The sequence below is a fragment of the Bradyrhizobium sp. 2TAF24 genome (assembly GCF_052115025.1).
Taxonomy (GTDB): Bacteria; Pseudomonadota; Alphaproteobacteria; order Rhizobiales; family Xanthobacteraceae; genus Bradyrhizobium_A.
Window position 1 is genome coordinate 225,170 of record NZ_JBFRFW010000009.1, and the last position, 43,400, is coordinate 268,569.

Annotated in this window: 37 protein-coding genes and 1 pseudogene (1 of these 38 cut by a window edge); 16 read left to right on the plus strand and 22 right to left on the minus strand. The window is 65.2% G+C overall.

Features of this window, described 5'->3' with window-relative positions:
* On the plus strand, nt 1–12 hold the end of the coding sequence (locus AB4Z37_RS16270) for a carboxymuconolactone decarboxylase family protein (RefSeq protein WP_441517774.1). The gene continues 435 nt to the left of window position 1, outside the view; only the last 12 of its 447 coding nucleotides appear in the window; the start codon falls outside the window, past its left edge; its stop codon occupies nt 10–12.
* Nucleotides 13–190: 178 nt separating this feature from the next.
* Nucleotides 191–1,066, plus strand: coding sequence for a dienelactone hydrolase family protein (locus AB4Z37_RS16275; protein WP_441517775.1), 876 nt, complete (start codon nt 191–193; stop codon nt 1,064–1,066).
* On the opposite strand, the gene AB4Z37_RS16280 is transcribed toward AB4Z37_RS16275, so the two are convergent.
* On the minus strand, nt 1,063–2,016 hold the full coding sequence (locus tag AB4Z37_RS16280; RefSeq protein WP_441517776.1) for a ribokinase: 954 nt from the start codon (nt 2,014–2,016) through the stop codon (nt 1,063–1,065). The genes AB4Z37_RS16275 and AB4Z37_RS16280 overlap by 4 nt on opposite strands.
* A 374-nt stretch (nt 2,017–2,390) precedes the next feature.
* Nucleotides 2,391–3,305, minus strand: coding sequence for a LysR family transcriptional regulator (locus tag AB4Z37_RS16285; protein WP_441517777.1), 915 nt, complete (start codon nt 3,303–3,305; stop codon nt 2,391–2,393).
* A gap of 165 nt (nt 3,306–3,470) precedes the next feature.
* On the opposite strand from AB4Z37_RS16285, the gene AB4Z37_RS16290 reads away from it, so the two are divergent.
* The 4 genes from AB4Z37_RS16290 to AB4Z37_RS16305 all read left to right on the plus strand — a co-directional run bounded on the left by AB4Z37_RS16290 (nt 3,471) and on the right by AB4Z37_RS16305 (nt 8,104).
* The gene (locus AB4Z37_RS16290; protein WP_441517778.1) at nt 3,471–4,784 is read left to right on the plus strand and encodes an MFS transporter; all 1,314 of its coding nucleotides are present in this window, start codon (nt 3,471–3,473) and stop codon (nt 4,782–4,784) included.
* Nucleotides 4,785–4,812: 28 nt separating this feature from the next.
* Nucleotides 4,813–5,889, plus strand: a complete 1,077-nt coding sequence (locus tag AB4Z37_RS16295; protein WP_441517779.1) for a tartrate dehydrogenase — start codon at nt 4,813–4,815, stop codon at nt 5,887–5,889.
* A 674-nt stretch (nt 5,890–6,563) separates the two neighbouring features.
* On the plus strand, nt 6,564–7,001 hold the full coding sequence (locus AB4Z37_RS16300; protein ID WP_441517780.1) for an HIT family protein: 438 nt from the start codon (nt 6,564–6,566) through the stop codon (nt 6,999–7,001).
* A gap of 77 nt (nt 7,002–7,078) precedes the next feature.
* The gene (locus AB4Z37_RS16305; protein WP_441517781.1) at nt 7,079–8,104 is read left to right on the plus strand and encodes a histone deacetylase family protein; all 1,026 of its coding nucleotides are present in this window, start codon (nt 7,079–7,081) and stop codon (nt 8,102–8,104) included.
* Nucleotides 8,105–8,900: 796 nt separating this feature from the next.
* Here the strand turns inward: AB4Z37_RS16305 and AB4Z37_RS16310 are convergent.
* Nucleotides 8,901–10,685: a trypsin-like serine protease gene (locus AB4Z37_RS16310; protein ID WP_441517782.1), complete on the minus strand. Its 1,785-nt coding sequence runs from the start codon at nt 10,683–10,685 to the stop codon at nt 8,901–8,903.
* Between the two features lie 1,078 nt (nt 10,686–11,763).
* On the opposite strand from AB4Z37_RS16310, the gene AB4Z37_RS16315 reads away from it, so the two are divergent.
* Nucleotides 11,764–12,309, plus strand: coding sequence for an SDR family oxidoreductase (locus AB4Z37_RS16315; RefSeq protein ID WP_441517783.1), 546 nt, complete (start codon nt 11,764–11,766; stop codon nt 12,307–12,309).
* A 521-nt stretch (nt 12,310–12,830) separates the two neighbouring features.
* Here AB4Z37_RS16315 and AB4Z37_RS16320 read toward each other — a convergent pair.
* The 8 genes from AB4Z37_RS16320 to AB4Z37_RS16355 all read right to left on the minus strand — a co-directional run bounded on the left by AB4Z37_RS16320 (nt 12,831) and on the right by AB4Z37_RS16355 (nt 20,230).
* Nucleotides 12,831–13,583 (minus strand): anti-sigma factor family protein, encoded by a 753-nt coding sequence (locus AB4Z37_RS16320; protein ID WP_441517784.1) that lies wholly within the window; start codon nt 13,581–13,583, stop codon nt 12,831–12,833.
* Nucleotides 13,580–14,125, minus strand: coding sequence for a sigma-70 family RNA polymerase sigma factor (locus tag AB4Z37_RS16325; protein WP_441517785.1), 546 nt, complete (start codon nt 14,123–14,125; stop codon nt 13,580–13,582). Before AB4Z37_RS16325 ends, AB4Z37_RS16320 begins: the two co-directional genes overlap by 4 nt.
* A gap of 140 nt (nt 14,126–14,265) precedes the next feature.
* Nucleotides 14,266–14,640: a cupredoxin domain-containing protein gene (locus AB4Z37_RS16330; RefSeq protein ID WP_441517786.1), complete on the minus strand. Its 375-nt coding sequence runs from the start codon at nt 14,638–14,640 to the stop codon at nt 14,266–14,268.
* A gap of 15 nt (nt 14,641–14,655) precedes the next feature.
* Nucleotides 14,656–15,606, minus strand: coding sequence for a metallophosphoesterase family protein (locus tag AB4Z37_RS16335; protein WP_441517787.1), 951 nt, complete (start codon nt 15,604–15,606; stop codon nt 14,656–14,658).
* 498 nt (nt 15,607–16,104) lie between these two features.
* Nucleotides 16,105–17,334, minus strand: a complete 1,230-nt coding sequence (locus AB4Z37_RS16340) for an MFS transporter (protein ID WP_441517819.1) — start codon at nt 17,332–17,334, stop codon at nt 16,105–16,107.
* A 311-nt stretch (nt 17,335–17,645) separates the two neighbouring features.
* Nucleotides 17,646–18,443, minus strand: coding sequence for an IclR family transcriptional regulator domain-containing protein (locus AB4Z37_RS16345; protein ID WP_441517788.1), 798 nt, complete (start codon nt 18,441–18,443; stop codon nt 17,646–17,648).
* Between the two features lie 222 nt (nt 18,444–18,665).
* Nucleotides 18,666–19,910: an NAD(P)/FAD-dependent oxidoreductase gene (locus AB4Z37_RS16350; protein ID WP_441517789.1), complete on the minus strand. Its 1,245-nt coding sequence runs from the start codon at nt 19,908–19,910 to the stop codon at nt 18,666–18,668.
* On the minus strand, nt 19,907–20,230 hold the full coding sequence (locus tag AB4Z37_RS16355) for a 2Fe-2S iron-sulfur cluster-binding protein (protein WP_441517790.1): 324 nt from the start codon (nt 20,228–20,230) through the stop codon (nt 19,907–19,909). Before AB4Z37_RS16355 ends, AB4Z37_RS16350 begins: the two co-directional genes overlap by 4 nt.
* 253 nt (nt 20,231–20,483) lie before the next feature.
* On the opposite strand from AB4Z37_RS16355, the gene AB4Z37_RS16360 reads away from it, so the two are divergent.
* The 7 genes from AB4Z37_RS16360 to AB4Z37_RS16390 all read left to right on the plus strand — a co-directional run bounded on the left by AB4Z37_RS16360 (nt 20,484) and on the right by AB4Z37_RS16390 (nt 28,097).
* Entirely contained in the window at nt 20,484–21,845 is a 1,362-nt protein-coding gene (locus tag AB4Z37_RS16360; RefSeq protein ID WP_441517791.1) for an aromatic ring-hydroxylating dioxygenase subunit alpha, read from the plus strand.
* Between the two features lie 34 nt (nt 21,846–21,879).
* Nucleotides 21,880–23,322 (plus strand): glutamine synthetase family protein, encoded by a 1,443-nt coding sequence (locus AB4Z37_RS16365; protein WP_441517792.1) that lies wholly within the window; start codon nt 21,880–21,882, stop codon nt 23,320–23,322.
* Nucleotides 23,323–23,353: 31 nt separating this feature from the next.
* A complete protein-coding gene (locus tag AB4Z37_RS16370) occupies nt 23,354–24,529 on the plus strand; it encodes an ABC transporter substrate-binding protein (RefSeq protein WP_441517793.1) in 1,176 nt (391 codons plus the stop codon).
* A gap of 246 nt (nt 24,530–24,775) precedes the next feature.
* The gene (locus tag AB4Z37_RS16375) at nt 24,776–25,642 is read left to right on the plus strand and encodes a branched-chain amino acid ABC transporter permease (RefSeq protein WP_441517794.1); all 867 of its coding nucleotides are present in this window, start codon (nt 24,776–24,778) and stop codon (nt 25,640–25,642) included.
* 22 nt (nt 25,643–25,664) lie between these two features.
* A complete protein-coding gene (locus tag AB4Z37_RS16380) occupies nt 25,665–26,642 on the plus strand; it encodes a branched-chain amino acid ABC transporter permease (RefSeq protein WP_441517795.1) in 978 nt (325 codons plus the stop codon).
* A complete protein-coding gene (locus AB4Z37_RS16385; protein WP_441517796.1) occupies nt 26,639–27,403 on the plus strand; it encodes an ABC transporter ATP-binding protein in 765 nt (254 codons plus the stop codon). Before AB4Z37_RS16380 ends, AB4Z37_RS16385 begins: the two co-directional genes overlap by 4 nt.
* Nucleotides 27,384–28,097, plus strand: coding sequence for an ABC transporter ATP-binding protein (locus tag AB4Z37_RS16390; protein WP_441517797.1), 714 nt, complete (start codon nt 27,384–27,386; stop codon nt 28,095–28,097). The genes AB4Z37_RS16385 and AB4Z37_RS16390 overlap by 20 nt, the downstream gene beginning before the upstream one ends.
* A 30-nt stretch (nt 28,098–28,127) precedes the next feature.
* Here AB4Z37_RS16390 and AB4Z37_RS16395 read toward each other — a convergent pair whose 3' ends face one another.
* The 7 genes from AB4Z37_RS16395 to AB4Z37_RS16425 all read right to left on the minus strand — a co-directional run bounded on the left by AB4Z37_RS16395 (nt 28,128) and on the right by AB4Z37_RS16425 (nt 36,728).
* Complete coding sequence (locus AB4Z37_RS16395) at nt 28,128–28,571, minus strand: PTS sugar transporter subunit IIA (protein ID WP_441517798.1); 444 nt, start codon at nt 28,569–28,571, stop codon at nt 28,128–28,130.
* 109 nt (nt 28,572–28,680) lie between these two features.
* The gene (locus tag AB4Z37_RS16400) at nt 28,681–29,370 is read right to left on the minus strand and encodes a response regulator transcription factor (RefSeq protein WP_441517799.1); all 690 of its coding nucleotides are present in this window, start codon (nt 29,368–29,370) and stop codon (nt 28,681–28,683) included.
* Nucleotides 29,367–32,093, minus strand: coding sequence for a DUF4118 domain-containing protein (locus tag AB4Z37_RS16405; RefSeq protein WP_441517800.1), 2,727 nt, complete (start codon nt 32,091–32,093; stop codon nt 29,367–29,369). The genes AB4Z37_RS16400 and AB4Z37_RS16405 overlap by 4 nt, the downstream gene beginning before the upstream one ends.
* Before the next feature lie 54 nt (nt 32,094–32,147).
* Entirely contained in the window at nt 32,148–32,759 is a 612-nt protein-coding gene (locus AB4Z37_RS16410; protein ID WP_441517801.1) for a K(+)-transporting ATPase subunit C, read from the minus strand.
* A gap of 11 nt (nt 32,760–32,770) precedes the next feature.
* A complete protein-coding gene (kdpB, locus tag AB4Z37_RS16415; protein ID WP_441517802.1) occupies nt 32,771–34,897 on the minus strand; it encodes a potassium-transporting ATPase subunit KdpB in 2,127 nt (708 codons plus the stop codon).
* Between the two features lie 24 nt (nt 34,898–34,921).
* Entirely contained in the window at nt 34,922–36,625 is a 1,704-nt protein-coding gene (kdpA, locus tag AB4Z37_RS16420) for a potassium-transporting ATPase subunit KdpA (protein ID WP_441517803.1), read from the minus strand.
* Nucleotides 36,626–36,638: 13 nt separating this feature from the next.
* Nucleotides 36,639–36,728: a K(+)-transporting ATPase subunit F gene (locus AB4Z37_RS16425; protein WP_211965149.1), complete on the minus strand. Its 90-nt coding sequence runs from the start codon at nt 36,726–36,728 to the stop codon at nt 36,639–36,641.
* Between the two features lie 555 nt (nt 36,729–37,283).
* Here AB4Z37_RS16425 and AB4Z37_RS16430 point away from each other — a divergent pair.
* On the plus strand, nt 37,284–37,757 hold the full coding sequence (locus AB4Z37_RS16430) for a hypothetical protein (RefSeq protein WP_441517804.1): 474 nt from the start codon (nt 37,284–37,286) through the stop codon (nt 37,755–37,757).
* Nucleotides 37,758–37,821: 64 nt separating this feature from the next.
* Here the strand turns inward: AB4Z37_RS16430 and AB4Z37_RS16435 are convergent, their stop codons facing one another.
* The 4 genes from AB4Z37_RS16435 to AB4Z37_RS16450 all read right to left on the minus strand — a co-directional run bounded on the left by AB4Z37_RS16435 (nt 37,822) and on the right by AB4Z37_RS16450 (nt 42,538).
* The gene (locus AB4Z37_RS16435; protein WP_441517805.1) at nt 37,822–38,898 is read right to left on the minus strand and encodes a BMP family ABC transporter substrate-binding protein; all 1,077 of its coding nucleotides are present in this window, start codon (nt 38,896–38,898) and stop codon (nt 37,822–37,824) included.
* 77 nt (nt 38,899–38,975) lie between these two features.
* The gene (locus AB4Z37_RS16440; RefSeq protein ID WP_441517806.1) at nt 38,976–39,893 is read right to left on the minus strand and encodes an ABC transporter permease; all 918 of its coding nucleotides are present in this window, start codon (nt 39,891–39,893) and stop codon (nt 38,976–38,978) included.
* Nucleotides 39,880–40,971: an ABC transporter permease gene (locus AB4Z37_RS16445; RefSeq protein WP_441517807.1), complete on the minus strand. Its 1,092-nt coding sequence runs from the start codon at nt 40,969–40,971 to the stop codon at nt 39,880–39,882. Before AB4Z37_RS16445 ends, AB4Z37_RS16440 begins: the two co-directional genes overlap by 14 nt.
* Nucleotides 40,955–42,538, minus strand: coding sequence for an ABC transporter ATP-binding protein (locus AB4Z37_RS16450; protein WP_441517808.1), 1,584 nt, complete (start codon nt 42,536–42,538; stop codon nt 40,955–40,957). The genes AB4Z37_RS16445 and AB4Z37_RS16450 overlap by 17 nt, the downstream gene beginning before the upstream one ends.
* 539 nt (nt 42,539–43,077) lie before the next feature.
* On the opposite strand from AB4Z37_RS16450, the pseudogene AB4Z37_RS16455 reads away from it, so the two are divergent.
* Nucleotides 43,078–43,400, plus strand: a pseudogene (locus tag AB4Z37_RS16455) (hypothetical protein); the annotation flags it as partial.

Genomic DNA, 43,400 nt, shown 5'->3' on the forward strand with positions numbered 1-43,400 from the left:
GTAAATGGCTGAGACGTACGGCGGCGCGTGCCGCCGCCACCTACGGACCGTCCTGGCCGGGCTCGCCCCGGCCATCCGGCTTTGGTCCGTGTCCGTAACGCGTATCCGGTCTTGAACCCGGCGGCCGCCTGCATTGACTGATCGGCAGGCGATGGTGTCGGATCGTCGCCCGTCGGTTGGGGAGGCGGACATGCTCGGGCGTAGCGCAATACGGGCGGCGATGCTGGCCATGATGCTGTGGGGCGCGGCTGGTTCGGCTGCCCGTGCCGAGGATGGGCCGGAAACGGTGCATTTCGCCGGCCCTGGCGGCGTGCAGCTCACGGGGTATCTGTTTCATCCGCGCGGCGCGCCGCGGCGTACACCGGCGATCGTGATGATGCATGGCCGCGCCGGACCATATTCCAGTCTCGCCGAAGGCCGCTATGACGCCAGCACGCTGTCGCAGCGGCATCAGGCGTGGGGCTGGCACTGGGCCGATCTCGGCATGGCGGCGCTGCTCGTCGACAGTTTCGGCCCGCGCGGCTTTCCCTCCGGCTTTCCGGTCCATTCTTACGACGAGCGCCCCGACGCGGTGAACGAGGTGACGGTGCGGCCGCTCGATGCTTATGCCGCGCTCGCCTGGCTGCGTGGCCGCGCCGATATCGATGGCGGCCGTGTTGCGCTGCAGGGCTGGTCGAACGGCGGCAGCGCGACGCTCGCCACCATGGCCGACGTCACGCTGCGCCAGCAAGGGCGCGCGCCGAAGGATGGCTTTGCCGGGGCGGTCGCGTTCTATCCGGCGTGCGGGCTGCACGGTGCGTTCGAGGCCGGTTACAAGCCCTACGCGCCGGTGCGCGTGTTCAGCGGCGACGCCGACGAGGAGGTGTCCACGAAACGCTGCGCTGCGCTGGTGCAGGACAGTCGCGCCGGCGGCGGTGACATTGCGATCACGATCTATCCCGAAGCCACCCACGATTTCGATGATCCCGGCCGCAAGCGCCAGGGCGTTGCGGCCAACGTCGCTGCCCGCACCGATGCCGTGCCGCGCGCCACCGATTTCATGATGAAGCTGTTGGTGGCGCGCTAGCCGCCGCGGCTGCGGGGCGCTGACGTCCCCGCCGATCGCAGCAGCGCCTCGGTCTCGTCGCGCCGCGGCATCGCGGTGGCGGCTCCGGGGCGGGTGACGGAGATGCCGGCGGCGGCGGAGCCGAAGCGGGCGGCGTCGAGCGGATCAGTGCCGCGCGCCAGCGCCGCGGCGAAGCTGCCGACAAAGGCGTCGCCGGCGCCGACGGTCGCCACCACCGCGCCGGCGCTGAATGGCGGGATATGCACCGAGCGGTCGCGGCTGTGGAACAGCGCGCCGCGTTCGCCGAGCGTGATCAGCGCGGTGCCGGCGCCCTTGTCGAGCAGCGCATCGCCGGCGCGGCGGGCGCCGTCGAGGTCGGTCACCGCGATGCCGGTCAGCGCCTGCGCCTCGCTCTCGTTCGGCACCACATAGTCGCTGAGCGCATAGAGCGCGTCGTCGAACGCGCCTGCCGGCGCCGGGTTGAACACGGTAATCGTGCCGGCCTGCCGTGCGATCGCAAGGCCGCGGTGCGCCGCCTCGACGGGCTGCTCGAGCTGGGTCACGAACACGCGGGCGCCGCGGATCACGTCCGCTGCGGCATCGACGTCGGCGGCGCTGAGCTCGCCGGCGGCGCCGGGCACCACCAGCACGGCGTTGTCGCCGCGGCTCTCATGGATGTAGATGAACGCGGCTCCGGTCGGCGTGGTTGTTTCGATCAGGCGCGGCACGACGCCTTCGGTGCGCCACATCGTCAGCGCCAGCTCGCCGAACGGATCGCGCGCCAGGCGCGAGATGAAGCTGACCTCGGCGCCGGCGCGTGCCGCGGCCACCGCCTGGTTCGAGCCCTTGCCGCCGGGGCCGATGGCGAAGCCGGAGCCGATCAGGGTTTCCCCGACCGCCGGCATCCGGCTGGCGAGGAAATTGAGGTCGGCGACAAAGATGCCGAGAACAGCGACACGGCCTTCGCTCATGGGCGGACTTTCGACGTGGGCATGGGGATCTGGCTGCTGCTGGATGTGAACGTGGATCGCGTCATGATGGGTCTCGGAGTAAAGCGAGCGTGGCGCGTTTGCGTCAAGTCTTCGTGCCTGGCCTTGTGCCGCAACACGCGTGTCCGGCTAACTTTGGGCACTGGCCACACCCACCGCGTCATTGCCGGGCTTGACCCGGCAATCCAGCTTGTTCGCGGCGTGACGTGAATCTTTTTAAGCTGGATCACCGGGTCTCGACGCTTCGCGTCGGCCCGGTGAGGACGCTGAAAAACACGGAAGCGCAGTGTGTCCCAGACAGGAGCGATAACCATCAAACTCTCAGGATGACGGATCACATATTGAGCCACCATCCTCTACGCCTCCCTGGCATATCGGCTGAGCCGCGCGGTCAGGATCGACAGCATGGCGTCGCGGGTGTCGTCGCGGGTGCCGCGCACCCAGGCGGCGGCGAGGGGCAGGATGTCGATCTCGTCGGCGTTGCGTGCGCGCAGCGGAATATAGCGCACGCCCGGCACCGCCATGCGCGCGGTCCAGCGCGGGACCAGTGCGATGCCGAGGCCTGCCGCGACCAGGCTGACAATGGTCTGCTTTTCCGCGGCGATCTGCGCGATCTGCGGTGGCAGCCCGGCGCGGGCGAACAGCTTGATGGTGAGGTCGTGGCTGTGCGGGCGCGAGCGGCGGTCGGGCACGATCAGCGGCTGGTCCGCCAGCGCGCTGACACTGAGAAACTTGCGACGGGCGAGCGCATGGCGCGCCGGCACCGCCACCACCACGCTCTCATGAAACAGCGGCAACATCTGCAGCTCGCGGGCGGGATGCTCCGGCGGGCGCACCAGGGCGAGGTCGAGGCGGCCGGAGACGAGGCGCGGCAGCAGGCGGATGGTCTTGTCCTCGACCAGCTCGACCGTCACCTCTGGATGATGGCTGCGGAAGTCGTGCAGCAGCATCGGTACGAGGCCGGCCGCCGCCGTATCGATGGCGCCGAGCCGCAACTTGCGCGCCTTGTGGCGGCCGCGCTGACGAAACCGCGTCGCGATGGCGTCGGCCTTGGCGATCAGGCTGCGCGCTTCATTGAGCAGCGCGGCGCCGTCCTCGGTCAGCGCCACATTGCGCGTGGTTCGCGTCAGCAGCTGAACGCCGAGATCCTCCTCGAGCTGGCGCACATGGCGCCCGAGCGCCGCCGGCAGCATCTCGAGGGCGCGCGCAGCGCGGCCGAAATGCAGGTCGTCGGCGACGGCGATGAAGCAGCGAAGCTGGGTGAGGTCCATCGGGGCGGAATGCGGCATCGTTCAAGGGGCGATGGCGGTAGATTATATCATTATTTTATATAATCCAGCGCTGATTGAGCTTGGCCGGGGCAAGCCCTTAGCTTGGCGCGTCATTGCGCCGGAATAAGCGCAAGCCAAATGTGACGGGCCGGAGACGTCTTTAAAATGGACAACGAGCTGGAGCGCCGCGTGATGCGGAAGGTGTCGTGGCGCATCGTTCCCTTTGTCATGCTGCTCTACTTCATCGCCTATATCGACCGCGTCAACATCGGCTTCGCGGCGCTGACCATGAACAAGGACCTCGGCTTCACGCCGGCGGTGTTCGGCTTCGGCGCCGGCATCTTCTTCTGGGGCTATTTCCTGTTCGAAGTGCCGTCCAACATCGTGCTCGACAAGGTCGGCGCGCGGATCTGGATCGCGCGCGTCATGATCACCTGGGGCCTCGTGTCCGGCGCCATGGCATTCGTCTGGAGCCCGACCAGCTTCTATGTGCTGCGCTTCCTGCTCGGCGCCGCGGAGGCCGGCTTCTTTCCCGGCATCATTCTGTACCTGAGCTACTGGTTCCCGGCGCACCGCCGCGCCGCCGTCACCTCGCTGTTCATGGCGGCGGCGCCGATCTCGGTGGTGCTGGGATCGCCGGTGTCGAGCATGCTGCTGGAGATGCACGGCATCAGTGGCCTCAAGGGCTGGCAGTGGCTGTTCCTCATCGAGGCCTTGCCGGCTGTGCTGCTCGGCTTTGTCGTGCTCGGCTATATGACCGACAAGCCGGAGAAGGCGCGCTGGCTCGCCGCCGACGAGCGAGCGTGGCTGGTTGATACCATGAATGCGGAACGTGCGCGCAAGGCCGGCATCTCTCACGGCAGCATCTGGCGCGGGCTCGCCGACATCCGCGTGCTGGCATTGGCGCTGGTCTATTTCGGCACCTCGGCCGGCCTCTACACGCTCGGCATCTGGGCGCCGCAGATCATCAAGAGCTTTGGCCTCTCCAACCTCGAGGTCGGCGTCATGAACGCGGTGCCGCCGACGGTCGCCGTCGTCGCCATGTACCTGTGGTCGTGGCACTCCGACCGCAGCGGCGAGCGCACCTGGCATGTGGTGTTGCCCTGCCTTGTCGCCGCGTTCGGGCTGATGCTCGCCGGGCTCTCCGGCACGGTGCTTGCCGTGGTCGCGGCGCTGACGCTGGTCAACGTCGGCATCAGCGCCGCCAAGCCGCCGCTGTGGAGCATGCCGACACTGTTCCTGGCCGGCCCCGCGGCCGCCACCGGGATCGCGACCATCAACTCGATCGGCAATCTCGGCGGCTTCGTTGGCCCGGCGATGATCGGCTGGATCAAGGACCAGTCCGGCAGCTATGCCGGCGGGCTCTATTTCGTCGGCGGCCTGCTGGTGCTGTCCGCGGTGCTGACCCTCATTCTGTCGCGGTCGCTGGTGCGATCGCTTGCTGCCGGTGAGGCCAAGGCCTGGGTTCAAAAGGCCTGAATTCAACCGTTGTTCGGAGACTTAACCCATGAAGACCTACAAGATCGCGGCCATTCCCGGTGACGGCATCGGCGGCGAGGTGATTTCCGCCGGCGTCGAGGTGCTGCAGGCGCTGGCGAAACGCGAAGGCCATTTCGCTGTGGCCGTCGACACCTTCGACTGGGGCGGCGAGTACTACAAGACGCACGGCCGCATGATGCCGGCGAACGGGCGCGACCTCATCCGCCACCACGACGCCATCCTGTTCGGCTCGGCGGGGCATCCGGATATTCCCGATCATGTCACGCTGTGGGGCCTGCGGCTCGCCATCTGTCAGCCGTTCGACCAGTACGCCAATGTGCGGCCGACCCGCATCCTGCCCGGTATCACGTCGCCGCTCCGTGGCGTCGAAGGCAATGAGCTCGACTGGGTCATCGTCCGCGAAAATTCGGAAGGCGAGTATGCCGGCGTCGGCGGCCGCGTCCACCAGGGCCTGCCGATCGAGGCGGCGACCGACGTCTCGATGTTCACCCGCGCCGGCGTCGAGCGCATCATGCGCTTCGCCTTCCGCCTCGCGCAGTCGCGGCCGCGCAAGCTGCTCACCGTCGTCACCAAGTCGAATGCCCAGCGCCATGCCATGGTGATGTGGGACGAGATCGCGACCACGGTCGCCGCCGAATTCCCCGACGTGACCTGGGACAAGATGCTGGTCGACGCCATGACCGTGCGCATGGTGATGAAGCCGCAGACGCTCGACACCATCGTTGCCACCAACCTGCATGCCGATATCCTGTCGGATCTCGCGGCGGCGCTTGCCGGCTCGCTCGGCATCGCGCCGACCGCCAACCTCAACCCCGAGCGCACCTTCCCGTCGATGTTCGAGCCGATCCACGGCTCGGCGTTCGACATCACCGGCAAGGGCATCGCCAACCCGATCGGCACGTTCTGGTCGTCCGTGATGCTGCTCGACCACCTCGGCGAAGCGGCCGCCGCCCGCCGCCTGATGGCCGCGATCGAACGGGTCACCGGCGACGCGCGCTTCCACACCCCCGACCTCGGCGGCCACGCCCGCACCACCGACGTCACCGCCGCCGTGATCGACGCGATCAATGGCGCGAACAGCTGAGGATGGGCACGGCGCTTCCAGGGCTCTTCCCCTCATCCAGAGGAGCAGGCGCAGCCTGCGTCTCGAAGGATGAGGCCCGGAACGGTCTTGCGAGGGAGCGCGTGCCTCGGCCTCATGGTTCGAGACGCGGCCCGCTGGGCCGCTCCTCACCATGAGGAGTGGAGGCGGGCGTTGCCGCATGGTTTGGTGATCTCCGCGTCACCACGGCCCATACCCTCATCCTGAGGAGCCCGCGTGGCGGGCGTCTCGAAGGATGAGGCCCGGAACGGTCTTGCGAGGGAGTGCGTACCTCGGCCTCATGGTTCGAGACGCGGCCCGCTGGGCCGCTCCTCACCATGAGGAGTGGAGGCGGGCGTTGCCGCATGGTTTGGTAATCTCCGCGTCACCACGGCCCATACCCTCATCCTGAGGAGCCCGCGTAGCGGGCGTCTCGAAGGACGAGGCCCGGAACGGTCTTGCAAGGGAGCGCGTGCCTCGGCCTCATGGTTCGAGACGCGGCCCGCTGGGCCGCTGCTCACCATGAGGGAAGGCCGCAAGGAACAGGCCACCGCCGGTCTGCATGGCCGTCGGGCCGCTCCGCCGCGTTTGTCATCGCTCCGCCGTGTTCGCTGTGGCAAAGTCGGCGCGGTGACGGCCGCCGTCCGGTGAGCGGCCCTGCAGGTCGGGGTGGAACGATGAGTGGCGAAAATTGTCTGTTTTGTCGGATCGCGCGCGGTGAGCTGGCCTGCCATGCGGTGCACGAGGACGACGACATCCTCGCCTTCCTCGATATCCATCCCGTCAGGCCCGGCCACACCCTGATCATCCCGCGGGCGCATCATGTCTGGTTCGAGGACCTGCCCGTCGACCTCGCGACGCGGATCACCACGGTGGCGCAGCGCCTCGCCCGCGAGATGAAGGCGCTCTACCAGGTCGAGCGTGTTGCGATGGCCTATACCGGCATCCATGTCGCGCATGTTCACGCCCATGTCATTCCGGTGCATCAGCCCCACGATGTGACGTCGGCGGCCTATCTTCGCAATGGCCTGGACAGCTTTGCCATGCCGCCGCAGGCAACCGCGCAGGAGCTCGGCGAGACCGCCAGCGCCCTGCGGCAGCGGCTGGCGCAATAGGCGCGTGGGGCGAGCCGGCTGACGCCGAGCCGCACGTTAGGCTATAGAGTTCCCCTCAGCCGAGGGAGACCATCCGCGTGAAGGCCGTCTATTCCGAGCAGCATCGCAGCCACGACCCGCAATTCTTCCTGGTGCGCGGCGTCGTCACCCGCACCACCGAGCAGCCGGAGCGCGCCGATCGCCTGCTCGCCGGGCTGAAGGCCGGCGGGCACGCCCTGGTGGTGCCGACCGCGTTCGGCGGGGGGCCGCGGGCGCAGGTGCACAGCCCGGACTATCTGCGCTTCCTGGCGGAAGCCTGGGACGCCTGGGTGGCGCTCGGCGACGCCGGCCCGGAGATGATCGCCAATATCCATCCGGTGCGTCATGGCGCGACCTATCCGACGCACATTGTCGGCCGGCTCGGCTGGCACACGGCTGATACCGCGTGCCCGATCGGACCGGGCACCTGGGCCGGCGCCTGCGCCGCCGGCGATGTCGCGGCCACCGCGGCGCAGCTGGTGCTGGACGGCGAGGATGCGGCTTACGCGCTGTGCCGTCCCCCGGGCCATCATGCCTTCCGCGACATGGCCGGCGGGTTCTGCTTTCTCAACAACAGCGCCATCGCCGCCATGCATCTGCGGCAGCGCCATGCGCGGGTCGCGATCCTCGATGTCGACGTGCACCATGGCAACGGCACCCAGGGCATCTTCTATGAACGTGCCGATGTGCTCACCGTGTCGATCCACGCCGACCCGACGTTCTTCTATCCGTTCGTGTGGGGGCATGCCCATGAGCGCGGCGCCGGCGCCGGGCTCGGCGCCAACCACAACATCCCGCTGCCGCGCGGCACCGGCGACGACGACTATCTCGTGGCGTTGGCGGAAGCTGTGAAGACCATTCGCGCATTCGCGCCCGGTGCGCTGGTGGTCGCGCTCGGCCTCGACGCCTCGGTGCACGATCCGCTCGCGGGCCTTGCCGTCACCACCGACGGCTTCCGCCGCATCGGCGCCGCCCTCGCTCGCCTCGGCCTGCCGACCGTGCTGGTGCAGGAGGGCGGCTATCTCTCGGACGTGCTGGGGGCCAACCTCGCTGCGACGCTGGCGGGGTTTGAAGAGGTGCGGTGAGCGATAAAGCGCGTCCTAGGAATGAGCAGGTTAGAAAAAAATACTTCGTTGATTTGAGAGCCCAGCTAGAAAAAACATGAGCCAACAGGCATTCGGGCTAAATGCGTGGCTGATCGATCATCCCTTGGTTGCAGCAGATAGTCCGATATCCTGACCGTGAGTTCAGTCCTGTTGCACCCGAGAATGACCTCAACTGAATACCGCTGTCGAAAGACGGTCCGCGCGATCATGACTTCCGGTGTTTCGCGATCGCTTATCACTGTCGCGCCGTACAACGACGCAGTCTTTGCAAATAACCGCTCCAGCGATCGTCGCTCGCTCGGATTTCGGGTCCATTTGTAAAAAAGGACTGAGTAGACGGTGCCTCTTGTCGTCAAAAACGCGAAATAGGTCTCATTCTTGAAATTGCGATCGATTCGGCGGCTATAGATCGTGCCAGAGTTATCTCTTAATTCTTCGACCGGTCGTTGAAGCAAACGTGTTGCTTCGCGTTTGGTCATGCCGGGGCGCAAGCTTCCTCGAGGCGAAGAAATTGCAGGGATCGAGGAACGTTCGAGGGAGAGTGAGTGTGCCCACGAAATCGTTGATCCGCACGTCAGCAACGATCCGGCGATCAAGAAGGTGCGTTCAATTTGCGACAGCCATCGGAGGAACGACATTTGCTTTGATCGTTGTTTACTTTCGGCCAAGCCGGTTGGAAGAGGTGTTGGTCGGTCGACCTGGATAAACTGAGGCTCCGCATGCGGAGCCTCATGATCATAGCGTATCAAATACGGCGGAGACCCGCTCTAGTTCTCTACGCCATATGGCCTATGCCGAAGTGAGATACGGCGTTGGCCGCCAGATGACTGGCGAAATCACCTGCTGCTGGCCAGCTTGATGTCGCTAGGGAAGCGCTAGGGCTAGCGTCGAAGGTCGACATCGCTTGAACCAATTTTACGAGAGCTGCCGCAGTACCTGTTTGAGCATGTGTTGTTGTGAGCAGCGTCGCTAGGTCCGACTTTATCGTTGCATCCGAAACATCTTCAGGGGCCCAGAACGCATTTCTGCCGTTCCAGTCGAAGGCGGTGTCGTCGACTGCGTACTGCGAATGAGTGGCTGATGGCAGAAATGCTGAATTGGCTGCGGAATGTGTCGCGTAGTATTGTGCGTCGGTAATCAGGCCTTTCTGATATTCGGCGTAACTCGTATCCACTGTAAACGTTAGGCCAAAATCGCCTGTATGATAGTTCTTGATCACCGTCGACCCGCGCCAAAGTATGGATCCTCCGGCTGTTGGATCGTCGGCATGGACCTCCACTGTCAGGTCTACGGTCCCATCGGAGTTGCGTTGCGGATCGTAACTGACATAATAATCAAAATCACCCTTTAGCCAATCCAGAGGGTTCGCGCTGCGCGCTTCTGCCACCGTTGCCGGACTCGATGCGTCGAAATACCAGTAGCCGAGCTCCGGGACGACATAGCTCCCGATCTTGTCACCCGGTCGGTTACCGATGCCGCCAGTGAGTAGGATGATATCTGAGTTCGCCTGCAGAGAGGCCTGCGAGGGCTTGCCGGATCCTCGGCTCCAAATTCGATCAGCCAAAAGAGCGACGCGATCATTGGGGCCTCCACCAACGATTGTGCTGTTTCCAGTTCCAATAATGAATGTGGTGCCCTGATCCTTTTGTCCAACCGCACTTGCGGCAAAGATGACGTCGTGATTGCCTATTCCGCTGTTGACGATGTCGCCCGTGCCGCCCGCGAGAATGACATCGTTGCTACCATTCAGGATGATATTCGATCTGCGTACTGTGCCTCGAATATACTCCTTGTCGCTTCCGCCATATATAAGGTCTGGTGGGACCTTCGAGAAATCTTGGCTGCCGCCATTAGCGACATCATTCATCACTGTGTAGAAGGAAGTCGGATTCAGATAGCTATAGACACTGGGAGGCACATTCGCGCCGGTCGCGTCAACAGCTCCTGTTGACAGAATACCCGCAACATACTGGGTCCCGGCAATGTTAATAGTTGCCGGACCGCCGCTGTCGTGGTCCGCTGTGGCCAGGTTGACGGAGAATTGGCCGGAGACTGGAGCGCCAATAAAGGTGCCGCTGTTTTGCGTTATCAGTCCGCCGTTGTTGATGGTCTTGCCGGAAAGAACTCGTGTCACGCTGCTTTGATCGGCGAACATTATCACAGGACTCACGTCGCTATTTGCGACGGGAGCTGATGACTTAAGTTCCGCAAGATCGTTGAGCGGCTTGTTTGTCCCTACGTTGTTGAACGCGGCTATCGGGTCCCAGCCTTCGAGGTTTTTCACTTGCCCATCTGCGGTACCAGCGACGGTCATTCCGTAGCCTATAAATCGGACTTTCTGGCCGGAGTCGCCTTGCCGAACTGAATCAAACAGATGTGAGGCTGTCAGGAAAATCCCGTTTCCGAGCGCAATGGAGCCGCCATATGCGCCACCGCTGCCGGCGTCGAAATCGATGATGTACTGTCCGGTCTTTGGACCCGACATGTATTTCGCTCGTGTCTTTCCGTCGAGTTGATAACCGTCACGATGATAGTCAATCCGAAATGTCTTGATGGTCACAGTAGAACTCCTGTGGCAGCGAGATTGCAGTATCGTGGAAACAGAATTGGCGGGCTTTCGTCTGTGCGGTTATCTGGTTGTGTTGGCCGTTATGCCTCCGTCTCGTCGTTGCTTGGGGACGCTCACATTGTGGGGGAAAAAACATTCGGGCACGTGACGCGGTTCGGGAGTTGAAACGCCAAGCGCCATTAGCGAAGTACGCGAGGTGATTTCTCGGGAGAGGTTTGCGAGGCGAGGTGGTATCGCTCGCCTCAAGAATTTAAAGGACGGGCGTAGTTCGGCATTCCCGATAGTTCTGGCTCGCTCGCTGAGATGCCTCGCTACGGGGCGAACAATTGAGCACCATGATGCAATCACCATTGCGGCGTCTCATTTGATGTGCACTGAAACAGCGAAGGTTGCCGAGCCTGTAATCTAGAGAGCGATACAACCTGAGATTGAATGTTGCAAACTATTTCTGCGAGCGCATGACAGCTGCGCGTGAACTTTGCGTACTTTCGGATTCGTGGGTGCGGCTGCGGCACGTTCGCTCTGCACCGCTACAGCGCGCTCATCGCCCCGGAGATGCGGAAGCGCCGGATCGACTGACAGGGAGGCGACACTGCTACCTCAGTTCTGAGTCTGGCGGGGCTCTAGACTTGTGGGTCTAGGGCGCAGGGTCCGCGATCTTGCTTGATATCTTGCGGAAGGAAGAGGGGTCGTCGAGAGCTTCTTGCGACGGCCGACTGGCATCCATCTGAGCTCACGTCAGTCTATAGATCTCGCGGACGTGTTTGTTCCCCCGCATAACGATACACTGTTCTTGTTCGAATGTACGCCTCATTCCTGGCACAGTTTCCGCACGACGTCAGTTCAGCGCAATTCGATCACGCTTTGGTTGCATCGTTCGCTTGATCAAGCAAAACAGCAATGGCCTCACTATGAACCAGTCTACTGGTCGTAAAACCTTGCTGCTTACTGGTGCGGCAGGACAACTGGGAACGGCAGATCATCGATCTGCTTGGTGCGGAGCGGGGCGGTTGGATCTCTGTCTTTTGATTCTGCGAGTGGGAAATTTCGACCCTCTCTCGTTAGTGCCGTGCACTGTGATCTTACCAATCAGGAGCAAATCGTTCGTACGATTAGGGCGATTTCAGGCCTCGGTGCCAAGATTCATTATGTCATCAATGGTGCGGGGGATAGTCGCTTTCTTGGGACAACGACCGACGCGACGATAATCGCTGAGGATGCGCGCCGGCAGTTCGAGCTGCATGTCTTTGCACCTGCAGTCATTTGTTCAGCGTTATTCCAATTTCAGTGGAAGAATATACCTGTTCGAGAGCAGCTCGCGTCGGTACTGAATATAACTAGTCTCTCAGGTGTTCAGGTGTTTAAGGGCACGGGGCAAGGTTTCTATGCTGCGAGCAAGGCTGCTGCACACATGCTGACCATGCATATGGCTGCTGAGTATGGACGTTATGGAGTTCGCGTGAATGCGTTGGCGCCTAATAGCTTTCCTCGCATCGTGGGCACTGAAGTTGTTGCCTCAAACGCGCTGCGAATCTCGAATGCCGATGTGACGGGCCGGATTTTTAAGATTGACGGCGCGCCAATGGCAGCGTGCGATGGTCTCTCTTCAGTATGAGTGTCCCGTGTCAGCAACAGGGAGGCAAGAATGTTGTTGGTCCGTCAATTATTCCAGTGAATGAGTTCAAGTGTGACAGCGCTAACGCGGAGGTCCGTTCTATGGGGGAGGGCTATGGGCGATTTTTTTCTCGCTGCTGTTTTGATTGGCGCAAGGTATTTATGCGCGTGCTGATTGTTTTAATTTCTCTGTTGCTGCCCGTGGCGCCTGCTGCGTCGGCCGAGGTCGAATGGAAAAAGGCCGACTGGCGATGTGCAAGGGGTGGAGAGATAAACTATGTCAGATCTTAAATTCGTCATCAGTGGCGAGTGCTGGAAGGAACGAAAGTCGTCGGTGCGACGCTTGCGAAGGCCGCCGATTGGGAAGACTAGGCTGGCCGCACAGTCGGACGGCGAGCCCGGGGGCGGCATCCCGTCTGCGGGACGCGGTGACGGCCGGTGCAATCGGCACGGTCGCGATGTCCGTGGTGCGACCGCCCTGGGGCGCCGCTGCGCAGGCGTCGTGACGGCGCGTCTCAGTGCTCAGCGCAGCGCCGCAGCTCCCGCAACGAACGCCTGTTTGAACGCCATCAGATCCTCGTGCGGCAGGTCCGATACCGCGACATAGGTGAACGACGGATCGCTCCAGCTCAGCACGTTGTAGCCGCCGAAGGCATCGCCGGGCACGCTGCGCCCGGCCGGCAGCGTGGTCAGGCTGACGACATGGGCGGCATGGCGGTAGACGATGGTGGCGACGGGCGTGCGGCCGAGCACGTCGACCCGGCCTCCGGCGAGCGTAAAGCCTTGCGTGCTCAGGTCCACCACCAGCGGCGATTCCGGGATGCGGGTGGTGAACCAGGGTTTCACCGTGTGGCGGTCCGAGGAGGCGACATCGAATGGCTGCGGCGCCAGCAGGGCGCGGATATGGCCGGCGACGATCTGCTGGGCGACGTCCTCGCGCGCGGCATAGCGCTCGAGCGACGAGGTGATGGAGCCCGCGAGCACCGCGCCGACCACGGCGGAGGCGGCGAGCGCGCGCCACGACCAGGTGCGCATGGGCGGCTTCTGCGTGCCCGCGAGCTTGGCCTCGATACCGGCGCGCAGGCGCGGCGGGAGGTCGTCCTGCGGCAAGGCGCGCAAGGCCTTGCGCAGCGTCATGATGGTGTCGTGTCGCGCGCGCAAGCTGGCGTCGGCAGCGAGGCGGCGCTCGAGGTCGGCGGCCGACGCCGGATCGAGCTCGCCGTCGCAGTAGGCCTGCAACAGCAGCTCCTCGTGATCGCGGTCGTCGTTGGTCATGGTGCGGTGTCTCTCAATTCGTCCATCAGCAGTTTGCGGGCGCGGGACAGGCGCGACATCACCGTGCCGATCGGGATGCTGGCGATCTCGGCGATGTCGCGATAGTTGAGCTGGTGCAGCTCGCGCAGCACGATGATCTCGCGATAGGGCGCCGGCAGCCGGTCCAGCGCCTGCTGCACCTCAGCGGCTTCGGCCTTGTGCAGCACGATCGCTTCCGGGGTGTCATTCCCAGCCGTGTAGATCCCTTCCTGTTCGAGCTGCTGCCGTTCCGGCATGCTCAGGTCCTCGGTGAACACCACGTTGCGTGACCTGTTCTTCAACAGCCAGCTGTAGGCGGCGTTGCGCACGATGGTCAGCGACCACGCCCGCGCATTGACGGCGCCGAAGCCGCGAATGCCGCGAAAGGCGCGCAAGGCGGCGTCCTGCACCACGTCCTCGGCATCGGCGGCGCTGCCGGTCAGCCATTTCGCCAGCCGATAGGCTTCCGCCAGGTTGGGCAGAAACACCTCGTCGAACAGATCGCGGTCACTCTTGTCCGTCAAACCGGCATCCGCAGGCGTTGGCAGGGAACGATACGAGGCGCGTGCGGATGCTTCTACCATGCTTTGTGGCCATCGGCACGGCGGCTGGAGGTCCGCCGTGCCGACGGCTCCGGGACGGAGCCGGGGGGCCGTCCCGGCGTTCACGGCTTGACCACGACCTTTCCGACCATGTGCGGATGCAGTCCGCAGAAATAATCGAAAGTGCCTGGCGTCGTGAACGTGAACGAATAGGACTCGTCGGTGTCGAGCGCCTTGGAGCGGAACGCCTTGCCGCCGTTGACCACCGAGTGCGGGATGTCGTCGTGGTTGACCCAGGTCACGGTGGTGCCGACGCCGATGTCGAGCTGCTGCGGCCCGAAGGTGAAGTTGTCGATGGTGATGGTGGCCGGCGCCGCGCTGTGAGCGTTCTGCGCCGACGCCAGGGTAAGCGCCAGCGCCACGCCCACGAGCGGGCCCGACAGGGTGGCGAGGATGAGAGCGCGGCGCCCAGCGAGGCGGCCGAACAAGGCACGCATGGTGTGGTCTCCTGATCAGCCGGCCAGCGTCGTATCGATGAAGGCCAGCGGTTTGTCGCCCTGTGTCACGGTCACGCTCGACAGCCCGAGCATCGCGCGCAGCCGCTCGGCCGGCACCACCATCGGGCCGGGTGACGGCGCCGCCCCCGGCGCCGGCTGCGGAAACGCGGTCGACATCGCGGTGTGGAACGTGATGTTGCCTTCCACCTTCTGGGCGAGCTGGTGGATATGGCCATTGAGGATGGTGACCGAGCCGAAGCGCTTGAGCATCATCAGCACGCGCGTGCCGTCCTGGGTGCCCCAGCCCCACTGCTCGTAGATCACCTGCAGCGGGATGTGCGCGAACACCACGATCGGGGTGCTGTTGGAGCGGTCTTTCAGATCGGCTTCGAGCCAGGCAAGCTGCTCCTCGCCGAGATTGCCGAGGCCGCCGCCCTTGAGATCGACGACATTGACAAGGCCGATGAAGTGCACGCCGTGGTCGTCGAAGGAATACCAGCCGGCACCCTTGCTGCCCTTGCCATAGCGCTCGAGATAGGCCTTGCCGCGATCCTCGTCGATGATGTCATGCTCGCCGGGAACGTAGTGGATCTGAACGCCCGTCTCGCTGAACACCTTGTCGGCGTTGTCGAATTCGCCCGGCTTGGAGAGATGGGTGATGTCGCCGGTGTGGATGATGAAGGACGGCTTGGCCTGCATCGCCTTGACCTTGGCCACCGCCTCGCGCAGCGTTCCCAGCGCATCGGGATTGGCGGCCTTGTCGAAGCCGATATGACTGTCGCTCATCTGCAGGAAAGTGAAGCCCTTGACCGGCTCCGCCGCGCGGGCCTCGCCGATCAGGCCGACCGAGCGCGGAATCCCGCCGCTGAGGGTCCACAGCACGCCAGTACCGGCCCAGACCATGCATTCCAGGGCATGGCGGCGGTCGATGGGATGTTCGGGGTCGAGAAGGGGGGTCTTGGCCATGGCAGTCTCCTTGAGGGCAGGCATTTGCGTGCTGCTCGGAAGGGGAGACTCGGAGATAGCGGGGTTTATTCCCGGTTTTTTCGGACATGAGCGAAAGGCGCCGGACGGTGCGGGGCGGACCTTCACGTCTCCGTGTGCTGGGGCATTCCATGTGCTGAGGCACCCGGATGTCGTTTTCGCTCATCCGGCCACAGTTCTCCCCCCCTGGTGAGGAGCGGCCCATCGGGCCGCGTCTCGAACCACGAGGCCGGGGCGTTTGCCGCAGGGCTGCACCGGGGAGCGGCGCCGTGGCCTCATCCTTCGAGACGTCCGCTACGCGGGCTCCTCTGGATGAGGAGAGGGTGTGGGCGCGTGCCTCCTCTCCGCGTCATCACCGGGCCGGCGCGCAGCGTCGAGACCCGGTGATCCAGCTTCGACTGACGTGCGTCATGTGGTGGACAAGCTGGCTGGCCGGATCAGGTCCGGCCATGACGCAGTGGTGGAACGTACGCCGCTCACTCACCGCAACGCCGGCACCACCAGGAACGGCAGCATGCCGAGCACGACGGCGACGAGGGCGAACGCCAGCAGCGCGTCGTAGCTGCCGGTGAAGTCGTGGATCAGGCCGCCGCACCATGAGCCCATGGCCGCGCCGAGGCCGCTGCCGATCGAGATGGTGCCGTAGATGGTGCCGACGCGGCGGCCGCGGAAGATCTTCATGGCGGTCGCGGTGATCAGCGGGCCGCGCGAGCCGATCATGCTGCCGAAGCAGACGACGAAACCCGTGAGCAGCCAGACGTTGGGATAGCTCTTCAACAGCCACAGCATGCCGATGCCGGTGATCGACAGCGCATAGCTGAACAGCACTGAGCGGCGGCGGCCGATGACGCCGTCGAGCCAGGTGATCGAGAGCATGCCGAACAGCAGCACCACGCCGGAAAAACCCCAGGCCGTGGCGGCCAGCAGCGGCGGGAAGCCGGCATCGACCAGATACGCCACCACCTGTGCGGAGATCGCGAACATGCCGACCGCGGTGAAGAAGAAGGTCGCGAACAGCGCCCAGAAAGCGTGGTGGCGCATTGCGCCCGGCAGCGTCCAGTGGTCGTCGTCATGCGCAGTGTCCGCGGCCGGCCGCACCACCTCGGCGGAGCCGGCGGCGAGCCGCCGCCACGGCAGCAGCAGCAGCGGCACCAGCAGCACCAGCATGGCGACGCCATAGCAGCGATAGGCGCCGCGCCAGCCGATGTGATCGATCAGCAACTGCGACAGCGGCAGCATCACCAGCACGCCGGCGCCGGTGGCGGAATAGACCACGGACATCGCCGTCGGCAGGCCCCTGCCGAACCAGCGGCCGAGCAGGATCGAGTTCGGCACGTTGCCGATGCTGGCGATGCCGAGGCCGACGCAGAGCCCGAGGCTGAGCTGGAATTGCCAGAGCTTCTCGCCATGCGCCGCGACCAGGAAGGCGCCGCCGAGCGCCGCGAGGCCGAGCGCATAGGTCGCGCGGGGACCTGAGCGGTCGAACAGCCGGCCGACGAACGGCCCGACCAGCCCGCCGGTCAGCGCCGCCAGCGAGTAGATCGAGATCACCTGGCCGCGATCCCAGCCGAAGCTGTCGGAGATCGGCAGCAGGAACACGGTGAAACTCTCGCCGAGCCCGCGCCCGAGCACCGACAGCACGAAGCACAGCGCCAGCACCGCGAGCGCGATCATGGTGGTGCGGGTCAGCCGGTCGGCCGGGCGGGCCATGGTGGTGCGATCATCCATGCGGACATGGAGCCCGATCCGTGTGCGAAACACATCAGCGCTTTGCGAATGCCCCCATGCGGGTGCCACGGTGCGGTGCGGGAGAGGGCGTTCGTCGCTGACACGGCGTCATTTTCGGCGGCGGCCGTATTTTGTTGCGTCATCACCGGGCCGACGCGCAGCGTCGAGACCCGGTGATCCAGCTTGCGGTGGTCGTATGCGGTTGGAAGGAAGCTGGATGCGCGGGTCAAGCCCGCACATGACGCGGAGGGTGGAGAGGGGAATGGTCCGCCAGTGGCTTTGAAACCACCCGCTCAGAACAGCAGCGGCTGCGCCGCGGCGGCGGCGGCCTTCAGCGGCGGCAGGAAGCGGTCGATCATCTCGCCGGTGGAGATGCGATCGACATGGGCGCCGACATTGATCGCGGCGACGATCAGGCCGTCATAGCGGTGCACCGGCACGGCGATGGAGCGGAAGCCGTCCTCGGCTTCCTGGTCGACCAGCGAGTAGCCCTTGCTGCGGTCAGTGATGATGGTGGCGAGCAGCACGTCCCTGTCGAGCACCGTGAACGGCGTCTGCGCCTTCAGCGGCATGCGCGCGATCGCAGCGCTGAGCTCCTCGTTGCTGAGCCGGCCGAGCAGGGCGCGGCCGACCGAGGTGCAGAACGACGGCAGGCGGTAGCCGATGTCGATGCCGGCGGAGAACACCCGCGCCGGGCTCGCGCGGGCGATGAAGATCGCTTCGTCGCCGTCGAGGATGGCGAGCGAGCACACCTCCTTGGTCTCGGATGCGACGCGGTCGATCATCGGCTGCATCACCGCGACCGTCTGGCTCGACGACAGAAAGGCGGACGCCAGCGCCAGCACTTTCGGCGTCAGCGAGAACAGCTTGCCGTCGCCGGCGACGAAGCCGCCCCTTTCCAGCGTGATCAGGATGCGGCGGGCGGTGGCGCGGGGAAGATTCGCGGCCTTGGCGATGTCGCTCAGCGTCATCGGCCGGTGGTCGGCACCGAACAGCTGCAGCACGCGCAGGCCGCGGTCGAGGCTCTCGATGAACTCCGGGCCTTCGCGCCGTGCGTCTTCTTCCGCGGCCGTCCGCTTCACTCTGGGCATTGCTCGCCTGTCCGTCCCGGGGCGGAGATTCGCGTCCCTCGTGTCCCGGTTCTAACATTCGCATCACTTTGCGGCAGGCTCTTTTGCGAATGTTAGAACCAAAGGGACACTAGAAAATATAAGATTCGAGTGTGGTTGGGGGTCTGACATTCGCTTGAAGGACCCGCGGCTATGCTGAAGCGAATGTCAGATCCACCACACTCGTGGACGGGAGCATATTTTTCATGCCCGCGCACCCTCTGCCGCAGGTCCCGCGAGCAGGGCCTTGAGGTCGAAGGCGGGATCGGCGGCCTGTGCCGGTGTCGGCGAGACGCCGGCGGCGATCAGGCGGCGGGCGAGCAGTTGCTCGCCGGGGCGGTTGATGCTGTCAACAGCGACGAGGCGCTTGTCGCGATAGGCGAGCACCGAGAACGCGCCATCCGCGGGGCGGCCGCGAATCACGTGGAGATCGGCGCCGTCGGACAGGCCGACGATCTGCAGCTTGGCGTCGTACTGGTCCGACCAGAACCGTGGCACGCTGGCATAGGGCGCGGGCCGGCCGGCGATCGCCGAGCCGACCGTCTTGCCCTGGTCCTGGGCGTGCTGCACCGATTCGAGCCGGATGCGCCGGCCAATGAAGGCGTTGTGGTGGTCGCTGCAGTCGCCGGCCGCGTAGATGTCGGGATCGGCGGTGCGGCCGTGTTCATCGACCACGATGCCGTTGCCGCAGGGCAGGCCCGCTGCGGCGGCGAGTTCGGCGTTCGGCACGCCGCCGACGCCGACCAGCACGCGGTCGCCCTCGAGGCGGGTGCCGCTGGTGCAGGTCACCACCAGCGTGCCGCTGGCGGAGCGCTCGATCCGCGCCACGCTGTCGTCGAGGTGGATGTCGACGCCGTGGCGACGATGCAGGTCGAGCAGCGCCTGCGACACCGCCGGCGACACCGCGCGGCCGAGCAGCCGCGGCGCCGCCTCGATCACGACAGCCGACTTGCCTAGCTTGCTCGCGGAGGCGGCGACCTCGAGGCCGATGAAACCGCCGCCGATCACGACAAGGCGGGAGAGGGCACCGAGCTCGGCCTTGAGGTGATGGGCATCGCTGAGCGTGCGCAGAGTGAGCACGCCGGGCAGATCGGCGCCGGGCACGTCGAGACGCCGCGCGCGCGAACCGGTGGCGATGATGAGCTTGTCGAAGGGCAGTCGGTCGCCATTCGCGAGCGCGATCGTGTGGGCGTGGCGGTCGATGGCAGTGGCGGCATGGCCGAGCACGAGGTCGATGCCGCGGTCGCGGAAGAATTTGTCGTCGCGCAGGATCAGGCTGTCTTCGGAGGCGGTGCCGAGCAGGAACGCCTTCGACAGCGGCGGCCGCTGGTAGGGCAGCGCGGTCTCGTCGGCAACGATGCGGATGGGGGCGGCATAGCCGTCGTCGCGCGCGGCAAGCGCCGCCTGCACGCCGGCATAGGAGGCGCCGATGATCAGAAGGCCGCTCACAGCTGGCGCTCCGGCACATGCACGGTGAGCGTCATCGTGCCGGCCGGCGCGATCACCTGGCAGCCGAGCCGGCTGGTCGGGCGCCGCTCGGCGGCGACCGCGGCGAGCACGGCCTCCTCCTGGTCGCCCAGTGGCGGCAGCGCCGCCAGCGAGGCTTCGTCGACGTAGACATGGCAGGTCGCGCAGTCGAGACAGCCGCCGCATTCGGCCTCGATACCGCGCACGCCATTGCGGATCGCCGCCAGCATCACACTGGTCCCGGCGGGGACGTCGACAACTTCAGCCGCGCCGGACGGCTGCACAAAGCGGATCTGCGGCATCTGCTCCTCCAATTTGGTTCGTTGTTCGAACGTATGTTCATTCTAAGAACAGAGCAAGATGGCTGATCGAGTAGACCAGCTGCCGCGAAACGATCGCACTGCACAACAATTATGCGCGCTCGCCCGTCTTTCGAGCAGTTCTAAGGGACTTGCATTCCGCCGCAAGGCGGTTAAAATCGGACAAAAGTTCGATAGACGAACAGACTGTTTTCTCACAACGCGGCCATCGGGACCGCATCGGGAGGCGCCAGCCATGATGAGCCAGGAACAGAATGATCTGATCACCCGCGTCGGTCCCAAGGATCCCGCCGGCAAGCTGATGCGGCTGTACTGGCAGCCGGCGGCGCTGGTCGACGAGCTGGAGGGCGCGCGCCCGATCAAGGCGGTGCGGCTGCTCGGCGAGAACTTCGTGCTCTTCCGTGACGAGACCGGCCGCTACGGCATGATGGACCGCGACTGCCCGCACCGCGGCGCGGATCTCGCGTTCGGCCGCCTGGAGAACGGCGGGCTGCGCTGCGCCTTCCATGGCTGGCTGTTCGACGTCGACGGCAACTGCCTGGAGACCCCGGCCGAGCCGGTCGACTCGCCGCTGTGCAAGAACATCAAGCAGCGCGCCTACCCGGTGGTCGAGAAGGGCGGCATCCTCTGGGCTTATCTCGGCGAGGGCGAGCCGCCGGCGTTTGCCGAGCTCGACTGCTTCGTCGCGCCCGATGCCTATACTTTCGCCTTCAAGGGCCTGATCGAGTGCAACTGGCTGCAGGCGCTGGAGGTCGGGATCGACCCTGCGCACGCCTCGTTCCTGCATCGCTTCTTCGAGGACGAGGACACCGCCGTGTCCTATGGCAAGCAGTTCCGCGGTGCCTCGGCGGACAGCGACCTGCCGATGACGCGCATCCTGCGCGAGTACGACCGCCCGATCATCAACGTCGAGCGTACCGAGTACGGCCTGCGGCTCGTGGCGCTGCGTGAAATCGACGCGGAGCGCACCCATGTGCGGGTGACCAACCAGCTGTTTCCGCACGGCTTCGTCATTCCGATGAGCACGGAAATGACCATCACCCAGTGGCATGTGCCGGTGGATGACACCCACTGTTACTGGTATGCGATCTTCACCAGCTATACCAAGCCGGTGGACAAGCAAAAGATGCGCGAGCAGCGGCTGGAGCTGTATGAACTTCCAGACTACAAGTCGCGGCGGAACAAGGCCAACGACTACGGCTTCGATCCGCACGAGCAGGCGACCGAGACCTATACCGGCATGGGATTGGACATCAACGTGCACGACCAATGGGCCGTCGAATCGATGGGAGCGATCCAGGATCGCACCCGCGAGCATCTCGGCCAGTCCGACAAGGCGATCATCCAGTATCGCCGCCTGCTGCGGCAGGAGATCGAGAAGGCGGTGGCGGGCGGCAAGCCGCTGCTGCATCTCGATGCGGCGCATGCGCGCAGCATCCAGGGACCGGCGACGATGGACGGTATCGGTCCGACCCGCGGCTGGGAGACCTACTGGATGGAGGTCGACGTCAAGCGGCGGCGCGGTGCGCCCTGGGCCGCACCGGTGCCGGCCGACATTGCGGACAAGGTGACGCATCTGATCACAGCGGCAGAATAATCCGGATCAGGCGATGTCAGGGAGGAAACAATCGTTGAGCTTTGTGGCACGGCATAATCTGTGGTCCGACGAGCAGAAGGACGCCGCGGTCCGGCTGCGCCGGATCGCGGAGGAGCACAAGCTCGATACCATCCGTCTGTCGTTCCCCGACCAGCACGGTCTGTTGCGCGGCAAGACGCTGATCGCGGGTGAGGCGCTGGCCTCGCTCGAAGGCGGCTGCTCCATCACCACCACGATGCTGGCGAAGGACACCTCGCACCGCACGGTGTTTCCGGTGTTCACCGCCGGCGGCGGCTTCGGCATGCAGGAGATGCAGGGCGCCGCCGACGTGCTGATGGTCGCAGACCCCACCACGTTTCGTGTGCTGCCGTGGGCGCCGACCACCGGCTGGGTGCTGTGCGACCTCTACTTCTCCGATGGCCGCCCGGTGCCGTTCGCGACGCGCGGGCTTTATCGCTCAGTAATTGATCGCCTGGCACAGCGCGGCTACGACTTCATGGCTGGCCTCGAGGTCGAATTCCATGTCTTCAAGATCGAGGACCCGCGCCTCTCGCCGAAGGATGCGGGATCGCCGGGCTTCCCGGGCGAACCGCCGGCCGTCAGCCTGCTGTCGCAGGGCTATCAGTACCTGACCGAGCAGCGCTACGACCTGATCGAGCCGGTGCTCGAGCTGATCCGCCGCGACGTCGTCGGGCTCGGCCTGCCGCTGCGCTCGATGGAGGTCGAGTACGGCCCGAGCCAGTGCGAGTTCGTGTTCCAGCCGACCGTCGGTCTCGCGCCGGCGGATATCATGGTGCTGTTCCGCAGCGCCGTGAAGCAGATCTGCCGCCGCCACGGCTATCATGCCACCTTCATGTGCCGGCCGCGCATCCCCAATGTGATGTCGTCGGGCTGGCATTTGCACCAGTCGCTGGTGTCGCGCGCGACCGGCGAGAATGCTTTCATGTCGAAAGAGGCCGATGTGCTGTCGCCGCTCGGCAAGACCTACATGGCGGGCCTGCTCGATCACGCCCGCGCCTCGGCGGTGTTCTCGACCCCGACCATCAACGGCTACAAGCGCTATCGCTCCTATTCGCTCGCGCCCGACCGCGCGATCTGGGGACGCGACAACCGCGGCGTGATGATCCGCGTGCTGGGCGGACCTAACGATCCGGCGAGCCGGCTGGAAAACCGCATCGGTGAGCCGGCGGCCAATCCGTATCTCTACATGGCGTCGCAGATTCTCGCAGGCCTCGACGGCGTCGATCGCGGGCTCGACCCCGGGCCATCAGCCGACACACCCTATGAGACCAAGGCGAGCCTGCTGCCGAAGTCGCTGCGGGAGGCGGTGTTCGCGCTCCAGGAAGATCCGTTCTTCCGCGACGCGCTGGGCGCGAACTTCGTCGACTACTACGTCCATATCAAGACTGCGGAAATCGAGCGCTTCCAGGCGGAGATCACCGAATGGGAGCAGCGCGAATATTTCGAGATGTTCTGAGGCTAATGTCGTGCACAGGGGACTGAACACCATGAAGAAAACGGCAAGACTGGGCTCCATCCTGGCCATCCTCGGCCTGACCGCCACCGCGGCATCCGCCGATGTCATCAAGGTCGGCGTGATCGGCACCATGTCCGGTCCCTACGCGCTGTTCGGCCAGAACTTCAAGATGGGCATCGATGCCTGGGTCGCCGAGCACGGCAATAAGGTCGGCGAGCACCAGGTCGAGTTCGTCTACCGCGACGAGGAATCGCCCAATCCGGCGAAGTCCAAGGCGCTGGCTCAGGAACTGCTGGTCAAGGAGAAGGTGCAGTACCTCGCCGGCCTCTACTTCACGCCGGACGCGCTTGCAGTTGCGCCGCTGCTGGAGGAGGCGAAGACCCCGCTCGTGGTGCTGAACGCCGCCACCTCGATGATCGTCGAGAAGAGCCCCTACATCGTCCGCACGTCGTTCACCATGTGGCAGAACACGGTGCCGGCGGCGAAGGTCGCCAAGAAGAACGGCTCCAAGAAGGTGGCCATCGCCGTCAGCGACTATGGTCCGGGCATCGATGCCGAGACGGCCTTCCGCAAGACCTTCGAGGCCGAGGGCGGCGCAGTGGCGGAGGCGATCCGCATGCCGCTCAACACCACGGACTTCGGTCCGATCATGCAGCGGATCAAGGATTCCGGCGCCGACACCATCTTTACATTCCTGCCGGCCGGCCCGCCCACGCTCGGCTTCGTCAAGGCCTACATCGACAACGGCCTCAAGGCCTCCGGCGTCAAGCTGATGTCGACGGGTGACGTCGTCACCGAGCCTGATCTGCCGAACATCGGTGACAACGGCATCGGCATCCTGTCGACCTATCACTATGCGGTGTCGCACCCGTCGGCCGAGAACAAGGCATTCCTCGATCAGCTCACCAAGGGCGGCGGCAAGCTCGACGAGGTGACGATGACATCGGTCGCGGCCTATGACGGCGCCCGCCTGATCTACAAGATGATCGAGGCGACCGGCGGCAAACGCGATCCGGACAAGGCGATCGCCGCAGTCAAGGGCATGAGCTGGGTCAGCCCGCGCGGCCCGGTGTCGATCGACCCGGCCACCCGCCATATCCGTCAGAACGTGTATCTGCGTGAAGTGGCCAAGGAGGGCGGCAAGCTGATCAACAAGGAGATCGAGACCTTCAAGGATCAGCCAGACTGGGCGATGAGCGCGAATTAGGACCGGGAACGCGAACACGAGAGTGGCACGGGAGCTGCATGGCGCCGGGCCATGCAGCCACCACTCTTGGTTCACCTAGCCCAGCCCTTGCGAGACCTTCGGCGATGACCTCCAGCCCGGTGCCCTTCATCCGGCGGTCGGCCCGCGCGGCCGATTCGTCGAAGGCCGCTGTCGGGCGGCGGCCGTTGTCGTCTATAACGGCGGGGTTTGCGGATTCGCGGCCTGCCGGCACGACGGGATGACATCTTGCGCACGATACTGAGCATCGGCCTCGACGCCGTTTCCTACGGCATGGTGCTGTTCACGATCTCGATCGGCCTGTCGATCATGATGGGCCTGATGCGGGTGGTGAACCTCGCCCATGGCGCGTTCGCGATGATCGGCGGCTATCTCGCGTCCTATGCGCTGCGCACGCTCGGCGTGAACTACGCCGTCGCGATCCTGATCGCGGTCGTCGGCACCATCCTGATTTCCATTCCGTTCGAGGTCCTGCTGTACCGCAGGATCTACCGCAAGTCCGACGCGCTGAGCCAGTTGCTGCTGACCATCGGCATCACCTTCATCATCATCGGTGTCGCCAACTTCGTGCTCGGGCCGACGTCCAAGGCGATCCCACTGCCGGCGCTGCTGAGCGGCCCGATGGACATCGGCTTCCGCATGATCCCGACGCACCGGGTGTTCGTCATCGCGTGCGGCGGCCTGACAGCACTGGCGCTGTGGCTGCTCTTGGAGCGCACCGATTTCGGTGTGCGGCTGCGGGCGGCCGTCGACAATGGCGACATGGCGGAAGCGCTCGGCATCCGCACCGAAGTCATCTATGCGGCGACCTTTGCGCTCGCGGTCGGGCTCGGCGCATTCGGCGGCGTCGTGGGTGCCGAGTTGCTGCCGATCGAGCCGTTCTACGCGCTGCGCTACATGGTGACCTTCCTGGTGGTGGTGTCCGTCGGTGGCGCCGGGTCGATCGTCGGGGCGCTGTCGGCGTCCCTGCTGCTTGGGCTCGCCGACACCACCGGCAAGTATCTCGCGCCCGAGTTCGGCGAATTCTTCTTCTACCTGGCGGTGATCGTGATTGTCTTCCTGTTCCCGCACGGTCTGTTCGGACGGGCGCATTGAGATGACGGTGCCTGGAACAGACATGGCTCTCGCCGCGCCTCGATCCATCCCGGTCGAATTGACCGGCATCGGCGTGGTCGCGGCGCTCGGGGTGACCGGCTACTTGCTGTTTCCCGATGATCTCGCCTTCCTTACACGCCTGATCAGCCTGACACTGCTGGTGCTGTCGCTTGATCTCGTCACTGGCTATTGCGGGGTCGCAACCCTCGGGCAGGCGGCGCTGTTCGGCATCAGTGCCTATGTTGTCGGCAACGCCTGCATCGCCGGGATCACCAATCCACTGATCCTGCTGGTCATCGGCCTTGTCGCCGGTGCGTTCACGGGGCTCGTGTCGGGGGCCCTGATCACGCGCTTCCGCGGCCTGCCGCAGCTCGTGCTGTCGATCGCCTTCGGTCAGCTCGTCGCCGCGCTCTGCAACAAGCTGTCGGTCTGGACGGGCGGCAGCGACGGTCTGTCAGGCATCTCGCCGGCGCCGGTGCTCGGCCTGTTCTCGTTCGACATGTATAGCCGCACCGCCTACATATTCTCGATCGTCGTCCTTGCGGTCGTTCTGGCACTGTTGCTGCGGTTCGTGCGCTCGCCATTCGGGCTGCTGAGCCGCGGCATCCGCGACGACGACCTGCGTGCGCGGGCGCTCGGCGTGTCGGTCTATCCGCGTCTCGTCGTCATGTACGGTGTGTCCGGTGCAGTGGCCGGCATCGGCGGCGCGCTGATGGCCATCACCACCGGTGTCGTCGGCCTCGACAGCGTTGGATTCGAACGCTCGGCGGAAGCGCTGGTCATGCTGGTGCTCGGTGGCGCGGGGCATCTGTGGGGCGCGCTGGTCGGCGCGGTGATCTTCCAGATCTTCGAGCACATCGTCTCCGCCACCAACCCGTTCCACTGGATGACGCTGGTCGGCCTGCTGCTGGTGCTGATCGTGGTGTTTGCGCCGCGCGGCCTCGTGCACGGCATGGGAGTCGTCTGGACGCGCCTGAGAACGCGGGGAGGGCAGTCATGAGCGAGCTTATCGAGCTGCATGGGGTCTCGCGCTCGTTCGGCGGCCTTCACGTCAACCGTGACGTGTCTTTCACGCTGGCAAGCGGTGACCGTGTCGCCCTGATCGGCCCCAACGGCGCCGGCAAGACCACGCTGGTCAACGTCATGTCCGGCGAACTGGCGCCGTCCGGTGGCCGGGTCGTGTTCTGCGGCGAAGATGTCAGCCGGCTGCCGATGGCGCAGCGGGTGCGGCGTGGCCTGGTGCGCACGTTCCAGATCACGCGGCTGTTCATCAGCCTGACAGCGGCCGACAATGTCATGCTGGCGATCATGCAGCGCCGCGGCCTGACCCGTCGTGTGCTGTCGGTGGCAGCCCATGCCCGCGACGTGCGGGCCGAATGCCAGGGGCTGCTGGACACGCTCGGCATCGGCGCGCTGGCCGATCTGCCGGTGTCGCAGCTGGCATATGGGCAGCAGCGGCTGCTCGAGCTGGCCATCGGCCTTGCGCTCAATCCCAAGGTGCTGCTGCTCGACGAGCCGGCCGCCGGTGTTCCGCACGATGAAGCGCCGCGCATCCTGGAGGCGATCGACCGCCTGCCGGCGGATATTGCCGTGCTGATGATCGAGCACGACATGGATCTGGTGTTCCGTTTCGCCAAGCGCGTGCTGGTGCTCGCCGGCGGACGGCTGATTTTCGAAGGCACGCCTGCGGCGGTCGCGACCGACGACGAGGTGCGCCGTGCCTATCTCGGGAGCTATGCCCATGCCCGCCGCACGGCTTGATGTCGAGCACCTGAGCGCCGGCTACGGCCCGACGCAGGTCGTCTCAGACATGTCCTTCGCGATCGATGCGGGGCATCGCCTCGCCGTCCTCGGCCGCAACGGGGTGGGCAAGACCACGCTGCTCGCCACCTTGATGGGGCTGACCACCCGCCATCAGGGGCGGATCAGCGTCGATGGCCAGAACGTTGCCGAAACCCGCGCTTCGGCGCGCGCGCGCTCGGGGATCGGCTATGTGCCACAGACCCGCGACATCTTCAGGTCGTTGTCGGTGGAGGAAAATCTCGTCGCCGGCCTGAAGGGCCGTCCGCGCGCGGCGCTCAACGAGGCCTATGAGATGTTTCCGCGCCTTGCCGAGCGGCGGCGCAATCTCGGGCAGCAGCTGTCCGGCGGCGAGCAGCAGATGCTGGCGATGGCGCGCACGCTGCTTGGGCAACCCTCGATCCTGCTGCTGGATGAGCCCCTGGAAGGCCTTGCTCCGGTGATCTGCGATGAGCTGATGGCGATGATCTCGAAGCTCGCTGCATCGGGCGACATGACTGTGTTGCTGGTCGAGCAGCAGATCGAGCGTGCACTTGACTTCGCCGACAGCGTCATCGTCATCGAGCGCGGCCGCGCCGCCTGGACAGGGGCGGCGAGCGAAATGAAGCAGGATCGCGCGCTCGTCGAGCGTCTCCTTGGCGTGGGAATCCACTGAACCCGTTCGACCGGCGCCGCGCGCCGGCAGTCAGTCGGCGATGACCGCGTAAAGGTCCGCAGCCGCCTTGGCGCCGCGAAGCTTCGCCAGTGTGTCGGCGGCCTTCAGCTTGCGAGCGACCAGCGCGAGCGGAACGAGCTGCTCTTTTTCAGCGGCCGCAGGCAGTAGCAGCAGAAACACGATATCGACGGCCTGCTGGTCGATGGCATCGAACTCGATAGGCTGCTTCATGCGGGCGAGCACGCCGAAAGGTCGGTTCACCGTGGCGAGGCGGGTGTGGGGGATGGCGACGCCGCTGCCGACACCGGTCGATCCCAGCTCTTCACGCTTGAGGAGTTCGGCCAGCATGTCGTCAGCCGACAGGTCGAGGCCGCTGGCCGCCTTTCTGGCGAGCTCCTGCAGCAGTTGTCGCTTGCTGGTCGCGCGCACGTTCACCAGGGTGTCGTCGGGCGACAGAAAGTCCGAGATCTTCATGATGACACTGATCCGATCCGTGACGCTTTGATTTTTGACGCGCGTTCCCCACGCGAACCGGTACTCGCCCCCGGATCAAGTTCCGGGGCATGCTTCGCTCGAGAACGCTTCAGTCCGGCGCCCGCAGCCGGTACCCGATGCCGGCCTCGGTCAAAATGTATTGCGGTTGCTCGGCATCGCCTTCGATCTTCTGCCGCAGCTGGCGAATGTAGACGCGCAGGTACTGCGCGTCGGTCAGATCGTCCCACAGCTCGCCAAGCAGGAAGCGATGGGTCAAAACCTTGCCGGCATGCTGCACCAGGATCCGCAGCAGGTCGTACTCCTTCGGCGACAGTTTGACCTCGCGATCGCCAACCTTGACAATGCGACGGACGAGATCGACCGACAGGTCACCGGCGCGAAAGATCGGCCGCTCGCCCTGAACCTGCAACTGGTGACGCAGCGCGGCGCGGATGCGCGCCAGCAGTTCGTCCATGCCGAACGGCTTGGTGACATAGTCGTCGGCGCCGAGATCGAGCGCTTGGACCTTGCCTGCCTCGTCGCCGCGGCTCGACAGCACGACCACCGGAATGCTGTCGTTGCGGGCGCGGATCATGCGCAGCAGTTCATGGCCCTGGATGTCGGGCAGACCGAGATCGAGAATGACCAGGTCCGGCTCTTTGCCCAGCAGCTCCAGAGCCGTCTTGCCATTCGGCGCGTCCAGGATCTCGTACCCTTGCGTGCTGAGGCCCATGCGCAGCAGCTTGCGGATGGGAGGTTCGTCGTCAACGACGAGGATCTTGATCGGGGCGGCACTCATGCGGCGGTATCCAGTGCTTGGCTCGTCTTGGGGATCGGCAGGCGAATGGTCAGGACCGCGCCGGAACGGTCCGTTCGATTGGCTGCGGTGATGGACCCGTGCATGGCCTCGACGAAGCCGCGCGAGATGGCAAGGCCAAGGCCGGTGCCGGCACGGACGTGGTCCCCCTTCTGAGCGCGGTAGAACTTGTCGAAGATGTTGGTGAGATCGTTCGGTGGAATGCCTTCGCCTTCGTCGAGCACCTGCAGGTAGACGGCATTTGCCTCGCGCCAGCTGCGCAACTCGACGGTGCTGCCCGCCGGTGCATATTTGGCAGCATTATCCAGCAGATTGAACAGCACCTGCTCGAACAGCACGGCGTCGAGTTCCAGCATAGGCAGATCATGCTGCAGCGACAGCTCGATATGATGCAGGGTCAGGATCTTGGTGGCGCGCCGCAGCGCGCTGCCGACAATGTCGCCGAGATCATGCAGGGCGAAGTTCGGTACCACCGCGCCGGACTCGAGCTTGGTCATGTCGAGCAGGTTGGCGATGAAGCGGTTGAGGCGCTCGGACTCGTCGATGATGGTGGCGAGCAGGTCGACCTTTTCCGGGTCGCTGAGCTTGGCCGAGAAATCCCGCAGCGCGCTGGCGGATCCCAATACCGAGGCGAGTGGTGTCTTGAGGTCGTGCGAGATCGAGGTCAGCAGCGCCGAGCGCAGGCGGTCGGTCTCCACCGTTCGCTTGACACGGTCGATGTCCTCGACGAGGTGCACGCGCTCGATCGCGAGCGCGGCCTGATCCATCAACGCATCGAGCAGCCGGCGCTGGTCGGGAGTGAGGATTGGTCCCGTGCGGTCGTCATCGATGCCGACCACGCCGATCGGGCCACGTCCGGTGCGGATGGGAAGAAACAGCCGCTTGGCGCCGGGCAGGGTGTCGGAGCCGCGGCCGGCGGGGCGGTCATGGTTCCAGGTCCAGTTGGCGGCCGCAAGATCGGCCTGATCGAGTTCATCTTCGGGCGGATAGCCGGTCTTGACGGCGAGCAGCCCGTTCTCCGGCAGCAAAAGTACGACCCGCACCTTCAGCATCAGCGCGGTCTGGTAGGCGGTCGCCCACAGCACGTCGTCGAGCGCGGCGGTTCCTGCCAGCTTGCGGCTGAATGAATACAGATACTCGGTGGTCCGGGCGCGATCGGTCGCGGCGTCTGCCTGGCTGCGGACGCGGGCCGCGACATTGGAGACGAGCAGCGCGATCAGCATGAAGAAGAAGAACGCGACCACGTTGGTCGGGTCTGTGATCGTGAAAGTATAGATCGGCGGCAGGAAGAAGAAGTTGTAGCACAGCGAGGCCGCAAGGCTCGCCAGCAGGGACGGAAACAGGCCATAGCGAACCGCGGTCGCGACCACGGCGGTGAGAAACACCAGGTCGATGTTCTCGATGCCCATCAACGGCTGGATCAGCAGGCCGACGCCGAGTGCGATCAGCACCATCACCAGCGCCATCGCATAAGGCCATGGCTTGAAAGGCTCGGTACGCTCCGCCGTGCGCACGCTACGAGCGGTCGAGGCCATCTCGGCGTCGACCTTGTCGCCGGCGATGACATGGACGCTGATGTTGCCGGCGCTGCGCACCAGCTCGTGCACCACCGATCCGCGGGTCAGCTCGAACCACCAGGAGCGGCTCGACTTGCCGACCACGATCTGGGTGACGTTGTTGGAGCGGGCGAAACTCAGGACGTCGTCGGCGATGCGCCGGCTGGCCGTTGGGATGGTCAGTGTTTCGCCGCCGAGCGTCTCGGCGAGACGCATCATGTCGGCGAGGCGGTCGCGTTCGGCCTGGTCGAGCTGCAGCGTGCGCCGGGTCTCGATACAGATCGCAGTCCACGGCGCGTGCAGCCGATCCGCCAGCCGCTTGGTGTAGCGGATCAGGCCGGCGGAGCGTGGATCTTCACTGAGGCACACCAGGATGCGTTCTCCGGCGGCCCACGGCCCCGGGATCGCATTGGCCTGCATGTGGGTGAGCAGTTGCTCGTCCACCCGCTCGGCGGTGCGGCGCAGCGCCAGTTCGCGCAGCGCGGTCAGATTGCCGGGCGAAAAATAATGCTCCAGCGCGCGTTCGGCCTGTTTGGGGACGTAAACCTTGCCTTCCTTGAGGCGCTGGATCAGGTCATCAGGTGTGAGGTCGATGAGTTCGACCGCGTCGGCGAGGTCGAAGATCGAATCCGGCACGGTTTCACGGACGCGCACCCGGGTGATCTGGGCAACGACGTCGTTGAGGCTTTCGATGTGCTGAATATTGACGGCACTGTAGACGTCGATGCCGTTGGCCAGCAACTCCTCGACGTCGAGGTAGCGTTTGGGATGGCGGCTGCCGGCGGCGTTGGTATGCGCCAGCTCGTCGACGATGGCGATCTGCGGGTGGCGGGCCAGCAGACCGTCGAGATCCATCTCCTCGATGACCTGGCCGCGATACTCGATCTGCCGTCGCGGCAGCACTTCGAGGCCTTCGAGCAGGGCCTGGGTTTCCAGTCGGCCGTGGGTCTCGACGACCCCGATCACCACATCGGCGCCCGCGCGCTTGCGGGCATGCGCGCTCTGCAGCATTTCGTAGGTCTTGCCAACGCCCGGAGCCGCGCCCAGAAAAATCTTGAGGCGGCCCCGGTGCTGGTCTTCGCGCCGGGCGGCCTCAAGGAGGGCGTCCGGCGACGGTCGGTGTTCAGAATCGCGGGTGCTGATGGCCATCAGGCACTCTAGTCCTCATGCGCCGCGCAAGGCACGGTCTTCATGCTATGGCGCTCAGTGCGTCTTGCTTGCCGCCTCGTCGAGCGCCAGGTTCAGCGCCAGCACGTTCACCCGCGGTTCGCCGAGCACGCCGGCGAGGCGGCCTTCGATCCGCTCGGTGACGAGCTTGCGCACGGCATCCTCCGGCATTTTCCGCGCTTTCGCAACACGCGGGACCTGGAAGTAGGCCGCGTCCGGCGAGATGTTCGGGTCGAGGCCGCTGGCCGACGTCGTGACCAGATCTGCGGGTACCGACGCGGATGCATTCTCTGCCTTGAGCTTGTCGATATCCTCCTTGACGCGGTCGACCAGTGCCTTGCTGGTCGGGCCGAGGTTGGAGCCGCCCGAGTTGGCTGCATTGTAGGGGGCGGGGACCGTCTTGGTCGAATCAGCCGGATCCGCGGCGGTGGTGGCCGAGGGACGACCATGGAAGTACTGGTCGCCCTTGAACTCCTGGCCGATCAAGGCCGAGCCGACGACTTTGCCGTCGCGCTCGATCAGGCTGCCTTGCGCCTGGGAGGGGAAGACGGCCTCGGCGATGCCGGTGACCGCCAGCGGGTAGGCGAGGCCGGTGATCGCCGTCAGCAGGACGACGATCACGATGGCCGGACGGACTTCTTTCAACATGATGGTTCTCCTCAGGCCAGGTGCAAGGCGGCAACGACGAGGTCGATCGCCTTGATGCCGACGAACGGAACGATGATGCCGCCCAGGCCATAGATCAGCAGGTTGCGCTTGAGCAGCGCACCGGCGCCGATCGGCCGGTAGGCCACGCCCTTCAGCGCGAGCGGAATCAGCGCGATGATGATCAGCGCGTTGAAGATGATCGCCGACAGGATGGCGCTCTGCGGGCTCGCCAGATGCATGATGTTGAGCACGCCGAGCTGCGGATAGAACGCCAGGAACATCGCCGGGATGATGGCGAAGTACTTGGCGACGTCGTTGGCGATCGAGAAGGTCGTCAGCGCGCCGCGGGTCATCAGCAGTTGCTTGCCGATTTCCACCACCTCGATCAGCTTGGTCGGGTTGGAGTCGAGGTCCACCATGTTGCCGGCTTCGCGCGCCGCCTGGGTGCCGGTGTTCATGGCGACACCGACGTCGGCCTGGGCGAGCGCGGGGGCGTCGTTGGTGCCGTCGCCGCACATCGCCACCAGCTTGCCCTTGGCCTGCTCGTCCCTGATCAGCTTCAGTTTGTCCTCCGGCGTCGCCTGGGCCAGGAAGTCGTCGACACCGGCCTCAGCTGCGATCGCCGCCGCGGTCATCGGGTTGTCGCCGGTGATCATCACGGTGCGAATGCCCATGCGCCGCAGTTCGGCGAAGCGCTCGCGGATGCCGCCCTTGACGATGTCCTTGAGCTGGATGACGCCGAGCAGGCGGCCGTCGAGCGCCACCGCCAGCGGCGTGCCGCCGGACTTGGCGATGTCGTCGGCGATGGTCTGCACTTCCCGGGTCACCTCGGCGCTGATCGCGGGTTGGAACGTGCGAACTGTGCCGGTCCCGGCCGCCACGGCGCGCGGCGCACCGCCGCCATTGAGGTAGTTCAGGATCGCGTCGACCGCTCCCTTGCGCACCGAGGAGTTGCCGGTGTCGACGCCGCTCATGCGGGTCTGCGCCGTGAAGGGCACGAAGGTGGCGCCGAGCTCGGACATGTCACGGCCGCGGATGCCATACTTTTCCTTGGCCAGCACCACGATGGAGCGGCCTTCCGGCGTCTCGTCGGCGAGCGAGGCGAGCTGAGCCGCATCCGCGAGCTCCTGCTCGGTGACGCCGCGGACCGGACGGAACGCGGTTGCCTGGCGGTTGCCAAGGGTGATGGTGCCGGTCTTGTCGAGCAGCAGCGTGTCGACGTCGCCGGCAGCCTCCACTGCACGGCCGGACATGGCGAGCACGTTGAAGCGCACCAGGCGGTCCATGCCGGCGATACCGATCGCTGACAGCAGCGCGCCGATCGTGGTCGGGATCAGCGTTACGAACAGCGCCACCAGCACGATCACCGAAATCTCGCCGCCGGCATAGGCAGCGTAGCTCGGGATGGTGACGGTCGCGAACACGAAGATGATGGTCAACCCTGCGAGCAGGATGTTGAGCGCGATCTCGTTCGGGGTCTTCTGCCGTTCGGCACCTTCCACCAGCTTGATCATGCGGTCGATGAAGGTCGAGCCCTGGGCCGCGGTGATGCGGACCCTGATCCAGTCCGACAGCACCTGGGTGCCGCCGGTGACCGCGGAGCGGTCGCCGCCGGATTCCCGGATCACCGGAGCGGATTCACCGGTGATGGCGGCCTCGTTGACCGAGGCGACGCCCTCGATCACCTCGCCATCGGAGGGGATGTTATCGCCGGCCTCCACCAGGACGATGTCGCCGACCTTCAGGCTGGTGCCGGACACCATGCGGTAGGTCCGGTCATTGCCCGAGCCGGTGAGCAGCTTGGCCTTGCTCTCGGTACGGGTCTTGCGCAGCGATTCCGCCTGCGCCTTGCCGCGGCCTTCCGCCACGGCTTCGGCGAAGTTCGCGAACAGCACGGTGAACCACAGCCACAGGATGATCTGGAAGGTGAAGCCGAGATCGGTGCCGCCGGTCACCAGCGAGCGGATGAAGATGACCGTGGTCAGGGCTGCAACCACCTCGACCACGAACATCACCGGGTTCTTGATCATCGCCCGCGGATCGAGCTTGGTGAAGGCGGAGCCGATTGCCGGCACCATGATCTTCGGATCGAAGAGCGTGGATACCGCGGCCCGTTTTTGCTGTTTCAACGTTTCCATGAACGTCACTCCAAAAGAGATCGATCAGAACAGGTTGTTGGCGGTCATCGCCAGGTGCTCGACGATCGGCCCGAGCGCCAGCGCCGGGAAGAAGGTGAGACCGCCGATGATCAGGATCACGCCGACCACGAGGCCGACGAACAAGCCGCCGGTTGTCGGGAAAGTGCCTGCGGATGCCGGGTGGGACTTCTTCTCGGCCAGCGAGCCGGCCAGTGCCATTGCTGGCACGATCATGAAGAAGCGGCCGATGAACATCGAGCTCGCCAGCGTCAGGTTGTAGAACAGCGTGTTGCCGCTGAGGCCAGCGAACGCGGAGCCATTGTTACCGGTCGCCGAGGTATAGGCGTAGAGCACCTCGGTGAAGCCGTGCGGGCCTGCGTTGGCCATCGAGGCCACCGCCGACGGCAGCACGACGGCGACCGCGGTCCAGCCGAGATAGCTCAACGGCAGCACCAGGATGGCGAGCATGGCCATCTTGACCTCACGGGCCTCGATCTTCTTGCCGACATACTCCGGCGTGCGGCCGACCATCAGACCGGCGACGAAGATCGCCAGCACGACGAACAGCAGCATGCCATAAAGGCCGGCGCCGACGCCGCCGATGATGATCTCGCCGAGCTGCATGTTGATCAGCGGGATCATGCCGCCGAGTGCAGTGAGGGAGTCATGCATGGCGTTGACCGCGCCGCAGGACGCGGCCGTCGTCACCACGGCGAACAATGCCGACCCGATGATGCCGAAGCGGACTTCCTTGCCTTCCATGTTGCCGCCGGTGAGGCCGAGGGCATTCAGGCCGGTGGTGCCGGAGGCTTCCGCCCAGTAGGTGACGGCGACACCGGCGATGAACAGCACGCCCATCACCGCGAAGATCGCCCAGCCCTGGCGCTGATTGCCGACCATGCGGCCGAACACGTTGGTCAGCGCGGCGCCGATCAGGAAGATCGACAGCATCTGCACGAAGTTGGACAGTGCGGTCGGGTTCTCGAACGGATGCGCGGCGTTGGCGTTGAAGAAGCCGCCGCCATTGGTTCCGAGCATCTTGATCGCGACCTGCGAGGCGACCGGGCCGACCGCGATGGTCTGCTTGGCTCCCTCGATGGTCGTGGCGTCGACATAGGCACCGAGCGTCTGCGGCATGCCCTGCCAAACCAGGAACAGCGCATAGACGATGCAGATCGGCAGCAGCACGTAGAGCGTGGTGCGGGTCACATCGACCCAGAAATTGCCGATGGTTCGCGCCGACGAGCGGGCGAAGCCGCGGATCAGGGCGACCGCCAGCGCGATACCGGTCGCACCGGACAGGAAGTTCTGGTGCGTCAGGCCGAGCATCTGGGTGAGATACGACATCGTGCTCTCACCACCATAGTTCTGCCAGTTGGTGTTGGTGATGAAGCTGATGGCGGTGTTGAATGCGAGATCCGGCGCGACCGCGGACTGGTCGGCGGGGTTGAACGGCAGGGCCGCCTGCAGCCGCATCACGACGTACAGGATGAGGAAGCCGCCGACATGGAACAACAGCATGGCGACGGTGTAGGTCAGCCAGTGCTGCTCGCGCTTTTCGTCGACGCCGCCAAGCCAGTAGATGGCGGCTTCGACCGGGCGCAGCACCGGGGAGAGGAACGTGCGTTCGCCGTTGAACACACGGGTCATATAGCCGCCGAGCGGCTTCACGAGCGCGATGACGATCGCGCAGAACAGAACAATCTGGATCCAGCCAATGATGGTCATGGGTATGCGCCCCTCAGAAACGCTCTGGCCGCAGCAAGGCGTAGGTCAGGTAAAAGAGCAGGCCGGCCGAGACGAGGCCTGCGAGTGCGTAATCGAAAACCATGGTCGTTCTCCTCAGAGGCGATCGCAGGCATAGGCGTAGCCGATCGACAGGGCGAAGAAGCCGAAGCCGAGGGCCAGCACGATGATGTCCAACATGGAAAGCTCCTTGCATCATGACGTGGAGGATGGCGGCCGTTGATGGTGTCGCGGCCAACCGGCCGCGCGGCGTGACCGCGCGCGGACTCCCCGTTCATGTGCTCAATGGGATGGCAGCCGGGGCATAGATTTTCGAGATGAGCGCAGGCGGAATGTTATAGGAATTTCATAAAGACCGACGCTGGCGAGAGATGGGTAGCACCTGTCGCTGATTCTCTAGTGAGTTGTAATCGTTCGTCTTTTTTGGCCGGAGGGCTGCGGCCGGAACGGCAGCCGCATGCTTTCCTCCATAAAGCCGGCGCGCCCCGGCCATCACCTGACCGCGGCGGGCTCCACGGTGGATCTTTATGGAAACCCTATATTTTACCGTCTGCATCCGTCTCGATTTCGCACGGCGGCCTGCTCAATTTCGCAGGTGAGGACGATATGGCCGAGCGTCTTTGCGGTGAGGGAGGGTGCCATGTTCGATCAGACCATCACAAGTTCGACAGGCGGCACCGCGCATCTGGCCGTGCTCCGAGAACAGTTGCTGCGCGACCAATTGGTGACGGCGAAAGTCATGCATGCCATCGCCTCGACGGTCCGGACCGACGCTGACGTCTTGCCGTCACGTCGGCTGGATAGCCTTGTCGCGGCGGCGGCCTGGACGGATGCCGCGCTGGTGCTGCTCGATGGCGCGCTGCCGCGCTGGAAGCTGCGGCGGCTTGTCTATGACGACGGCGAGTGGCACTGCGCCTTGTCGCAGCGCCGTGAACTGCCGGACTGGCTGGACGAGGCGGTGGAGAGCCGGCACGCCAACCGAGCCGTCGCGCTGATGCTGGCCGCCATCGAAGCGCTGCGGCAGGATCCGCCAGTCGGGTGTTCCGGGAGGGGCGCCGTTCCGCGTGTCCGGCCGGTGCGCGAAGGCCTGATTTGCTGCGAGAATTTTGCCTGAGCCTTGCCAGCAAAAAAAGGGCCGGGATCGCGATCCAGGCCCTTTTGTTCGGAAGACGGCGCGGCTACTTGCCGGGGATCTTGTCGTCGATGCCCTTGACGTAGAAGTTCATGCCGAGGATCTGGCCGTCGGCGAGATGGTCGCCGCCCTTGCACTCGACTTCCTTGCCATCCTGGGCCACCACCGGGCACTTGAACGGATGCAGTGTGCCCTTGGTGATGGCGGCTTCGGTGTCCTCGGCCAGCTTCTTCACGTCGTCAGGCATGTTTGTGTAGGGCGCCATGACGAACATCTTGGTTTCGATGCCGCCCCAGGTGTCTTCCGACTTCCAGCTGCCGTCGAGTTCGGCCTTGACGCGGGCGATGTAATAGGGCGCCCAGTTGTCGATGATCGCGGTGAGCTGGGTCTTGGGCCCGAACTTGATCATGTCGGAGTCCTGGCCGAATGCCAGCGCGCCGCGCTCGGAAGCGATCTGGACCGCTGCCGGGCTGTCGGTGTGCTGCATGATGATGTCGACGCCCTGGTCGAGCAGCGCCTTGGCGGCGTCGGCCTCCTTGGCGGGGTCGAACCACGAGTTGGCCCAGATGATCTTGACCTTGATATTGGGATTGATGCTCTGCGCGCCGAGGATGGTGGCGTTGATGCCGGACACGACCTCCGGGATCGGGAACGAGCCGATATAGCCGAGCACGCCCTTCTTTGACATCTTGGCGGCAATCTGGCCCTGGATGTAGCGGCCCTGATACCAGCGGGCCGAGTAGGTCGACATGTTCTTGTCGCGTTTGTAGCCGGTGGCGTGCTCGAAATGCACGTTGGGATATTTCTTGGCGACCTTGAGCGTCGGGTCCATGTAGCCGAACGACGTCGTGAAGATCAGTTTATTGCCGGCGCGGACCAACTGCTCGATGGCGCGTTCGGAATCCGGTCCCTCGCTGACGTTCTCGAGATAGGTGGTCTCGATCTTGTCGCCGAGCGCCTTGACCAGCTCCTGGCGTCCGACCTCGTGCTGGTAGGTCCAGCCGAAGTCACCGACCGGGCCGAGATAGATGAAACCGACCTTGAGCTTGTCAGCCGCGACGGCACTCTGGAAGGTCGCCGCGGCGGCGATCAGCGCGGCCGCGGCAAGAAGGGTTTTTCTCATCGGTTTTCTCCACAAAACAAGCGATGGGCAGGCAGATTGCTTCGGAGCGCGGCCCCCGCCGCGCGCCCCGAAAGAGTTCAGCGGTCCGGCACGAATACAGTGCCGAGCGCAGCCGGCGCAGTCGAGCCGCCGCTGCGCGCGCGCGAGATCAGGACGAGCACGATGACGGTCGCAAGGTACGGCAGCGCCGACATCAGCTGCGGCGGGATGCCGACACCGGCGCCCTGCGCATGCAGCTGCAGGATGCTCACCGCGCCGAACAGGTAGGCGCCGATCACCAGCCGTCCCGGCCGCCACGACGAGAACACCACCAGCGCCAGCGCGATCCAGCCGCGCCCGGCGGTCATGCCGGGGATGAAGAATGGCGTGTAGGCGAGCGGCAGATAAGCGCCGCCGAGGCCGGCACAAGCGCCGCCGAACAGCACCGCCAGAGTGCGGATCCTCAGCACGGGATAACCGAGCGCATGAGCGGAGATATGGTTGTCGCCGATCGCGCGCAGCACGAGGCCGGCACGGCTGCGATAGAGGAAGTACCAGACGGCGACGACCAGGGCGACCGAGGCATAGACGAAGAGGTCTTCACCGAACAGGATGCGACCGACCAGTGGCAGGTTGGTGAGGCCGGGAATGTCGAGATGCGGCGTGGTGGCGATGCGCTCGCCGACGAAGCCGGCGCCGATCAGCCCCGACAGGCCGACGCCCAGGATGGTCAGCGCCAGCCCGGTCGCCACCTGGTTGACGGCGAGGCCGAGCGCCATGACGGCGAACACCAGCGACAGCGCCATGCCGGCGGCAATGCCGCAGAGAGCGCCGATCAGCGTCGAGCCGGTGAGATGGGCGCCGGCGAAGCCGCAGGCCGCGCCCATGATCATCATGCCTTCGACGCCGAGATTGAGCACACCGGCGCGCTCGACCAGCATCTCGCCGGTCGCCGCCAGCAGCAACGGCGTCGAGGCGGCGATCACCGCAAGAATGATGGCTTCAACGAGTGCCATGGGCCACCGTCCGCTGGGGGGCGATCCACTGGATCCGGTACAGGATCAGGGAATCGCAGGCGAGCACATAGAACAACAGGATGCCCTGGAACACCTTGGTCATGTCGAGCGGAATTTTCATTGCGATCTGGGCCTGTTCGCCGCCGATGAATGTGAGGGCGAGAAACAACCCTGCAATAAGTATTCCAATCGGGTTCAGCCGTCCCAGGAAAGCGACAATGATGGCGGTGAAGCCGTAGCCTGGCGAAATGCCCGGCTGCAGGTGGCCGACGGGGCCTGCGACCTCGATGATGCCGGCAAGGCCGGCAAGCGCCCCGGAGACGGCGAAGGTCAGGATGACCAACTGGTCGGCATTGAAGCCGCCAAACCGGGCAGCCCGCGGGGCGACGCCGACGACACGGATCTCGAAGCCCTTGATGGTGCGCCCCAGCAGGATGAAGGCCGCGGCGACCGCGATCAGTGTCAGCACCACGCCGAGATGCAGGCGGCTGCCTTCGATCAGCAACGGCACGGTCGCCACCGGGTCGAATTCGGCGGTGGTGGGAAAGTTGAAGCCGTTGGGGTCGCGCCACGGGCCACGGACGAGATAGTCCAGCAGCAGGTCCGCGACATAGACCAGCATGAGGCTGGTGAGAATTTCGCTGGCGCCGAACCGCACCCGGCAGATCGCCGGGATCAGGGCGTAGAGCGCACCGGCAGCCGCGGCGCACAGCAGCATCGCCGGCAGCACCCAGGCGCCGGCGTCGGTGCCCTGGGTGGTCACCGCGATCCAGCTGCCGGCGACCGCGCCGATCAGGAACTGGCCTTCCGCGCCGATATTCCAGGCGTTGGCGAGGTAGCACAGCGCAAGACCAATCGCGATCAGCACCAGCGGCGAGGCCTTTACCGCGATCTCCTGCAGTGAATAGGCATCCGTCAGGGGGGCGATGAAGTAGGCCGACAGCGCGGCCAGCGGATTCTTGCCGATCAGGGCAAACAGCACGCCCATGGTCACGAGCGTCAGCGCAATCGCGATCAGCGGCGAGGTCAGGGCGATCGCAGTCGAGCGCTCGGCGCGCTGCTCAAGCACCAGCGGCATGCCGCGGCTCCTCCTTGTCCGTGGTGCGGGCCGGCGTCGCGCCGCCCATCAAGAGCCCGATGGTCTCGCGATCGGTCGCGCTTGTCGCGAGCGGCTGGGACAGCCCGCCATGAAACATCACGGCGATGCGGTCGGAAATCTCCAGCAGCTCGTCGAGGTCCTGGCTGATCACCATCACCGCGGCGCCGCGTCCGGCGAGGTCGAGCAGGGCCTGGCGGATCACCGCCGCGGCGCCGGCATCGACGCCCCAGGTCGGCTGGCTGACCACCAGCACGCCCGGCTCGCGCAGGATTTCCCGGCCGACGATGAATTTCTGCAGATTGCCGCCGGACAGGCTGGCGGCTTCCGGATCGCGCTTGGCTTTGCGAACGTCGAACGTGTCGGTGGCGCGGTCGACGGTCGAGAGCGTCGCAGCGGTGTTGATGAAGCCGCGCTGCACCATGCCGCCGGTGGCGTGGCCGGTGAGCAGGGCATTCTCGGACAGGCGCATGCGCGGCGCCGTGCCATGCCCCAGCCGCTCCTCGGGCACGAAGGCGGCGCCGAGCTTGCGGCGCTGGGTGATCGACAGATGGCCGGCAGCGTGACCGTCGATGACGACCGTGCCGGGATCAGGCAGCCGCCGCTCGCCCGACAGGATGGCGAACAATTCATCCTGACCGTTGCCGGCGACCCCGGCGATGCCGAGGATCTCGCCGCCCCTGAGCTCGATGGACACCTGCGTCAGGCGCATGCCATGGGCATCGTCAGGTACGGCGTTGAGATCGTTGACGACCAGGCGCGGTACTGTGACCGGCCGGCCGGCCGGAGGCTTCACCTCGCGGATGTCGGTGCCGACCATCATGCGGGCGAGCGAGCCGGCGGTCTCGGCGCGGGGATCGCAGGTCGCCACCTTCCTGCCGGCACGCAGGATGGTCGCGGTGTCGCACAGCCGCTTCACCTCGTCGAGCTTGTGGCTGATATAGAGCACCGCACGGCCCTCGGCCTTCAGCCGCTCAAGCACGGTGAACAGCTGGTCGGCTTCCTGCGGTGTCAGGACGGCCGTGGGCTCGTCGAGAATGAGAAAGCGCGGATCCTGCATCAGCAGGCGGACGATTTCGATGCGCTGGCGCTCGCCGACCGAGAGCTGCCAGACCTCGCGGTTCGGATCGAGCGGCAGGCCGTAGGCGCGGGAGACTTCGGCAAGGCGCGCCGAGATCTGCTTGAACGACTCGCGGCCCGACAGCCCGAGCGCGACATTCTCCGCCACCGTCAGGTTCTCGAACAGCGAGAAGTGCTGAAACACCATGCCGATGCCGAGCGCCCGGGCGGCGGACGGGCCCGCCAGCTCGATCGGCCGGCCGCACCAGTGCAGCTCTCCGGCGGTCGGCTGGATCAGGCCATAGATCATTTTCACCAGGGTCGATTTGCCGGCGCCATTCTCGCCGAGCAGGGCGTGGATCTGCCCCGGCTGGATGTCGAGGTCGATCGAATCGTTGGCGAGAAAGCTGCCGTAACGCTTGCTGATGCCGATGGCCTGAAGCAGCGGCGTGTCACTGGAGGAGGGTGAGGCAGGGGGAGTGTCAGGCATCGATCCGGTCGGCTTTCCGCGGCAAGGTCCGGCAATACTGTGACAAATCGCATGGCAAGGTAAGTGGCGAAAAGGCGTCATCACCTGCTTACTCTGCTGGCAGTGCAGCGGCTTGCGTGCCCCGCGCCGATCCGTGGTCGGCGGGCGTGTCCCGCAACGTGTGTTGCAGAATAGTGACGCCCGCCATCAATCGCGCGATCCTCGCCGCAGGCTCCGCCGTGTTTTTGGGCATTGCTTTCGCCGCTTCGGCGTGAGGCTGTCGTGAGCCCGCCTGGCTTTTCCGACAGGCCGGCGCGTGCGCCAGTTTGCTGCAAGAAACCGGTCTTCTGTTGCATCGCGCCATCGCCGCGTGAGGCCGCCGGGCGCGCGATGGCGTGTCGGCAACGCGTCCCGGTCTGCCAATGTATTTCGCTTATCAGACAATAACTAGGCAGTCGCTGCGGAACATTCGGGCTTGGTCATTGGCTGCTCCCGCGCAAACTGGCGGCGATAGATTTCGCGCGTCGCGCGTTTGCCATCGCAATCGTTGGGGGTCTTCAATGTCTTTCAAATCATTTACGCTCGCGGCAGGCCTTGCCGTGGCTACGTTCGGCTCCGCCTTGGCCGCCGACGTGGCTCTGCCGGTGAAAGCGCCGAAGTCGGTGCTCGACCTGCCGTTCTTCATCGTCAACGACAACCGCCTGACCTATGCCTACCAGTTCACGGCGACGGCCCCGGGCGCGGCCGATCGCACTGCCAAGCAGGTGTTCGCCTTCACCCATTTCGACGTCTGGGCCTACGGCACCAACTTCATCAACCTCGAACTGCTGAAGTCCGACAGCCGCGATCCGGCCTCGCCCTGCCTGCCGACCGTCGGCGTGGC

What these genes read in the sequence shown, in the direction of transcription:
- AB4Z37_RS16275 (WP_441517775.1), top strand. Translation starts at nt 191, where the DNA reads ATGCTCGGGCGTAGCGCAATACGGGCGGCGATGCTGGCCATGATGCTG.
- AB4Z37_RS16280 (WP_441517776.1), bottom strand. Translation starts at nt 2,016, where the DNA reads ATGAGCGAAGGCCGTGTCGCTGTTCTCGGCATCTTTGTCGCCGACCTC.
- AB4Z37_RS16285 (WP_441517777.1), bottom strand. Translation starts at nt 3,305, where the DNA reads ATGGACCTCACCCAGCTTCGCTGCTTCATCGCCGTCGCCGACGACCTG.
- AB4Z37_RS16290 (WP_441517778.1), top strand. Translation starts at nt 3,471, where the DNA reads ATGGACAACGAGCTGGAGCGCCGCGTGATGCGGAAGGTGTCGTGGCGC.
- AB4Z37_RS16295 (WP_441517779.1), top strand. Translation starts at nt 4,813, where the DNA reads ATGAAGACCTACAAGATCGCGGCCATTCCCGGTGACGGCATCGGCGGC.
- AB4Z37_RS16300 (WP_441517780.1), top strand. Translation starts at nt 6,564, where the DNA reads ATGAGTGGCGAAAATTGTCTGTTTTGTCGGATCGCGCGCGGTGAGCTG.
- AB4Z37_RS16320 (WP_441517784.1), bottom strand. Translation starts at nt 13,583, where the DNA reads ATGACCAACGACGACCGCGATCACGAGGAGCTGCTGTTGCAGGCCTAC.
- AB4Z37_RS16330 (WP_441517786.1), bottom strand. Translation starts at nt 14,640, where the DNA reads ATGCGTGCCTTGTTCGGCCGCCTCGCTGGGCGCCGCGCTCTCATCCTC.
- AB4Z37_RS16335 (WP_441517787.1), bottom strand. Translation starts at nt 15,606, where the DNA reads ATGGCCAAGACCCCCCTTCTCGACCCCGAACATCCCATCGACCGCCGC.
- AB4Z37_RS16340 (WP_441517819.1), bottom strand. Translation starts at nt 17,334, where the DNA reads ATGGCCCGCCCGGCCGACCGGCTGACCCGCACCACCATGATCGCGCTC.
- AB4Z37_RS16345 (WP_441517788.1), bottom strand. Translation starts at nt 18,443, where the DNA reads ATGCCCAGAGTGAAGCGGACGGCCGCGGAAGAAGACGCACGGCGCGAA.
- AB4Z37_RS16355 (WP_441517790.1), bottom strand. Translation starts at nt 20,230, where the DNA reads ATGCCGCAGATCCGCTTTGTGCAGCCGTCCGGCGCGGCTGAAGTTGTC.
- AB4Z37_RS16360 (WP_441517791.1), top strand. Translation starts at nt 20,484, where the DNA reads ATGATGAGCCAGGAACAGAATGATCTGATCACCCGCGTCGGTCCCAAG.
- AB4Z37_RS16370 (WP_441517793.1), top strand. Translation starts at nt 23,354, where the DNA reads ATGAAGAAAACGGCAAGACTGGGCTCCATCCTGGCCATCCTCGGCCTG.
- AB4Z37_RS16380 (WP_441517795.1), top strand. Translation starts at nt 25,665, where the DNA reads ATGGCTCTCGCCGCGCCTCGATCCATCCCGGTCGAATTGACCGGCATC.
- AB4Z37_RS16385 (WP_441517796.1), top strand. Translation starts at nt 26,639, where the DNA reads ATGAGCGAGCTTATCGAGCTGCATGGGGTCTCGCGCTCGTTCGGCGGC.
- AB4Z37_RS16390 (WP_441517797.1), top strand. Translation starts at nt 27,384, where the DNA reads ATGCCCGCCGCACGGCTTGATGTCGAGCACCTGAGCGCCGGCTACGGC.
- AB4Z37_RS16395 (WP_441517798.1), bottom strand. Translation starts at nt 28,571, where the DNA reads ATGAAGATCTCGGACTTTCTGTCGCCCGACGACACCCTGGTGAACGTG.
- AB4Z37_RS16400 (WP_441517799.1), bottom strand. Translation starts at nt 29,370, where the DNA reads ATGAGTGCCGCCCCGATCAAGATCCTCGTCGTTGACGACGAACCTCCC.
- AB4Z37_RS16405 (WP_441517800.1), bottom strand. Translation starts at nt 32,093, where the DNA reads ATGGCCATCAGCACCCGCGATTCTGAACACCGACCGTCGCCGGACGCC.
- AB4Z37_RS16410 (WP_441517801.1), bottom strand. Translation starts at nt 32,759, where the DNA reads ATGTTGAAAGAAGTCCGTCCGGCCATCGTGATCGTCGTCCTGCTGACG.
- kdpB (WP_441517802.1), bottom strand. Translation starts at nt 34,897, where the DNA reads ATGGAAACGTTGAAACAGCAAAAACGGGCCGCGGTATCCACGCTCTTC.
- kdpA (WP_441517803.1), bottom strand. Translation starts at nt 36,625, where the DNA reads ATGACCATCATTGGCTGGATCCAGATTGTTCTGTTCTGCGCGATCGTC.
- AB4Z37_RS16425 (WP_211965149.1), bottom strand. Translation starts at nt 36,728, where the DNA reads ATGGTTTTCGATTACGCACTCGCAGGCCTCGTCTCGGCCGGCCTGCTC.
- AB4Z37_RS16430 (WP_441517804.1), top strand. Translation starts at nt 37,284, where the DNA reads ATGTTCGATCAGACCATCACAAGTTCGACAGGCGGCACCGCGCATCTG.
- AB4Z37_RS16435 (WP_441517805.1), bottom strand. Translation starts at nt 38,898, where the DNA reads ATGAGAAAAACCCTTCTTGCCGCGGCCGCGCTGATCGCCGCCGCGGCG.
- AB4Z37_RS16440 (WP_441517806.1), bottom strand. Translation starts at nt 39,893, where the DNA reads ATGGCACTCGTTGAAGCCATCATTCTTGCGGTGATCGCCGCCTCGACG.
- AB4Z37_RS16445 (WP_441517807.1), bottom strand. Translation starts at nt 40,971, where the DNA reads ATGCCGCTGGTGCTTGAGCAGCGCGCCGAGCGCTCGACTGCGATCGCC.
- AB4Z37_RS16450 (WP_441517808.1), bottom strand. Translation starts at nt 42,538, where the DNA reads ATGCCTGACACTCCCCCTGCCTCACCCTCCTCCAGTGACACGCCGCTG.